58 protein-coding genes and 1 tRNA gene (1 of these 59 only partly in view) are annotated in these 55,155 nt (G+C 59.9%); 31 read left to right on the plus strand and 28 right to left on the minus strand.

Annotated elements, in window-relative coordinates; genetic code table 11:
• Positions 1-173: 173 nt before the first annotated feature.
• The 4 genes from dnaN to purF all read left to right on the plus strand — a co-directional run bounded on the left by dnaN (position 174) and on the right by purF (position 6,112).
• Entirely contained in the window at positions 174-1,340 is a 1,167-nt protein-coding gene (gene dnaN, locus SynA1825c_RS00005; RefSeq protein ID WP_186469747.1) for a DNA polymerase III subunit beta, read from the plus strand.
• A gap of 2 nt (positions 1,341-1,342) precedes the next feature.
• A complete protein-coding gene (locus tag SynA1825c_RS00010) occupies positions 1,343-2,119 on the plus strand; it encodes an RNA methyltransferase (protein WP_186469748.1) in 777 nt (258 codons plus the stop codon).
• A 56-nt stretch (positions 2,120-2,175) separates the two neighbouring features.
• Positions 2,176-4,518 (plus strand): phosphoribosylformylglycinamidine synthase subunit PurL, encoded by a 2,343-nt coding sequence (gene purL / locus SynA1825c_RS00015; protein ID WP_186469749.1) that lies wholly within the window; start codon positions 2,176-2,178, stop codon positions 4,516-4,518.
• Positions 4,519-4,654: 136 nt separating this feature from the next.
• Positions 4,655-6,112 (plus strand): amidophosphoribosyltransferase, encoded by a 1,458-nt coding sequence (purF, locus tag SynA1825c_RS00020; protein WP_186469750.1) that lies wholly within the window; start codon positions 4,655-4,657, stop codon positions 6,110-6,112.
• Between the two features lie 38 nt (positions 6,113-6,150).
• Here purF and SynA1825c_RS00025 read toward each other — a convergent pair whose 3' ends face one another.
• From SynA1825c_RS00025 to queG, 3 genes are all read right to left on the minus strand, one after another.
• Positions 6,151-8,646, minus strand: a complete 2,496-nt coding sequence (locus SynA1825c_RS00025) for a DNA topoisomerase (ATP-hydrolyzing) subunit A (RefSeq protein WP_186469751.1) — start codon at positions 8,644-8,646, stop codon at positions 6,151-6,153.
• A 55-nt stretch (positions 8,647-8,701) separates the two neighbouring features.
• On the minus strand, positions 8,702-9,532 hold the full coding sequence (locus SynA1825c_RS00030; protein WP_370593810.1) for a tetratricopeptide repeat protein: 831 nt from the start codon (positions 9,530-9,532) through the stop codon (positions 8,702-8,704).
• An 83-nt stretch (positions 9,533-9,615) separates the two neighbouring features.
• A complete protein-coding gene (gene queG, locus SynA1825c_RS00035) occupies positions 9,616-10,578 on the minus strand; it encodes a tRNA epoxyqueuosine(34) reductase QueG (RefSeq protein WP_186469753.1) in 963 nt (320 codons plus the stop codon).
• Between the two features lie 39 nt (positions 10,579-10,617).
• Between queG and SynA1825c_RS00040 the strand changes: the two genes are divergently transcribed.
• The 7 genes from SynA1825c_RS00040 to SynA1825c_RS00070 all read left to right on the plus strand — a co-directional run bounded on the left by SynA1825c_RS00040 (position 10,618) and on the right by SynA1825c_RS00070 (position 18,035).
• Positions 10,618-11,277: an HpsJ family protein gene (locus SynA1825c_RS00040; RefSeq protein WP_186469754.1), complete on the plus strand. Its 660-nt coding sequence runs from the start codon at positions 10,618-10,620 to the stop codon at positions 11,275-11,277.
• 49 nt (positions 11,278-11,326) lie between these two features.
• Complete coding sequence (locus SynA1825c_RS00045) at positions 11,327-12,064, plus strand: DUF502 domain-containing protein (protein ID WP_186469755.1); 738 nt, start codon at positions 11,327-11,329, stop codon at positions 12,062-12,064.
• Between the two features lie 26 nt (positions 12,065-12,090).
• Positions 12,091-12,717: a transcription antitermination factor NusB gene (gene nusB, locus SynA1825c_RS00050; protein WP_186469756.1), complete on the plus strand. Its 627-nt coding sequence runs from the start codon at positions 12,091-12,093 to the stop codon at positions 12,715-12,717.
• 18 nt (positions 12,718-12,735) lie between these two features.
• Positions 12,736-14,406 carry a signal recognition particle-docking protein FtsY gene (gene ftsY / locus SynA1825c_RS00055; RefSeq protein ID WP_186469757.1) on the plus strand — a complete coding sequence of 557 codons (1,671 nt, stop codon included), beginning with the start codon at positions 12,736-12,738 and terminating at the stop codon, positions 14,404-14,406.
• Positions 14,407-14,463: 57 nt separating this feature from the next.
• Positions 14,464-15,873, plus strand: a complete 1,410-nt coding sequence (locus SynA1825c_RS00060) for a PP2C family protein-serine/threonine phosphatase (protein WP_186470901.1) — start codon at positions 14,464-14,466, stop codon at positions 15,871-15,873.
• 32 nt (positions 15,874-15,905) lie between these two features.
• Positions 15,906-17,318, plus strand: a complete 1,413-nt coding sequence (gene argH / locus SynA1825c_RS00065) for an argininosuccinate lyase (RefSeq protein WP_186469758.1) — start codon at positions 15,906-15,908, stop codon at positions 17,316-17,318.
• 120 nt (positions 17,319-17,438) lie between these two features.
• The gene (locus SynA1825c_RS00070) at positions 17,439-18,035 is read left to right on the plus strand and encodes an RNA-binding protein (RefSeq protein WP_186470902.1); all 597 of its coding nucleotides are present in this window, start codon (positions 17,439-17,441) and stop codon (positions 18,033-18,035) included.
• 18 nt (positions 18,036-18,053) lie between these two features.
• Here the strand turns inward: SynA1825c_RS00070 and dusA are convergent, their stop codons facing one another.
• Positions 18,054-19,058, minus strand: a complete 1,005-nt coding sequence (dusA, locus tag SynA1825c_RS00075) for a tRNA dihydrouridine(20/20a) synthase DusA (RefSeq protein WP_186469759.1) — start codon at positions 19,056-19,058, stop codon at positions 18,054-18,056.
• 69 nt (positions 19,059-19,127) lie between these two features.
• Between dusA and msrB the strand changes: the two genes are divergently transcribed.
• Both msrB and SynA1825c_RS00085 read left to right on the plus strand, forming a co-directional pair.
• The gene (gene msrB, locus SynA1825c_RS00080; RefSeq protein WP_186469760.1) at positions 19,128-19,637 is read left to right on the plus strand and encodes a peptide-methionine (R)-S-oxide reductase MsrB; all 510 of its coding nucleotides are present in this window, start codon (positions 19,128-19,130) and stop codon (positions 19,635-19,637) included.
• Between the two features lie 34 nt (positions 19,638-19,671).
• A complete protein-coding gene (locus SynA1825c_RS00085; RefSeq protein WP_370593760.1) occupies positions 19,672-20,862 on the plus strand; it encodes an NAD(P)/FAD-dependent oxidoreductase in 1,191 nt (396 codons plus the stop codon).
• 10 nt (positions 20,863-20,872) lie between these two features.
• Here SynA1825c_RS00085 and SynA1825c_RS00090 read toward each other — a convergent pair whose 3' ends face one another.
• From SynA1825c_RS00090 to SynA1825c_RS00100, 3 genes are read right to left on the minus strand one after another with little or no spacing between them, the layout of a single operon-like run.
• Positions 20,873-22,303 (minus strand): type II secretion system F family protein, encoded by a 1,431-nt coding sequence (locus tag SynA1825c_RS00090; protein WP_255478407.1) that lies wholly within the window; start codon positions 22,301-22,303, stop codon positions 20,873-20,875.
• A 2-nt stretch (positions 22,304-22,305) separates the two neighbouring features.
• The gene (locus SynA1825c_RS00095) at positions 22,306-23,382 is read right to left on the minus strand and encodes a type IV pilus twitching motility protein PilT (RefSeq protein WP_186469762.1); all 1,077 of its coding nucleotides are present in this window, start codon (positions 23,380-23,382) and stop codon (positions 22,306-22,308) included.
• Positions 23,383-23,392: 10 nt separating this feature from the next.
• Positions 23,393-25,066 carry a GspE/PulE family protein gene (locus tag SynA1825c_RS00100; RefSeq protein WP_370593811.1) on the minus strand — a complete coding sequence of 558 codons (1,674 nt, stop codon included), beginning with the start codon at positions 25,064-25,066 and terminating at the stop codon, positions 23,393-23,395.
• Positions 25,067-25,268: 202 nt separating this feature from the next.
• On the opposite strand from SynA1825c_RS00100, the gene grpE reads away from it, so the two are divergent.
• The 4 genes from grpE to rsgA are packed head-to-tail and all read left to right on the plus strand — an operon-like array spanning position 25,269 to position 28,313.
• Positions 25,269-25,994 (plus strand): nucleotide exchange factor GrpE, encoded by a 726-nt coding sequence (gene grpE / locus SynA1825c_RS00105; protein WP_186470904.1) that lies wholly within the window; start codon positions 25,269-25,271, stop codon positions 25,992-25,994.
• A 42-nt stretch (positions 25,995-26,036) separates the two neighbouring features.
• Positions 26,037-27,167 (plus strand): molecular chaperone DnaJ, encoded by a 1,131-nt coding sequence (gene dnaJ / locus SynA1825c_RS00110; RefSeq protein ID WP_186469764.1) that lies wholly within the window; start codon positions 26,037-26,039, stop codon positions 27,165-27,167.
• Between the two features lie 2 nt (positions 27,168-27,169).
• Positions 27,170-27,412 (plus strand): sulfurtransferase TusA family protein, encoded by a 243-nt coding sequence (locus SynA1825c_RS00115; RefSeq protein ID WP_186469765.1) that lies wholly within the window; start codon positions 27,170-27,172, stop codon positions 27,410-27,412.
• Between the two features lie 19 nt (positions 27,413-27,431).
• A complete protein-coding gene (gene rsgA, locus SynA1825c_RS00120; RefSeq protein ID WP_186470905.1) occupies positions 27,432-28,313 on the plus strand; it encodes a ribosome small subunit-dependent GTPase A in 882 nt (293 codons plus the stop codon).
• On the opposite strand, the gene SynA1825c_RS00125 is transcribed toward rsgA, so the two are convergent.
• Genes SynA1825c_RS00125 through murC form a run of 3 tightly spaced genes read right to left on the minus strand, consistent with a single transcriptional unit; the run spans position 28,288 to position 31,013 of the window.
• Positions 28,288-28,629 (minus strand): YbaB/EbfC family nucleoid-associated protein, encoded by a 342-nt coding sequence (locus SynA1825c_RS00125; RefSeq protein ID WP_186469766.1) that lies wholly within the window; start codon positions 28,627-28,629, stop codon positions 28,288-28,290. The genes rsgA and SynA1825c_RS00125 overlap by 26 nt on opposite strands.
• Positions 28,630-28,653: 24 nt before the next feature.
• On the minus strand, positions 28,654-29,586 hold the full coding sequence (gene murB, locus SynA1825c_RS00130) for a UDP-N-acetylmuramate dehydrogenase (protein WP_186469767.1): 933 nt from the start codon (positions 29,584-29,586) through the stop codon (positions 28,654-28,656).
• Positions 29,562-31,013, minus strand: coding sequence for a UDP-N-acetylmuramate--L-alanine ligase (gene murC, locus SynA1825c_RS00135; RefSeq protein ID WP_186469768.1), 1,452 nt, complete (start codon positions 31,011-31,013; stop codon positions 29,562-29,564). The genes murB and murC overlap by 25 nt, the downstream gene beginning before the upstream one ends.
• 173 nt (positions 31,014-31,186) lie before the next feature.
• On the opposite strand from murC, the gene gap reads away from it, so the two are divergent.
• Positions 31,187-32,212, plus strand: coding sequence for a type I glyceraldehyde-3-phosphate dehydrogenase (gene gap / locus SynA1825c_RS00140; protein ID WP_186469769.1), 1,026 nt, complete (start codon positions 31,187-31,189; stop codon positions 32,210-32,212).
• Between the two features lie 59 nt (positions 32,213-32,271).
• Here the strand turns inward: gap and thiL are convergent, their stop codons facing one another.
• A complete protein-coding gene (thiL, locus tag SynA1825c_RS00145) occupies positions 32,272-33,258 on the minus strand; it encodes a thiamine-phosphate kinase (RefSeq protein WP_186469770.1) in 987 nt (328 codons plus the stop codon).
• Positions 33,259-33,263: 5 nt separating this feature from the next.
• Entirely contained in the window at positions 33,264-34,337 is a 1,074-nt protein-coding gene (locus tag SynA1825c_RS00150) for a peptidylprolyl isomerase (RefSeq protein WP_186470906.1), read from the minus strand.
• A gap of 77 nt (positions 34,338-34,414) precedes the next feature.
• On the opposite strand from SynA1825c_RS00150, the gene efp reads away from it, so the two are divergent.
• The gene (gene efp / locus SynA1825c_RS00155; protein ID WP_186469771.1) at positions 34,415-34,978 is read left to right on the plus strand and encodes an elongation factor P; all 564 of its coding nucleotides are present in this window, start codon (positions 34,415-34,417) and stop codon (positions 34,976-34,978) included.
• A 2-nt stretch (positions 34,979-34,980) separates the two neighbouring features.
• Entirely contained in the window at positions 34,981-35,469 is a 489-nt protein-coding gene (accB, locus tag SynA1825c_RS00160; RefSeq protein ID WP_186469772.1) for an acetyl-CoA carboxylase biotin carboxyl carrier protein, read from the plus strand.
• Here the strand turns inward: accB and pdxA are convergent.
• The 3 genes from pdxA to SynA1825c_RS00170 are packed head-to-tail and all read right to left on the minus strand — an operon-like array spanning position 35,456 to position 37,569.
• A complete protein-coding gene (gene pdxA / locus SynA1825c_RS00165) occupies positions 35,456-36,487 on the minus strand; it encodes a 4-hydroxythreonine-4-phosphate dehydrogenase PdxA (protein WP_186469773.1) in 1,032 nt (343 codons plus the stop codon). The genes accB and pdxA overlap by 14 nt on opposite strands.
• On the minus strand, positions 36,456-36,581 hold the full coding sequence (locus SynA1825c_RS13565; RefSeq protein WP_255476997.1) for a hypothetical protein: 126 nt from the start codon (positions 36,579-36,581) through the stop codon (positions 36,456-36,458). Before SynA1825c_RS13565 ends, pdxA begins: the two co-directional genes overlap by 32 nt.
• 16 nt (positions 36,582-36,597) lie before the next feature.
• Entirely contained in the window at positions 36,598-37,569 is a 972-nt protein-coding gene (locus tag SynA1825c_RS00170) for an SDR family oxidoreductase (RefSeq protein ID WP_186469774.1), read from the minus strand.
• 72 nt (positions 37,570-37,641) lie between these two features.
• Here SynA1825c_RS00170 and SynA1825c_RS00175 point away from each other — a divergent pair, with 72 nt between their 5' ends.
• On the plus strand, positions 37,642-37,836 hold the full coding sequence (locus tag SynA1825c_RS00175) for a serine protease inhibitor (RefSeq protein ID WP_255478408.1): 195 nt from the start codon (positions 37,642-37,644) through the stop codon (positions 37,834-37,836).
• A 12-nt stretch (positions 37,837-37,848) separates the two neighbouring features.
• Here the strand turns inward: SynA1825c_RS00175 and SynA1825c_RS00180 are convergent, their stop codons facing one another.
• Entirely contained in the window at positions 37,849-38,280 is a 432-nt protein-coding gene (locus SynA1825c_RS00180) for an HNH endonuclease (protein WP_186469775.1), read from the minus strand.
• Positions 38,281-38,539: 259 nt separating this feature from the next.
• Here SynA1825c_RS00180 and SynA1825c_RS00185 point away from each other — a divergent pair, with 259 nt between their 5' ends.
• Entirely contained in the window at positions 38,540-40,048 is a 1,509-nt protein-coding gene (locus SynA1825c_RS00185) for a DEAD/DEAH box helicase (RefSeq protein WP_186470908.1), read from the plus strand.
• Here SynA1825c_RS00185 and SynA1825c_RS00190 read toward each other — a convergent pair.
• From SynA1825c_RS00190 to SynA1825c_RS00200, 3 genes are all read right to left on the minus strand, one after another.
• On the minus strand, positions 40,003-40,380 hold the full coding sequence (locus SynA1825c_RS00190) for a hypothetical protein (protein ID WP_186469776.1): 378 nt from the start codon (positions 40,378-40,380) through the stop codon (positions 40,003-40,005). The genes SynA1825c_RS00185 and SynA1825c_RS00190 overlap by 46 nt on opposite strands.
• A 47-nt stretch (positions 40,381-40,427) precedes the next feature.
• Positions 40,428-40,835: a DUF6554 family protein gene (locus SynA1825c_RS00195; protein ID WP_186469777.1), complete on the minus strand. Its 408-nt coding sequence runs from the start codon at positions 40,833-40,835 to the stop codon at positions 40,428-40,430.
• 68 nt (positions 40,836-40,903) lie between these two features.
• Positions 40,904-41,419, minus strand: coding sequence for an AbrB family transcriptional regulator (locus tag SynA1825c_RS00200; protein ID WP_186470909.1), 516 nt, complete (start codon positions 41,417-41,419; stop codon positions 40,904-40,906).
• 119 nt (positions 41,420-41,538) lie between these two features.
• On the opposite strand from SynA1825c_RS00200, the gene SynA1825c_RS00205 reads away from it, so the two are divergent.
• Entirely contained in the window at positions 41,539-41,850 is a 312-nt protein-coding gene (locus tag SynA1825c_RS00205; protein WP_186469778.1) for a chemotaxis protein, read from the plus strand.
• A 38-nt stretch (positions 41,851-41,888) separates the two neighbouring features.
• On the plus strand, positions 41,889-42,131 hold the full coding sequence (locus SynA1825c_RS00210) for a hypothetical protein (RefSeq protein WP_186471250.1): 243 nt from the start codon (positions 41,889-41,891) through the stop codon (positions 42,129-42,131).
• A 407-nt stretch (positions 42,132-42,538) separates the two neighbouring features.
• On the opposite strand, the gene SynA1825c_RS00215 is transcribed toward SynA1825c_RS00210, so the two are convergent.
• Positions 42,539-42,610: transfer RNA gene (locus tag SynA1825c_RS00215), tRNA-Gly, on the minus strand.
• A 53-nt stretch (positions 42,611-42,663) separates the two neighbouring features.
• Entirely contained in the window at positions 42,664-43,815 is a 1,152-nt protein-coding gene (locus SynA1825c_RS00220; protein ID WP_186469779.1) for an alanine--glyoxylate aminotransferase family protein, read from the minus strand.
• A 53-nt stretch (positions 43,816-43,868) separates the two neighbouring features.
• Between SynA1825c_RS00220 and cbiD the strand changes: the two genes are divergently transcribed.
• The 5 genes from cbiD (at position 43,869) to mrdA (ending at position 49,601) form a co-directional block, all read left to right on the plus strand.
• Complete coding sequence (gene cbiD, locus SynA1825c_RS00225) at positions 43,869-45,044, plus strand: cobalt-precorrin-5B (C(1))-methyltransferase CbiD (protein WP_186470910.1); 1,176 nt, start codon at positions 43,869-43,871, stop codon at positions 45,042-45,044.
• A gap of 51 nt (positions 45,045-45,095) precedes the next feature.
• Positions 45,096-46,682 (plus strand): glutamine-hydrolyzing GMP synthase, encoded by a 1,587-nt coding sequence (gene guaA / locus SynA1825c_RS00230; RefSeq protein ID WP_186469780.1) that lies wholly within the window; start codon positions 45,096-45,098, stop codon positions 46,680-46,682.
• A 63-nt stretch (positions 46,683-46,745) separates the two neighbouring features.
• On the plus strand, positions 46,746-47,357 hold the full coding sequence (locus SynA1825c_RS00235; protein WP_186469781.1) for a hypothetical protein: 612 nt from the start codon (positions 46,746-46,748) through the stop codon (positions 47,355-47,357).
• A gap of 19 nt (positions 47,358-47,376) precedes the next feature.
• On the plus strand, positions 47,377-47,790 hold the full coding sequence (locus tag SynA1825c_RS00240; protein ID WP_186469782.1) for a hypothetical protein: 414 nt from the start codon (positions 47,377-47,379) through the stop codon (positions 47,788-47,790).
• A 5-nt stretch (positions 47,791-47,795) separates the two neighbouring features.
• Positions 47,796-49,601 (plus strand): penicillin-binding protein 2, encoded by a 1,806-nt coding sequence (mrdA, locus tag SynA1825c_RS00245; protein ID WP_186469783.1) that lies wholly within the window; start codon positions 47,796-47,798, stop codon positions 49,599-49,601.
• Positions 49,602-49,616: 15 nt separating this feature from the next.
• Here the strand turns inward: mrdA and SynA1825c_RS00250 are convergent, their stop codons facing one another.
• The 4 genes from SynA1825c_RS00250 to SynA1825c_RS00265 all read right to left on the minus strand — a co-directional run bounded on the left by SynA1825c_RS00250 (position 49,617) and on the right by SynA1825c_RS00265 (position 53,105).
• Complete coding sequence (locus SynA1825c_RS00250; protein ID WP_186469784.1) at positions 49,617-50,765, minus strand: glycosyltransferase family 1 protein; 1,149 nt, start codon at positions 50,763-50,765, stop codon at positions 49,617-49,619.
• A 20-nt stretch (positions 50,766-50,785) separates the two neighbouring features.
• Entirely contained in the window at positions 50,786-51,982 is a 1,197-nt protein-coding gene (locus tag SynA1825c_RS00255; RefSeq protein WP_186469785.1) for an NAD-dependent epimerase/dehydratase family protein, read from the minus strand.
• 58 nt (positions 51,983-52,040) lie between these two features.
• Positions 52,041-52,208 (minus strand): photosystem II assembly protein Psb34, encoded by a 168-nt coding sequence (gene psb34 / locus SynA1825c_RS00260; RefSeq protein WP_186469786.1) that lies wholly within the window; start codon positions 52,206-52,208, stop codon positions 52,041-52,043.
• 87 nt (positions 52,209-52,295) lie between these two features.
• Positions 52,296-53,105 carry a thiazole synthase gene (locus tag SynA1825c_RS00265; RefSeq protein ID WP_186469787.1) on the minus strand — a complete coding sequence of 270 codons (810 nt, stop codon included), beginning with the start codon at positions 53,103-53,105 and terminating at the stop codon, positions 52,296-52,298.
• 92 nt (positions 53,106-53,197) lie between these two features.
• On the opposite strand from SynA1825c_RS00265, the gene SynA1825c_RS00270 reads away from it, so the two are divergent.
• On the plus strand, positions 53,198-53,719 hold the full coding sequence (locus SynA1825c_RS00270) for a hypothetical protein (RefSeq protein ID WP_186469788.1): 522 nt from the start codon (positions 53,198-53,200) through the stop codon (positions 53,717-53,719).
• On the opposite strand, the gene SynA1825c_RS00275 is transcribed toward SynA1825c_RS00270, so the two are convergent.
• From SynA1825c_RS00275 to rpmI, 3 genes are all read right to left on the minus strand, one after another.
• Positions 53,687-54,277 (minus strand): hypothetical protein, encoded by a 591-nt coding sequence (locus SynA1825c_RS00275; RefSeq protein ID WP_186469789.1) that lies wholly within the window; start codon positions 54,275-54,277, stop codon positions 53,687-53,689. The two genes, SynA1825c_RS00270 and SynA1825c_RS00275, sit on opposite strands and share 33 nt — an antisense overlap.
• A gap of 34 nt (positions 54,278-54,311) precedes the next feature.
• Positions 54,312-54,659, minus strand: coding sequence for a 50S ribosomal protein L20 (rplT, locus tag SynA1825c_RS00280; RefSeq protein ID WP_186469790.1), 348 nt, complete (start codon positions 54,657-54,659; stop codon positions 54,312-54,314).
• Between the two features lie 67 nt (positions 54,660-54,726).
• A complete protein-coding gene (rpmI, locus tag SynA1825c_RS00285; RefSeq protein ID WP_186470911.1) occupies positions 54,727-54,924 on the minus strand; it encodes a 50S ribosomal protein L35 in 198 nt (65 codons plus the stop codon).
• Positions 54,925-55,041: 117 nt separating this feature from the next.
• Here rpmI and SynA1825c_RS00290 point away from each other — a divergent pair, with 117 nt between their 5' ends.
• On the plus strand, positions 55,042-55,155 hold the 5' portion of the coding sequence (locus SynA1825c_RS00290; protein WP_186469791.1) for a SpoIID/LytB domain-containing protein. 1,476 nt of this gene lie beyond the right edge of the window; only the first 114 of its 1,590 coding nucleotides appear in the window; it begins with the start codon at positions 55,042-55,044; its stop codon lies off the right edge, out of view.

Genomic DNA, 55,155 nt, shown 5'->3' on the forward strand with positions numbered 1-55,155 from the left:
GAAGGTTTTCCACGTTTTCCCCAACGCCTATTACGGCTGTATGGATAGTTTTTCTAGAAATCAAAAACAGCCCGTAGACAGGCAAACGAAAAACCAGGCACCAGGCCCATTGCGCTTCGTCCAACCCTGTGAAACCGTGGAAGCCTTGAAGCGCTCCAGCGAACAGCCTCGCCATGAAACTGGTTTGTTCCCAGTCGGAACTCAACGCGGCGCTCCAATTGGTCAGTCGTGCCGTTGCATCGCGCCCGACCCATCCAGTCCTGGCGAATGTGCTCCTAACCGCTGATGCCGGCACTGACAGGCTCAGCCTGACGGGATTTGATCTCAACCTCGGCATCCAGACGTCGTTGACCGCGTCTGTGGAAACCAGCGGTGCTGTCACGCTTCCAGCTCGACTGTTCGTTGAGATTGTCTCCCGCCTATCGAGTGATTCCCCGATCACACTCTCCACGGATGAGTCGGGTGAGCAGGTGGAACTCACCAGCCTCAGCGGCAGCTACCAGATGCGTGGCATGCCGGCCGACGATTTCCCCGATCTGCCTTTGGTCGAAAACGGCACGGCTCTCAAACTGGACCCTGCTGCATTGGTGAAAGCGCTTCGCAGCACCCTGTTTGCCAGTAGTTCTGATGAGGCCAAGCAGCTCTTGACCGGTGTGCATCTGCGTTTCGATCGCACCAGCCTCGAGGCGGCCTCCACTGATGGTCACCGGCTGGCCGTGCTCAGCGTGAATGAGGCTCTTCAGGCTCCGCTGGAAGTGGCCGATCCAGGCGCGTCTGATGATGCTGCTTTGGCCGTCACCCTGCCAGCCCGCTCCTTGCGTGAAGTGGAGCGGCTCATGGCCGGTTGGAAAGGCACCGATGCGGTGAGTCTTTTCTGTGAACGCGGACAGGTTGTGGTGCTGGCGGCCGATCAGATGGTGACCAGCCGAACCTTGGAAGGTACGTATCCCAATTACCGCCAGCTCATCCCCGAGTCGTTCACCCGGACCCTTCAGCTCGATCGCCGCGCGTTTGTGGCGTCGCTGGAACGCATTGCTGTCTTGGCAGATCAGCACAACAACGTGGTGCGCATCAGTAGTGATCCATCCAAAGGTCTTGTGCAGATCACTGCTGATGCTCAAGACGTTGGCAGTGGTTCTGAATCGCTGCCTGCTGACATCGAAGGTGAACCGATGCAGATCGCTTTCAACGTGCGCTACGTGCTGGATGGACTGAAGGCCATGGATGCCGACCGAATCCGCCTGCAGTGCAATGCACCCACGACACCGGCCATCCTCTCGCCTGCGGATGATGGTTCTGGATTGACCTACCTCGTGATGCCTGTTCAGATTCGGACCTGACCTTGGCGCTGCCTGATCCCCTGCTGCTCAGTGATTTGCTGCGCCACCGTGTGCGTTGTGATCAGGGGCTCGACCATGGCGTCGGGGTCATGGCCTGGATGCACCCACCTGTGCATCGATTGCTCGGCTGGGTCAGTCGTCCGTCGGCCCTCCGCAATGCGCGGGCTGTCTGGCGTCTCGATCAGTGTCGCGGCTTGGGTGATCAGCAGGTGTTCGTGAAGGGATCACCTGCTGAAACCGATCAGCTCACCTTGGAGCGGTTGCCGACGCTGCTGGATGCCGATCTTCTCGATGTGGAGGGTCAACGACTGGGCCAGGTGGCGGATTTGGCTTTTGTGCCCTCCACGGGAAAAATTCTCCATTATTTGGTCTCGCGTAGTGATCCTCGATTGCCCGGCAGCAGTCGTTGGCGGTTGACTCCTAATCGCATCATCGATCAGCAACCCGGATTGGTGTCCACAGGCATTCGCAATCTCGATGATCTTCCCCAGGCCCGGGCGAGTGTTCGTCAAGATCTGGTGCGGCGCTCTCGCCATTGGCGAGATCAGCTTCAGCACCTTGGTGATCGTGCTGGTGAACGATTGGAGGGTTGGCTGGAAGAACCACCCTGGGATGACGAGCCAGCACCCGCACAGGTGTCCCGCGACGAAGAGTCTGATCCCATGGGTGATCCAGATCTCCCAGATCCCTTGGAGGATTGGGACGATTCCGATTGGCCCCAACAGCAGGAACGAGTGGGGGATCGCCGAGGGGATCGCGACGAAGATCCCTGGGTCTGAGCTGAGCGGTGTGAAGCCGGCCGTCGGCAACACTGGGAAGAGATGACCTGTTGACTGTGACCCAGTCTTCTTCCGTGGCTGAGGCCTTCGATGTCGCCGCCGCCCTCCGTCAGGAAGGGCTCACGCAGCAGGATTACGCCGAAATTCAGCGACGCTTGGGACGCGATCCCAACCGTGCTGAATTGGGCATGTTCGGTGTGATGTGGTCTGAGCATTGCTGCTACCGCAATTCCAGGCCTCTCCTTAGTGGCTTTCCCACGGAAGGACCTCGCATCCTTGTCGGTCCTGGTGAGAATGCCGGTGTCGTTGATCTCGGTGGCGGCCATCGCCTGGCGTTCAAGATCGAGAGTCACAATCACCCTTCAGCGGTTGAACCCTTCCAGGGGGCTGCAACCGGAGTTGGCGGCATCTTGCGAGACATCTTCACGATGGGCGCTCGGCCGATTGCGCTGTTGAATGCGTTGCGCTTCGGTCCTCTGGAGGATCCCGCCAATGTGGGCTTGATGCAGGGGGTTGTGGCCGGGATCGCCCACTACGGCAATTGCGTCGGTGTTCCCACCGTGGGGGGGGAGGTGGCCTTTGATCCTTCTTACAACGGCAATCCACTGGTCAATGCCATGGCCCTGGGTCTGATGGAGACCGAGGACATCGTCAAATCTGGGGCCTCTGGCGTCGGCAATCCCGTTGTGTACGTCGGCAGCACGACAGGGCGCGATGGCATGGGGGGAGCCAGTTTTGCTAGCGCTGAGCTCAGTTCCGCTTCGCTTGACGATCGACCCGCTGTGCAGGTGGGTGATCCGTTTCTGGAAAAGGGATTGATCGAAGCTTGTTTGGAGGCGTTTCAGAGCGGTGACGTGGTGGCTGCTCAGGACATGGGTGCAGCTGGCCTCACCTGCAGCTGTTCCGAGATGGCGGCCAAAGGTGATGTGGGTGTGGAGCTTGATCTCGACAAGGTGCCGGCGCGCGAGGAGGGGATGACGGCTTACGAGTATTTGCTCTCTGAATCCCAGGAGCGGATGCTGTTCGTGGTCCGTGCTGGCCGCGAGGAGCCTTTGATGGAGCGCTTCCGTCGCTGGGGTCTTCAGGCTGCAGTTGTGGGCCGTGTTCTGGCGGAGCCTGTGGTTCGCGTGCTGCAACACGGTGAGGTGGCGGCAGAGGTGCCATCGCGTGCTCTGGCAGAAGACACGCCGATCAATCATCACGACCTCTTGCAGGAGCCGCCCGCTGACATTCAAGAGCTCTGGCGCTGGTCTGAAGTGGATCTTCCCTGCCCTTCTCAGGGCCATGACTGGGGGCAAGAGTTGCTGCGTCTTTTGGATGATCCCACCATTGCGAGTAAGCGTTGGGTGCATCGTCAGTACGACCAGCAGGTGCTGGCGAACACCGTGGTGTCTTCAGGGGCTGCCGATGCTGCCGTGGTGCGGCTCCGCCCTCAGCAGGGCGAAGGCTCCCTTGAGGCGTCTCAACGCGGTGTGGCGGCGACGGTCGACTGTCCTAACCGCTGGGTCGCTCTCGATCCCGAACGAGGCGCGCAGGCAGCTGTGGCGGAAGCCGCGCGCAATCTCAGTTGCGTTGGTGCCGAACCGCTGGCGGTCACCGACAACCTCAACTTCCCTTCCCCTGAAACACCCAAGGGGTATTGGCAGCTGGCCAAAGCCTGTCGAGGCATTTCCGATGCCTGTCGAGCGTTGAACACCCCCGTTACCGGTGGCAATGTTTCTCTCTACAACGAGACCAAACAGGATGATGGCAGCTTGAAGCCCATTCATCCCACACCTGTGATCGGCATGGTTGGTGGCGTCGATGACATCAGCACCGTGACCGGGCTGGGTTGGCGCAAAGCCGGGGATCCTGTGTATCTCTTGGGTGTACCCACGGCCGATGGTGAGTCCAGCACCCTGGGTTTGGCCGGCAGCGCTTATCAACAGCTGGCTATCGGCCGCCTGGCTGGTCGTCCGCCCGAGACGGATTTCAATTTAGAAGCACGCGTAGGAGGGTTGGTGCGCGACGCCATCGCCCGAGGATTGCTTGCCTCGGCCCATGACTGCAGCGATGGCGGCTTGAGCGTCGCTTTGGCTGAATCCTCGATGGCTTCTGAGTACGGGATCAGCGCTGATCTTGCTGCCGGCGGTGTTCGGATGGACCGGTTGTTGTTCGGCGAAGGCGGTTGCCGCGTCGTGGTGTCTGTGAAGTCGGAATGTGTCCAGGCCTGGGAGTCCTTGGTCGATGCAGTGGAGGAATTACCGATCACGCCGATTGGTGTGGTGATCGATCAACCCAGCTTGATCATCAAGGTCGATCAGACACCCTGCCTGGATCTGACCCTTCAGCAATGCCGTGATGCCCATGCCATGGCGCTCCCTCGTCGCATCGAAGCCGACGCCGAGGTTGCAAAATGATCATCACTCGTTTTGCTAATCTTTTTTGTCCAGTTTCCACCGTTTCAATCACACCCGAGGAGTCAATCATTTCTTTTGGATTGAATTCTTCAGGGGTGTTGAGTCTGCTTCGTTATTTTAGTTAGAGGTTGTCATTATGTGTGGAATTATTGGAATGTTTTGCACTGATTCTGTGAATCAGCAGATCTACGATAACCTTCTATTGCTTCAACACCGTGGTCAGGATTCTGCGGGGATTGTCACGATGGACAATCACACGTTTCATGTTCATAAGCAACGCGGAAGAGTTCGAGAAGCATTCCGAACAAGAGATATGCGCAAGCTTCTCGGCAATGTCGGAATCGGCCATGTTCGTTACGCCACACGAGGGGCAGCAGCAGCAGAAGACGAGGTGCAGCCGTTCTATGTCAATGCTCCCTATGGAATCGCCTTTGTTCACAACGGCAATCTGACCAACACCTCCCAGCTTGAACAGGATTTGTTCAAGGTGGATCGTCGCCACACCAATTCCTCCAGCGACACCGAGATGCTGGTCAATGTGTTAGCGACAGAGATTCAGTCTTGCCTTACAGGTCCTGATGTTTCACCGGATCAGTTGTTTGATGCTGTGGCGTCCCTGCATCAGAGAGTCAAGGGTTCTTATGCATCCATCGCTCTGATTGCAGGCCGCGGCATGCTCGCTTTTCGCGACCCTTATGGAATTCGTCCACTGATCCTGGGGCGACGCATTTCGGATCAGGGTCGTAATGAATGGATCGTTGCCAGTGAATCACTGGTGATTGAAAACAGTGGGTACGATATTGTTCGCGATGTGGAACCCGGTGAAGCGGTCTTCATAGACTTTGATGCCAACTTGCATCATCGCCAGTGCGCACCGTCGTCGCGTTTGGTTCCCTGTGCATTCGAATACGTCTATCTCGCCAGACCAGATTCGGTCATGAATGGAATCTCTGTTTATGAGACTCGATTGCGGATGGGAGATCTTCTGGCCAAGACTATTGCTCAAGAGTTGCCTGCCGGAGAGATCGATGTGGTGATGCCGATTCCTGACTCGGCGCGTCCCTCGGCTATGCAGGTGGCAAAGCAGCTTGGAATTGAATATCGCGAAGGCTTTTATAAAAATCGTTATGTCGGCAGAACCTTTATCATGCCTGGTCAGGCAGAACGTAAAAAATCAGTTCGCCAGAAACTCAATGCTCTGGGAACTGAATTTGCTGGAAAAAATGTTCTGATTGTGGACGATTCAATCGTGCGGGGTACCACGTCAAAGGAAATTGTTCAGATGGCTCGTGATGCAGGAGCAAATCAGGTCACTTTCACCTCCGCAGCGCCGCCAGTTCGTTTCCCGAACGTCTATGGCATCAACATGCCCTCTCGAGCAGAATTGCTGGCACATGGTCGATCAACAGACGAAATAGCGGATGTTCTTTTGGCTGACCATGTTGTTTATCAAAGTGTTGATAATCTCAAGCAGAGTATTGTTCAAGGGACAAGTCTTGAGCAACTTGAAATGTCTTGTTTTGATGGAGAGTATGTGACTGGTGATATTGATGAAAAATATTTGACGTGGTTGGAAGGGAATACCCGTTCCTGATTAATTTACAGCTTAGAATTAAAGAAATAAACGGTTACTCAACTGATGAGTGGCACCAAACGAATCAATTGTTCGTTTGTTTTCAGAGACAGATCGGTCGGTTGATCGGTGTCAGCACTGATGCAGTCGTTCAGGATCCGACCATGACGACTCTGGCTGGTGATCACGCCGACGAGATCACTTGTCGCACACACCGTCACAACAGGATCTATTTTTTTCCCCGTTTTGTTCAGTTGCAGTGCAATGTCCCCAAGGTCTCCCCGCTGGCAGCGTCGCAGCGACGCCAACGGCAGACGTGTGAGCCAACCGTTGCCTGTCCCCACCAGGATTTCACTGCTTGTCGCGTTGCCGATGGGATCTGCAGGTTGGCTCACCGCTCCCACCAGTGTTTCTCCAGGTAATGTGCGCATCGCCATCGGACCCTGCGCCAGTTTCCCCATCACTGGCAGGCATTGCTCTTCCACCGGTAAGCACAGGACCCGACCGATATCGCTGATCAGTGTGACGGTTCCGCCGTCATCGCACATTACGGCAGACAGCAGTGAGACGCCGTCCTTGAGTTTGACGATGGTCGCCGCACGACCCGATAACTCCTGCATATCGTCCAGTGGCAGTCGCTTGAAACGGCCATCGGTGCTCAGCAGGCCGAGGGACAGTCGCTGATTGGCTTCAATATCGTCGGCTGGTGGAAGTTGGAGAAGACTGATCACCTTGTCGCCTTCCAAGGCAGTGGGTAGGAATCGCTCTAGGACACCGGGCTGTTGGCCGGCGAATTCCCAGCGCACCAATGCCACTCGACCTGTTGCAGTGAGTGCCAACAAACGAGGTGCTGGATGGATTGGCAGAATCAGCTGTGCTGGCGAGGGTTCATCACCCAGATCCGCTGCTTCGTTGAGATGCAGACGGCCGAGCAGTTGTGGGCTCACCACCTTCACTTGACCATCGTTCTGAATTAACAGTTTTGATTCCGATGGAAGGGCATCGAGGGCTTGCTGACGCTGCAGTTCTGCATTGGGACGCTGGTTGGCGGCCCGTTCAGCCAGCAGATGATCGCCGCCTTCTACCAGTCGTGTGCGTCGCGGAGTGGCAAAACGTTTTTTGAGTTGGCGCAGTTCCTGGACGAGGGCATCCAGCAGTTGATCGCGGTTGTCCAGCAGCACTTTCAAGCGCTGCTGCTCGGTCCGCAGATCCTCGGCCTCCTGGCGCAGACTTTCCTGTTCCAGGCCTGTGAGACGGCGCAGAGGCATGGACAGAACGGCATCAGCTTGCCGTTCACTGAGATCCAGCTGCACCATCAGGCTCGCCCGAGCGCTGGATGCGTCGCGAGCTTCCTGGATCATCGCGATCACTTTCTGTAGCGATGCCAGTGCTGTCGTTAACCCTTCCACCACTTCCAGTCGGTCTTCTGTCTTGCGCAGGGCGTGACTGGTCCGCCGGATCAACGTCAATTCTCGGTAGTCCAGGAAGGTCTGCAGCATGCGCCGCAAGGACAGTTGCTTCGGCTGTCCGTCCACGAGGGCCAGGAGGATGGCGCCGAAATTGCTCTGCAGTGAGGTGCGTCGCTGTAGATCTTTCAGCACCGTGTCTGGATCGGCGTCACGCCGCAGTTCCACTACGACACGCATGCCCTCACGGTCGCTTTCATCGCGGATGTCTGCGATCCCGCCGATCTTGCCATCGTTGACCTGTTCCGCCAGCTTTTCGATCCAGCCGGCCTTGCTGAGTTGGTAGGGCAGTTCCGTGACGATGACCGCTTTGCGTTTGTGTCGTCCCTTGCCCGGCTGCACCTCTTCGATGTGTGCTACACCCCGCATTGGGATGCTGCCACGTCCCTTCAGATAAGTGTCACGCACGCCACTGCCCAGTAGCACTTCCCCACCCGTGGGGAAGTCGGGTCCGGGGATCAGGCTGAGCAGCTTGTCATCGGTGAGGTCTGGCTTGCGGACTAGGGCGATCAGGCCATCCACAACCTCGCCTAGATTATGGGGAGGAATGCTGGTGGCCATGCCAACGGCGATCCCCGCGCATCCGTTCAGGAGCAAAAACGGAAGCTGAGCCGGCAGGACGGTGGGTTCCTGTTGCGAACCGTCGAAGTTGGGTGCGAAATCAACGGTGTCGTTACCGATTTCATCCAGCAGACCTTCGTTGGCGATCGGCGCCAGTCGCGTTTCTGTGTAGCGCATCGCCGCTGGTGGATCGTCGTCCACGGAGCCAAAGTTGCCGTGACCATCCAGCAGTGGATGCCGACTAGAGAAGGTTTGCACTAGCCGCACCAGGGCGTCGTACACGGCTTGATCACCATGGGGGTGGTATTTGCCAAGCACATCGCCGACGACACGGGCGCATTTGCGGTAAGGCCGATCTGGGGTCAATCCCAGCTCATGCATCGCGTAAAGGATGCGCCGCTGAACCGGTTTGAGCCCATCACGGACATCCGGTAAGGCTCGACCCACGATCACGCTCATCGCGTACTCGAGGTAGGAGCGCTGCATCTCCTGATGCAGGGCGATCGGTTGAACGCGCTCCTCGGCCATCCGCTCTGGAATCAAGAAGGCAGAAGGCGCTCAGCCTACAGATCTTCTTCCTGAATCACTCAGCTGATTTGGGATCGGCATTGGCTTCAGCCCGTTCAACGGCTCCTTTCAACCTGGGTTCTGACAGCAGAACACCTGTGGCTTGGCGCAGTTTTTGACCCCAGAGCTGGTTTTCCTGATGCCCTGGCAGCACGTAATTGGGGTCGTCGGCCAGCGCTTGGCGGGCCAAGTCGATGGATTCCTCATCGCCGCTGGATTGGTTGTTCAATGCCGCAGCCAGGGCAAGCATCGGCTCGGCATTGCGCTTTATTTCCAGCACAGATCTCCAGCGTCGGATCGCTTCCGCTGTGTTCCCCATCTCGAACAACACCAGCGCTTGATTGTTTAGCGCTTCCCAGAAGCTGGGTTTGATTGTCGTGGCTTGTTCAAAGGCTCGGAGGGCTTGAAGCAGCTCTGACTGCATGATTCGGGCGTTGCCGAGATCGAAGTAGGCGCCTGCATTCTTCGGGTCAAGACGCAAGCCCTGATCCAACAACGGCACGGCATCATCCGGGCGTTGATCGCGTAAGGCTAAGGAAGCCTCGGCAAACCAGAGTCCTGCGTTCTGTGGATCCAGCGACTTGGCCTTAGCCAGCGATGCTGCTGCTGCCTTGAGCTGATCGCTGCGAAGTTGCGCTTCCGCCAAAACGGACCAAAGCCGTTCGTCGTTGGGCTGGAGCCGAACGGCCAGTGCTGCCAGACGTGCTGCTTCCTGCGGTTGACCGAGACGCAGCAATTGAGCTGCGGTGCGGCCGATGCCGATGCCTGCATTCTCCAATTCCTCGGAGCTGGGTGTGTACACGTAGGGGACCAAGGCCCGGGCAGGGAATGAACTCAGGGAGCCCATGAAACCGATCAGCAGCGTGATGGCCAGGGTTTGACGCCAAGGCCGCCCCGAACGAGCCAAAACTCCCATGGCTGTTACACAGATCAACCAACACTAGGCGGGGTGTCTGGTTTCGCTGCTGCCGCATTGCGTCGCCACATCCAGGGTTTGATGCGACGCAGTGCAGAACCCCGCAGACGTTCATCCCAATCCTCATCTGTCCATGCCTGGATCGCTTCAGCACGAAGATCCAGCAGCCAGGGTCGTGGTTGCACATCTGGATCATTGCTGGAGGGGATTCCGGTTTGATTAAACGGGCAGACGTCCTGGCAGATGTCGCACCCGGCCACCCATGGCCCCAGGGCTGTCGCCATGGCTTCGGGCAGTTCCGGTTCACGGTTTTCGATGGTGTGAAAAGCAATGCAGCGCCGTGCATCCACCACAAAAGGTTCGGTGATGGCCTCGGTTGGGCATGCATCGATGCAGGCCCGGCAGCGACCACAGCGTGCTGTCGCAGGTTGATCGGCCTCCAGCCGTTCTGTGGTGATCAGATGACCGATCACCATCCATGACCCACGCTCGGCATGGATCAGGTTGCTGTGCTTCCCGATCCATCCCAGACCTGCTTCCTCTGCCCAGGCCTTGTCGAGGAGCGGTTCAGCATCCACGCAGACACGCCAGTGGCAATGCGGACGTTGCGTTTGCAACCAGCGCCCCACTCGGCGCAGCCGTTGGTTCACCACCCGGTGGTAATCACGTCCCCAGGCGTAGCGGGCCACCGCCAGGCGATCTGAGCGTCGTTCGACGGCCACGTGATAGTTCAGCCCGACGGCCAGAAGGCTGTTGGCTCCATTGAGCAAAGTCTGGGCTGATCGACGACGGGGAGCGGCCATCCATCCCATTTCGCCTTGATGACCGGCGTCCAGCCAGCGCTGCAAAGCTTCTGTGCGCATCTGCAATCGTGCACTCCCCGGCAGGCGAGCAATGCCGACCGGGTCAAATCCCTCCTCCCGGGCCCGTTGTTTCAGGGCCCGGCTGAGTGCTTCACGCTCGGATGGAACATCCAAATTCAGACCCTAAAGTTGAGCGTCTTCAGGCATCGTGCCGTGTCCGCTTCCCCAACAGATTCCTCGCTGCGTCTGTCACCTCTGATGCGCTGGTTGGGAATCACGTTGGTGATTTTGCTGGTCTTGCAGATCGGCGTGGTGCTCAGTGCTGCGGATTGGAGCGACAGCATCTATCAGCAGCTGCTGATTGAGCGCTTGGTCAGTCAAACGCCGATGGGGTTTGTCGGACTGTTACTCATGCTGATCAGCTCACGGCTCGACCACCCCCGAACCGCTCGAACGCCGATTCGTTGGGTGGTCTGCGTGGTGTCGGCGGTCTTGGCCCTGGTGATGATCTCCGTGATCCTTTTGGGCCTCGGTGGCAACCAGGAACTGGTGCGTGAAGCGGACCAGACCCTTGACCAACGCCGCGGTCAGCTGGAGATGGCCCGGCAGCAGTCCGCTAATCCCGACAATGTGAAGGTGTTGGGTGAGCAACTCGCGCAGGCCGGTCAGCTCCCTGCTGATGCCACTGAAGAAGAAAAAACCGAGGCTGCGCAGGAGTTCATCGACAAGCAGCTCTCTCAAATGAGTGACCAGATCAAGCAGGCGGAGCGCCAGCGCAATCTGGCCGTGAATCAGCGATTGTTTGGTGGAACCATCAGCGCCGTGGTGTTGGCGGTGGCTTTGGTGTTGCTGGCGTTGGTCGCGGTTCTCTGACCGCTCGTTAGGTTGGTGGAACACGTTGGCTTCCGGCCCCAGGCGTTCCTTGGTTCAGTCCAATCCGAGACCTGACCTGCCGCTCAGCGCCAGGCTTCAGCAGGATCTCAAGAATGATCTGATTGCGGGTCTCCTGGTGGTGATCCCGCTGGCTACCACGATCTGGCTCGCCACGATCGTCAGCAAGTTCGTGCTGGCGTTTCTCACTTCGATTCCCAAGCAGTTCAATCCGTTCATCAACCTGAACCCCTGGCTTCAGGATCTGATCAATTTGGCGCTCGGACTGACGGTCCCATTGATGGGAATTCTTCTCATCGGTCTCATGGCCCGCAACATCGTGGGCCGCTGGTTGCTGGAATTCGGTGAGGGAACACTCCAGCGCATTCCTCTTGCCGGTTCTGTTTACAAGACCCTCAAACAGCTGCTGGAAACCTTTCTGCGCGACAATTCGCGCCGCTTCCGCAGGGTGGTCCTGGTCGAATATCCAAGAGAGGGCCTTTACAGCGTCGGTTTCGTTACAGGTGAAGCGGGTCCTTCGTTGCGGTCTGATCTGGGCGACACCCTGTTAAGTGTGTTCATCCCCACGGCACCCAATCCGACCACAGGCTGGTACACCCTTGTTCCTGAGGGTTCGGTTCGGGAGCTCGATATCTCTGTAGAGGATGCCTTCAGAACGATCATTTCGGCGGGCATCGTCAATCCCGATGAACGCGAGGCACCAGTGAATCGCAGTTTTTCCAGCCTGATCGCCCAGCTGCGCGCCTCTGTGGCACCCTCATCGTCCTGAGTCGTTCGTCCGATACGCCTTAACCCATGCAGACTCGCACTCTCTCCCGTGAGCTCGCCTTGCTGGTGCTAGGCCAATGCGCTGAGCGCGATCACTCCGCTGCTGCCAACCACACCTTGGACGTGCTGTTGCAAAAGGCCCTCGACAGCCTGATGCAGCATTGGCGAGAGGTGCTTGATCACTGTGCTGGGGACCTGGAGAAAGCTCAACAGTCTTTGCTTGACAGCGAACTTCAGGACTCTCCGGATGCCGGTGATGCTGCACCTGTGCGCGCGCACCTGCGCGACTCACTCACCAGTGCGGAGCAAGTTCTGAATGGTCTTTCCGCCAGCCTTGAGCTTCCGCGTCTGCTGGCACTGGCCGATCAGGATCGGGTGCGCGAGGAAGCCATGCGCCGCATTCATTTGGTGCTTGACTCTCGGGACACCATTGATCAGCAGTTGGATGGTGTGATGGAAGGCTGGCGTCTGAGTCGATTGCCGCGCATCGATCGCGACATTCTTCGTCTCGCAGTTGTCGATCTCGGTGCCATGAAGACGCCGGCATCTGTGGCTTGCAGCGAGGCCGTGGAATTGGCCAACCGCTACAGCGATGAGCAAGGTCGTCGCATGATCAATGGAGTTCTGCGTCGGCTGCAGAACGCCACTGTCTAGGCGTTTCCCTGATTTCGCATGGTTTACGACTGGTTCAACCGACGCGCCGAGCCGGCACAGTCCGCTCAGCCGACCCCCAGCCCTGAGGACACGGTTAGCCCGGCTCCAGATGCTGAGTCGGTCGAACCGTCGGTCGAGTCCGCGCCGAGTCGATCAGAAGAAGGCCCTCCAACCGAATCGCTGGCGCCGCTTTCTGAACCTGTTGAATCTGGGCCTGTTTCAGATTCGGAGCTGCCTCAGCCTTCTGTTCAGCCATCAACGGAGCAAGCCAACCCTGACGATGACCCCCTGGAGTGGGCCCGCCAGGCCTATGCGCGACTGAAAGCGCAGAAGGAGCAAGAAAAGGCCCAACAAGAACAAGATGGCTCGGCTCCGGCGGCACCCTCACCGGCTCCGGCTGATGTTGCGGAACCTCAGTCGTCATTACCGCCACAACCACCTTCAGCCGAACAGGCTTCTGCTCAACAGGCTTCTGCTCAACAGCCCAGCGATGACGCCGTTGCACGCGAATCCCCTGTTGTTGAACCGCTTGCAGTGGAACAACCTTCGACGGGACTGTCTCTGCTCGAGCAGGCCGCGGCCCAACGTCAGGAACGTCAGCAGCAGTTGGAGCAAGCTTCTGCAACGGAAGATGCTGAGCCCTCTGCTGCAGATCCGTCCGATGAACCCAGCCTTGGGGAATTCGATGACACCTTCACCTGGTCGGCTGAAGTTTTGGCCGCACAGGGACGGTCTGCGGATCAGGTCACTCTTGAGGAGATCGACTGGCTCGGTCGTCTGCGCCAGGGGCTGGAAAAAACCCGCCAGGGCTTTGTCACCGGTCTTCTCGAAAATCTTGGGGATGATCCACTCACTCCTGAGGTGCTTGATGACCTGGAGTCGCTGCTTCTGCGAGCTGACGCTGGTGTGAAGGCCACGGATCAGGTGTTGGAAGCCCTGCGCCGCCGTATGAATGAACAGGTGGTTGATCCCACCGAGGGCATTCGTTTTCTGAAGGAGCAGTTACGCGATCTGCTCGAAAAGCCCATCAAAGAAAGCGGTGTTGAACTACTAGCTCCGCGACGGGAGCAACTGAACGTCTGGCTGATGGTTGGTGTGAATGGTGTCGGCAAGACCACCACACTCGGCAAGCTCGCCAATCTTGCGGTCCGCAGTGGTTACTCCGCCATGATTGCGGCGGCTGACACGTTCCGTGCTGCAGCGGTTCAGCAGGTCCAGGTCTGGGGTGATCGCAGCGAGGTGCCCGTGGTGGCGAATCCCTCCTCCAATGCTGATCCTGCGGCTGTGGTGTTCGATGCGATCGGTGCGGCCCGTTCCAAGGGAACGGATTTGGTGCTTGTTGACACCGCCGGTCGCTTGCAGACCAAGCACAACCTCATGGAGGAGCTCGAGAAGATTCGACGTGTGGTCGACCGTTTGGCTCCCGATGCCCGTGTGGAGTCCTTGCTGGTGCTGGATGCGAGCCAGGGCCAGAACGGACTTAAACAGGCGATGGCATTTGCCAAGGCGGCGGGACTGACTGGCGTGGTGATCACGAAACTGGACGGAACGGCCCGAGGTGGTGTTGCGCTGGCGGTGGCTTCGGAGGCTGGGCTGCCAATTCGTTTCATCGGAGCCGGTGAGGGCATCCGCGACTTGCGTCCTTTCAACAGCTTTGAGTTTGTCGAAGCGCTGTTAGCCGGCCGCTGAGCACTTCGGTTTTCTCAGCGCGGACTTGCTACCTTGCGGGTTCTGCCCGGGGTTGCCGTGAGCAGCAATCCATCAAGGCGCCATCCAGCTTCCCCGATCCGGCAGTTTTTGCCGTCCACCTCGGCAACCGCTTCGTTGCGTCAGTTGCTCGACAGCCTCTCGAAAGAGCAACGTTCCAATCAGGAACTGCTTGTGTCGCTGGGCTTCGCTCTGCGCAGTTTCACCAACCTCAACCGCTTTCTGGAGCTCGTTCCAGTGGTGGCAGCCCGTCTGGTGGGTGTGGAGGGGGCACTGCTCGTGCCTTTTCATGCCGATGGACGCCTGTGGAACGAACAACTGCAGATTCTGACGACCGCTCGTTCGGAACCCGTGCTTCAGGCTCTGAACAAGCACGAACCCGGACGATCATCTGGCTTTGGTTCTGATGATGCCCTGGTGCTGGGCATGGATCGCCTGGTGCAGCGTCAGCTCGGATCGGCCGGTGTGTTTGCCACGTCACTGGTGGCCCGCGGTCGTCAGCGCGGACGTCTTTATGTGTTCAATCCCTCCGGATCACTGATCTGGACGGATGTGCATCGTCGCCATGTGCAGCTCGTGGCGGATCTCGCCGGTGTGGCGATTGAGAACGACCTGATGCTTCAGGAAGCACGCCTGCATGAGCGTGTCGATCGGCAGCTGAGCATTGGTGCAGAAATCCAGGCTCAGCTGCTGCCGGATCACTGTCCGGTGATCGAGGGCGTGGAATTGGCGGCCCGCTGCCGACCTGCTTTTCAGGTGGGTGGTGACTACTACGACTTCATTCCCACACGGCCAGAGTTGATCGGTCGCCGTCGAGAGCGCGGTCGTTGGGCTTTGGTGATGGGCGATGTGATGGGGAAAGGAGTCCCCGCTGGTCTGTTAATGACCATGCTGCGCGGAATGTTGCGCGCTGAGGTGCTCAGTGGCTTGCCACCGGATCGGATTTTGCATGACCTTAATCAGCTGGCCCTCGAGGATCTGTCTCAGTCCCACCGGTTCGTGACGCTGTTTTATTCAGATTTCGATCCGCGCTCGCGTCGACTGCGTTTTGCCAATGCTGCCCACAACCCACCCCTGATTTGGAGGTCTCAACAACGCTCCGTAAGCCGACTCGATGCACCGGGTCTGCTGATTGGTCTTCAGCCGGATGCGGAGTATGGCGTTGGTTCCACGGTGCTGGAACCCGGCGACGTCCTGCTTTATTACACCGATGGGGTCACTGAGGCTCCCGGCATCACTGGTGATCGTTTCGATGAGGACCGTCTGATCCGCTGCTTGGAGTCGGCCTGCCGCTCTGGAACGGGGTCGCAGGGCATTCTTGATCAGTTGTTTAGTCGCTTGGACCGTTTTGTTGGCCCAGATCGTCAGTTAGAAGATGACGCTTCGATGGTTGTTCTCAAGGTGCGTGAGGAGGTGATGCTGCCGTCTGTTCCTAGGACTTCGGCCTGACAAGCTGAGTAGATCTGTGATGAGGACCGGAGATGGCGGGTGGAGTGACGGGCGGAGGCTCCGCCACCTGGAGTGATCGTTTCGAACAAGGTCTGCATCCGGCGATCGAGCGATTCAATGCCTCGATCGGTTTCGATATCACCCTGCTTCAAGAGGACCTCGACGGATCGATCGCCCATGCCCGCATGCTGGCCAATTGCGGTGTGATTGCCTCTGATGAGGCAGAGCTGCTTTGCACTGGTCTGGAGCAGATCCGTGCTGAGGCAGAAGCCGGACGTTTCCAGCCAGGGCTTGAAGACGAAGACGTTCACTTTGCAGTGGAGCGCAAGCTGATCGCTCTACTGGGTCCAGTGGGCAAGAAATTGCACACGGGTCGCAGCCGCAACGATCAGGTCGGCACCGATCTGCGCCTGTGGCTGCGCCGTCGGCTTGATGAACTGGATCCGCAGATTCAAGGCTTTCAGACCGCCTTGCTGAAGCAGGCCAGCGACCACCGCTCCACTTTGATTCCTGGTTATACCCATTTGCAACGGGCTCAGCCGGTCTGTCTGGCGCATCACCTCCTTGCCTATGTGGAGATGCTCGAGCGTGATCGCCAGCGGCTTCAGGACGTCCGCAAACGCGTGAATTGGTCTCCCCTTGGAGCGGCGGCTTTGGCCGGAACGCCGGTGCCAATCGATCGGCGAAGCACCGCTCAGGCACTTGGATTTGATGGGATTTACGCCAACAGTCTCGATGCGGTGAGTGATCGCGACTTCACGGTTGAGTTTTCTGCAGCTGCATCACTGCTGATGGTGCATCTCAGTCGTCTGGCCGAAGAGGTGATCTTCTGGGCTTCAGAGGAGTGCGGGTTTGTGTGGTTGACGGACCGGTGTGCCACGGGCAGCAGCTTGATGCCTCAGAAGAAAAATCCGGATGTGCCTGAGCTGGTGCGCGGCAAATGCGGCCGCGTGTTCGGGCATCTGCAGGGGTTGCTCACGATGATCAAGGGTCTGCCTCTGGCCTACAACAAGGATTTTCAGGAAGACAAGGAAGCCCTGTTTGATGTGGTCTCCACGACCAAGCAGTGTTTGGAGGCGATGACGATCCTCATTGAGGAAGGTTTGAGCTTTCGTCCGGATCGGCTTGAGGCTGCGGTGGGCTCTGATTTCTCCAATGCCACGGATGTGGCCGACTACCTGGTCGCGCGTCAGGTGCCGTTCCGGGAGGCCTATCAGATCGTCGGTGCTGTGGTGAAGCAATGTTTGAGTGAAGGCTTGCTCCTGCGTGACTTGAGCCTCGAGCGATGGCAGCAGTTCCACCCTGCGATCGAGGTCGATCTCTATGAGGCGCTTGCCCCACGTCAGGTGGTGGCTGCACGCACCAGTGAAGGCGGAACAGGCTTCAAGCGGGTGGAGGAACAGTTGGCTCTGTGGAGCGAACGTCTCGGCTTTACCGCGCAGTGATCATTTTGTGATAACGGGACTACGCTGAAACTGCCAGAGGACCAATGCTCCCTCACCGGACCTTGAACCAATGGCTTGTCTGATCCCTTGGGTCCCTTTCTCGTCAGGTCCAGCAGTCAAGTGAGCATTTTTGTCGGCAATCTGCCCTTCCGCGCTGAGCAGGAGGACGTCATCGAACTGTTCGCCGCTCACGGAGAGGTCACAAACTGTGCCCTTCCTTTGGAGCGCGACACCGGCCGTAAGCGCGGCTTCGCTTTTGTGGAAATGGTCGATGAAGCGGCGGAGGCCGCGGCAATCGACGCCCTTCAAGGTGTTGAGCTGATGGGCCGACCCTTGCGCATCAACAAGGCTGAGCCGCGTGGCAGCGCACCGCGTCGAGGTGGCGGTGGCTATGGAGGCGGCGGTGGTGGTGGTTATCGCGGCGGCGGCGGCGGTGGCGGCGGCTACGGCGGTGGCGGTGGCTATGGAGGCGGCGGTGGTGACCGTCGCTCAGGAGCCCGTGGTTGGGAGGACCGCAGCTACGGCGGCGGTTCCAGCGGTGGTGGCTACGGCGGTGGCGGAGATCAGTCCAGCTCCCCCTATGGCGGCGGCGAGGGTTATAGCGCTGCAGATGATGGCCGCAGCCGTCGTCGTCGTGGTGGTGCCTCCCAGCCTGATAGCGGTGGTTCCTCTTACAGTGGCGGTGACTACGGCGGTTACGGCGGCGCTGAAGGCTGAGTTCGCCAGAGCTCAGCTTTAGAGCCCGGCATCGATCAGCTGCTGGGTGGCTTGTTCCAGCACATAGAGATTGGCACCCGGGCGCTGAGCTTTCTGGCCCAGGTCCCTGCGCCAGTAACGCGCACCCGGTACCCCTTCCACCAGTTGCACCAGATGGCGGCAGAGGTCCCAGAGACGACCGCCGCGTTCCAGGTGACGTTCGGCGTGGGGCATCAGCCCCATCAGCACCTGCGACGCCTTCATGGGTCGGGGCGCATCGCCGAAAATCAGGGCATCCATGCTCGCCCAACGCAGGGGATGGGCATAGGCCGCCCGGCCCACCATCGCGCCATCACAGTGGTCAAGAGCGTTCAGACACTCTTCGGGGGTGTCGAGACCGCCATTCAGTTCGATCAACAGCTGGGGTCGGCGTTGTTTGAGCGCGATGACCCGATCGTGCTGAAGCGGAGGGATGGTGCGGTTCTGTTTGGGATCCAGTCCTTCCAGCCAGGCTTTTCTGGCGTGCACACTGAACCGTGTTGCTCCAGCTGCTGCCACTTGATCCACAAAGGCGGTTAATAGGCTGTCGCTGTCGAGATCATCGATCCCCACCCGATGTTTCACCGTGACCGGAAGGTTGCTGGCGCTCACCATCGCTTCCACGCAGCGGGCCACGCGATCCGGTTCGGCCATTAGGCAAGCGCCGAAGTTGCCGGCCTGCACCCGCGGGCTCGGGCAACCCACATTGAGGTTGATTTCGTCGTAGCCCCAGTCCGCAGCCATGCGGGTGGCTTCTGCCAGCAGGGCCGGATCGTCACCGCCCACTTGCAGTGCGATCGGGTGTTCCTCCGCATCGAAACCCAGCAGTCGCTCGCGGCGGTTGCTGTGATGCAGGGCCTGGGCCACCACCATCTCGCTGTAAAGCAAGGCTCTGCGGCTGATTTGCCGCATGATCTGGCGGAAATGGCGGTCTGTGCAATCCAGCATCGGCGCGATGCTGAAACGCCAGGGAGGTTCCCGATTAACTCTGGTGAGGGGATCCATCCCTCCATGCTGCCTGGCCCTTGGATCTGATTTGTTTAGAACGGTTCCACGAACGAAATGCTTCAGCTCATGACACCCACCTTTGATCACTGGCTGCTGAGCAGACGATCGCTGTTGATGGCATCAGCGGCAGGGGTGTTTGGAGTGTTCCGCGCACCCGAGCAGGTGCTGGCAGCGTCGAAGGCCTCCGATTCAGCCTGGGATCTCTCGGATGCGCAATGGAAACAACGTCTGTCTCCGGAGTCGTATTCCGTGCTTCGCCGGGAAGGTACAGAGCCACCTTTCACGAGCCCCCTCAACAACGAGAAGCGCAATGGCACCTATCACTGTGCCGGTTGTGATCAGCCCTTGTTTTCATCCAAGGCGAAATTCGACAGTGGCACCGGTTGGCCCAGCTTCTTTGAACCGTTGCCCGGGGCGATCGCTACGAAAGTAGATTTCAAACTGATTATTCCGCGCACGGAATACCACTGCAGCCGCTGCGGCGGTCACCAGGGTCATGTGTTCAATGACGGCCCAAGGCCCACAGGCAAGCGCTACTGCAACAACGGCGTCGCTCTGCGTTTCCAGCCCGTTTGATCTGATCGTCGTTGGGGGTGGTCCTGCCGGTTACATGGCAGCGATCACCGCCGCAGAGCAGGGGCTGTCTCGGGTGTTGATTCTGGAAGGAACGCCTGAGCCGCTTCAGAAGGTGCGCATCAGTGGTGGTGGCCGCTGCAACGTCACGCATGCCTGCTGGGATCCACGTGAGCTGGCCACCCATTACCCGCGTGGCAGCCGGCCGCTCCGCGGTCCCTTCAGTCGCTTCGCCTGCGGTGATGCGATCACCTGGTTTGATGAGCGGGGTCTCACCCTTGTGGAAGAGCCCGACGGCCGGATGTTTCCGCAGCACAATCGTTCTGAGGCGGTGATTCAGTGCCTTCAGAATGCTGCCAGGGCGGCTGGCGTGCAGCTGCGTACGCGGGCCATGGTCCAGCAGGTGCAGTCCCAACTGGATGGGGGATTCGAGTTGGTGGGCCGCGGCCTGGAGAGCCCCTTGCGGGCGCGCCAGTTGATGCTGGCCACCGGCGGCCATCCCAGCGGTCGCAGGATCGCTGAGGCCCTGGGTCATCGGGTGGTTCCTCCAGTGCCGTCACTGTTCAGCCTGTCGCTGCAGGCGAAGCCACTGGTGGCATGCAGCGGCATCGCTATGGATGACGTGAGTCTCGATCTCAAACTCGGCCATCAGCGTTTCCGCCAGACCGGGAGGGTGCTGATTACCCATCGAGGATTGAGTGGCCCGGCCACGTTGCGGCTGTCTGCTTTTGCAGCGCGGGCGCTGCATGCAAGCCATTACCAAGGTGAGCTCAAAGTGGATTGGAGCGCAGGTCTGGGCCGTCAAGGAGTTGAGCAGCGGTTGCAGCAGTGGCGTCAGGAACAGGCCAGGCGCACCCTCGCGGCCGCCAAGCCCATGGAGCATCTGCCGCGTCGGTTGTGGCAGGCGTTTCTGCTGATGGCCGGCGTGGAGGGAGATCGGCGCTGGGCGGATCTGCCTCTGAAGGCGGAGCGTCAATTGCTAGAGATCCTTTGCGCCCAGTGTCTGTCCATTCGAGGCAGGGGGCCGTTTGGAGAGGAGTTCGTCACCGCGGGTGGCGTGGACCTGGGTGAGGTGAACCTGGCCACCATGGAAAGCCGGCGTTGCCCTGGTCTTTTTCTGGCCGGTGAACTCCTGGATGTCGATGGTGTGACTGGCGGATTCAATTTCCAGGCCTGCTGGAGCGGCGGCTGGCTGGCAGGTCAGGCCATAGCGGCGACTTTGCAGTGACGATCAACTTTCACTGGATCTGATCAAACACGGTGAACATCGGCAGATACATCGCCAGAAGGATGGAGCCCACGATGCCGCCCACCACGACGATCATCGCTGGCTCGAGCATGGAGGTAAGCGCTTTCACCGTTGCGGAGACTTCGTCCTCGTAGAAGTCGGCCACCTTGCTGAGCATCTGGTCCATCTCGCCGGTTTCCTCGCCGATCGAGAGCATGCTCAAGGCCATATCGGGCAGCACTTTCTGTCGCGTCAGTGCCGTGCTCAGCAGCACCCCCTCCTGCACCAGGCTGCGGGAGTCGAGAATGGCGTCGGAAATGATTGAGTTTCCGGCGGTTTCACTGGAGATCTCCAGTGACATCAAGATCGGCACACCTGCGCGGGTTAGTGAGCTGAAGATCCGACAGAACTGGGCTGTCGCCGTTTTCATGATCAGGTCCCCGAACAGGGGGAGCTTCAGCATGAATCGGTCCACAACCCTGCGACCCTTATGGGTGGCGTAATAGCGGCTGAACATCCACACCATCACCAGCAGGGCTCCGGCAAACACCAGCGCTACCGAGGAGCGCAGCAGCTCGCTCAGGTCCACCATCAGCTGGGTGAACAGGGGTAGTTCGGCGCCCAGATCTTCGAAGATGCCTGCGAAGGTGGGAATCAAAAAGATCGTCATCCCCAGGAACACCAGGATGGCGATCACCAGCACCGCCACGGGATAGCCCAGAGCGCCTTTGATCTGGTTCTGCAGACGGGCGTTGTCTTCTAGCAACTTGGCCAGTCGCTTGAGCGATTCGTCGAGCACACCACCGGCTTCCCCTGCTTCCACCATGGCCACCGTGAGCTGGTCGAACACCTTGGGCCACTGCCGCATGGCTGCGCCCATGGCAGTGCCTTGGTTCACCTCAAGCCCCACGGCCGTTAGCGCCTTCTTGAACATCGGCAGCTTCTGCTGCGTGGCCATCAGATCCAGGCTGCGCACGATCGGCACGCCCGCATCCACCAGCGCGGCCAGCTTGCTGGCCCACACGGCTTTGTCCTTTACTCCTGGCGGCTTCTGGAGCGCTTCCTCCAGTGATTGCAGCAGATTGCTCTTGGTCTGACGCTCCTTCCTTTTGTCGTCGGGGTCAACGCCGTTGTTGTCGGTGACGAGTTGGATCTCCTGAAGTCGCAGACCGCTCTTGCGCAATTGCTTGCGCGCGTCGTCCGCAGAGGAGGCGTTCAAGGTGACGGTGCGCGACCTGCCACGGCTCGTCAGACAGCGGGCTTCAAATCGTCGGGTGCGTTGCCCTGGTGCGTCGGCTTGTTGGTGGCAGGATTCGACCTGAATCGGTTTGAACCCTCGCTTCCGCAGCTGCTGACGGACGCTGGCGCTGTCATTAGCTTTCAGCGTGATGCTGAGGCGTTCGCCCTTTCGGTTCAGGTAAGTCGCCCGAAACTGACCCATCGTTAGGGCTCTTGGATCAGACGTTCCAATTCCCCGGGTTTCGAGGCCTTGGCCATGGCTTCCGCCTTGGCGATCTGCTTGCGTTTCACTAGATCAGCCAGAGCTTTCTCCAGGGTCTGCATACCCAGTTCTCCTCCGGTCTGGATCTGGGAATACAGCTGTGCGGTTTTGCCTTCGCGGATCAGGTTGGCTGTGGCGGCGGTGTTGATCAGGATTTCCTGGGCCATCACCCGCCCGAACTGGCCTGGAGCTGGGTTGCTGCGGCGACAGAGGGTCTGCGAGAACACAGCCACCAGGCTTCCGGAGAGTTGCACGCGGATCTGGGTCTGCTGTTCGGGGGGGAACACATCCACCATGCGGTCCACGGTCTGCGCGGCCGAACTGGTGTGCAGGGTGCCGAACACCAGGTGGCCGGTTTCCGCTGCGCTTATCGCCAATTGAATCGTTTCCAGATCCCGCATTTCCCCCACCAGGATCACGTCCGGGTCCTCGCGCAACGCCGCACGGAGGGCATTGGCGAAGCTGCGCGTGTCTTCATTGAGCTGCCGCTGATGCACCAGGCTGCGGTCGCTCTTGTACACGAACTCGATCGGATCCTCGATGGTGAGGATGTGTTCGGCGCGGCTGTGATTGATGTGATCGAGCAGCGCCGCCAGGGTGGTGGTCTTTCCCGAGCCCGTGGGTCCTGTCACCAGCACCAGGCCCCGTGGTCGTTCGCAGGTCTGCACCACCACCGGCGGCAGATTCAGCCGATCGATGCTGGGAATGCTGCTGCCCAGGGCCCTCAGACAGGCGGCATAGCTTCCCTTCTGACGGTACACATTCACCCGGAAGCGGGCCACGCCCTTCAGTCCGTAGGCGCAGTCAAGTTCCCACGTCTGTTCGAGTGTCTTGCGCTGACTGTTGTTGAGCATGGAGAAGATCAGCCGGTTGCAGCTCTCCTCCAGCAGAGGTTCGTCCCGCATCGGACGCAGTTCGCCGCTGAAGCGGCCGTAGGGGGGCTGCCCACTGGCGATGTGCAGGTCGCTGCCGCCTGCCTCGACAAGCTCCTGCATCAGGTCCTCGATCATCAGCTCCATCGCTCCGTTCTCAGTGACGTGGTGTGAGGCAGTAAGGGCATTCCAGCCAACCTTCCTGGAGTCCGCCACCACATCCACTGCAGGTGAGTGAGCTCAGCGCCCGGGCGCGCCGTTCCGATTCCAGGCCCGCGTCGGTGAGCACCATGCGCCCCACCTCCTCCAGGGTGGTGTGGCCCTCCCGCACCAGATCGAGGCTGTACCCCAGCAGGGTTTTCATGCCGCTTTCCAGAGCCAGTTGCCGCACCATGTCGGTGGTGGCGCCTTTGGCTACGGCTGCCGCAAGCTCTTCGTTCATGCGCAACACCTCGTAGACCCCAACCCGGCCCTTGTAACCGCTGCCCTGACAGTGAGGGCAGTTGTTGGCCTCTATGTCTTGGTGATTGGCCTTGAAAAAGCTCACGTCAGCTTCATGGCTGGCCATCAATCCGAACCGCGCTAATTCTTCAGGATCCGGTCGATAGGCGATGCGGCAATGAGGGCAGACCCTCCTCAGCAGTCGCTGGGAAACGATCCCGATCAGGGAGGCGCTAACCATGAATGGTTCGACTCCCATCTCATCCAGACGAGCAATCGCGCTGGGGGCGTCATTGCAATGCAGGGTGGTCAAGACCAAATGACCGGTGAGGGCCGCTTCAATGGCTGTTTTCGCTGTTTCCAGATCGCGGGTTTCGCCCACCAGCAGCACGTCCGGGTCCTGACGCATGAAGGCCCGAAGGGCCTGACTGAAATCGAACCCTTTATCTCGGTTCACCTGGCATTGGGTGATCCCGGGCAAGGTGTATTCGATCGGATCTTCAACCGTGGAGATATTGATTCCTGGCTCGTTGCGTTCCGCCAGCAACGAATAGAGAGTGGTGGATTTACCGGATCCCGTCGGACCGGTCACCAGGATCATTCCGAACGGTTTGGACCCGAGGGCTCGCACTAATTCCAGTGCCTCCGGGTTGCTGATCAGCTTGTCGAGACCCAGCTGGGTGGCGGAGCTGTCCAGTAGTCGCAGCACGATCTTTTCGCCGTACCGGCTGGGCAGGCTGTTCACTCGGAAGTCCACTGTGCGGTTCTGGAAACGACGGCGGATCCGACCGTCCTGGGCGATGCGGCGCTCGGCGATGTCCAGGTCCGCCATGATTTTGAAGCGGGAGGTCACGGCTGGGATCAGCCGGCTGGGCAGGGGTTCAATGTGGTTTTGCAGCACACCGTCCTGACGGAAGCGCAGTTGCAGACCTGCCTGCTGGGGCTCTACGTGAATGTCACTGGCTCCCAGTTGAAGGGCCTGCATCAGGATCCGGTCCACCAGGTTGATCACCGGCGAACGGTCCGCATCGTTGAGGCTTGACTCCAGATCCTCCGGACCGGCTGATTCCGCTGCTGCCTCCTCCGGGTCCTGCTCCAGCACGCCGTCCACGGAGAACTCCTGTAGATAGGAGGTGGCGGTCTCCGCCACGGTGTTGTTTGCACCGGTGTTCGTCGCGCCGGTGTTGGCCTCCATGTTGTTCACCGTAGGGGTGGTCTCTTCCGCGTCTGGATCAGGTGAAGGCTCGATCGGTTCACTTGCATTGATTGCCAGCGTTGGTGCAGGGGTGGCCTGGCCAAACGAGTGGTCTGGATGAGGGGAGGATTGCAGATCTAACAGTGCCGTCAGCTGTTCGCTCAGCGCGGCATGCCGCGCTGGATTGAAGCCCATGGTTTTCAGCCTCTGCAGCAGGGATGGCGCATCGGCATGGCCGAGATTTCCCGGGATCGACTGCTGCAACAGCAATTCAAGTTCGAGACGCCGGCGATCGTCGATCACGGATCAAGTTCATGGGAGGTGCGGGCTTCCCCCGCTTGTGTGAGGCCTACCTCACCTATCAACATGTCTAGACGTGAATTCGCAACCGGTCAGCATGAGTGGCGATGCTCCCACCCCCGCGCAGGATCCGTCCACGGAAGTTTCTGACGACCAGCAACCTGGCGTGACGGCCTCTGAGTCCACAGAGGCGGCAACCGTTGATGCGGCTCCGTCTCCTGAGGCTGCCGCGTCGGAGCCAGCCATTCCAGCTGGCGATAACGAGGCTCGTCTCGTACAGCTGGAACGCGAACACTCCACCCTGCGTGAAGAGCACGAGGTGCTTCGAGGCCAGTACGTGCGCATCGCTGCGGACTTCGACAACTTCCGCAAGCGTCAGAGTCGTGATCAGGACGATCTCAAGGTGCAGCTCACTTGCAGCACCCTGAGTGAAATTCTGCCGGTGGTGGACAACTTCGAGCGTGCCCGTCAGCAGCTGAATCCCGAGGGTGAGGAAGCCCAGGCGCTGCATCGCAGTTATCAGGGTCTCTACAAACAATTGGTGGATGTGCTCAAGCAGCTCGGGGTCGCCCCCATGCGAGTGGTGGGTCAGGAGTTTGACCCCACCCTCCATGAGGCGGTGCTCCGCGAACCGAGCGAAGAGCACGGAGAGGACGTGGTGATGGAAGAGTTGCAGCGCGGCTACCACCTCAACGGCCGTGTGCTCCGTCACGCCATGGTCAAAGTGTCGATGGGTCCCGGTCCCCAGCAGGGTTCTGCCACTGAAGACCCAGCCAAGGATGCCGCTGCCGGCGAGGAGGTCGTCGGTGATGCCAACGGTTGATCCCGCACCTGCTTTTACTGTGACCTTCGGGATGACCAGTTGATGGCTGATTATTACGAGCTGCTCGGCGTCAGCAGGGACGCCGATGCTGATACCCTCAAACGCGCCTATCGGCGACTGGCACGCCAGTACCACCCCGACATCAACAAGGAGCCTGGCGCAGAGGACCGCTTTAAGGAGATCGGTCGTGCCTACGAGGTGCTCAGTGATCCTCAGACCCGCGGTCGTTATGACCAATTCGGTGAGGCCGGTCTTGGCGGTGCGGCCGGCATGCCCGACATGGGCGACATGGGTGGTTTCGCCGACATCTTTGAAACCTTCTTCAGTGGGTTTGGCGGTGCAGCTGGGGGTGGACGTCAGCAGCGGCGCCGCGGTCCCCAGCAGGGCGACGACCTGCGCTACGACCTCACGATCGATTTCGACCAGGCGGTGTTTGGTCAGGAGAGGGAGATCCGTGTACCTCACTTAGAAACATGCACCACCTGCGGTGGCAGTGGTGCCAAGAGCGGCAGCGGTCCCACCACCTGCACCACCTGTGGCGGTGTCGGTCAGGTCCGTCGCGCGACGCGTACGCCTTTCGGCAGTTTCACGCAGGTCGCCGAATGTCCCACCTGCAACGGCAGTGGTCAGGTGATTGCTGATCCGTGCAACGCCTGCGGCGGTCAGGGCGTGACCCAGGTGCGTAAGAAACTGCGCATTAACATCCCTGCCGGTGTCGACACCGGCACCCGGCTCCGGGTGGCAGGTGAGGGCAATGCCGGTCTCCGGGGAGGTCCTTCCGGCGATCTCTACGTGTTTATCACGGTCAAACCGCATCCTTCGCTGAAGCGGGATGGCCTCACGGTCAACTCGGAGGTGAAGGTCAGTTATCTCCAAGCGATCTTGGGCGACACCATTGAGGTGGACACGGTGGATGGGCCCACCAGCCTTGAGATCCCTGCCGGTACGCAGCCCAATGCTGTGCTCACCCTGGAGAACAAGGGCATTCCCAAGCTGGGTAACCCAGTGGCACGGGGCAATCAGCGCATCACTGTCAACGTGAAGCTGCCCACACGGCTGAACGATGAAGAGCGCGGTCTGCTCGAGGAGCTGGCCGGTCATCACTCTGCGCGTGGTGAGCAACATCACCATCACAAGAGTGGCCTGTTCGCACGCCTGTTCGGACAGCGTTGACCATGACGGAGCGTCTCCCGGACCGACAGCTCGATCTGTGTGGGACGCCCTGTCCGCTCAATTTCATTCGCTGTCGACTCACGCTCGAGTCCATGACTGCTGGCCAGATCCTGCAGGTGGATCTGGATCCGGGTGAGCCCGAAGAGATGGTGGTTCCCGGTCTGCGCCGCGATGGTCATCAGGTGGAGGTGCAGCCCATCGCGGAGGCGAGGGTGCGGCTGATGGTGATCTGTTCTTGTGAGTGATCGCCAGCTTCAGTCAGGCATGGTTGTGGCGCTTCAGGCCAACTATCTGGAGGTGGAGCTGGAGGCACCACCACAGGGCGTTCCCTCCCGTCTGTTGTGCACGCGTCGAACGCGGCTGAACCATCGAGGCGCAGCTGTGCACGTGGGAGATCGCGTGAGGGTGGAGGCCATCGATCAGGATCACGCTCGAGCTGTGGTGGCCGCCGTGGAGCCTCGCAGCAGCTTTCTCACCCGTCCGCCTGTTGCTAACGCAACCTGTGTGTTGGTGGCGGTGGCGGTGGAACAACCCGCTTTCGATCCTGATCAGGTCAGCCGGTTTCTACTGACGGCCGAACAGACAGGCTTGCAGGTGCTGCTGGTGCTCACCAAGTGCGATCTGCTGGAGCCGGAGGAGCTGGATCAGTTGAAACGGAGGCTGCAGGGCTGGGGATATGAGCCTCTGTTGGTGTCCACCCAATCGGGGATGGGGCTGGAGGCTTTGCGGGTGCAGCTCGCCTCGGCACCGATTTCCGTGCTTTGTGGACCGTCCGGGGTGGGCAAGAGTTCATTGCTCAATGGCCTGTTGCCGGGTCTCACCCTGAGGGTGGGCGCTGTTTCCGGCCGGCTTCAGCGCGGTCGCCACACCACTCGACATGTGGAGTTGCATGCCATTGCCCCCGGGGCTCGAGTGGCGGACACACCCGGGTTCAATCGTCCGGAACTGCCGGATGATGTGCGCAACCTCGAAGTGCTGTTTCCCGAGCTGAGGGCTCAGCTCGAGCAACATCCCTGTCGCTTCCGCGACTGCCTGCACCGGGATGAACCTGGATGCGGCGTCACACGCGACTGGGAGCGCTATCCGATGTACCGACGCGCGGTGGAGGAGTTGCTGGGACTCAGCCGCCCATCCCGGGGAGGTTGAGGTCGAGACCACCGGTGAGCTCCTGCATCCGTTCCTTCATCGTGCCGGTGGAGCTCTCGTACGCTGCCTGCAGAGCTTCAAGAGTCGCGGCTTCCGTGGCCTCTTGCCCCTCACTCAGCAGGCTGGGATCCAGTTTCACGCGCAGGGGCTGTTGGTTGCCCGAAAGCCAGATGCTGGCCCGACCGTCAGCGCTGCTGCCCTCGATTTCCATGGCATCAAGCTCCTCCTGCAGTTTCTGGGCGTCTTGCTGGATCTGCTGCGCCTTGCGGAAGGCTTCGGTGAGCTGTCCGAAATTGGGAAGTCCGAAACCGGCCATGGAATCGCTGAAGGAATCGGAAGATTAGGCCGCCGACTCGAATCCCAGTCGTTTCACTTCCGGATGCAGTTCGATGCCATGGGCATTGGCGACTTCCTGCTGCACCAAATGGATTAAGCGACGGATGTCATCAGCCCGTGCTGCACCGGTGTTCACAATGAAGTTGGCATGCATTTCCGACACCTGGGCGCCACCGATACGTCGTCCTTTCAGCCCCAGCCCTTCGATCAGTCGACCTGCTTTTTCCGGTTCGGGGTTGCGAAACACACTGCCGCAGCTGGGCTGTTTGTAAGGCTGCGTGCTGGTGCGGTGGCTGAGATTGCCGCTGGTGCGCCGTTGCAGTTCAGCAGGGTCGTGCCCAGGCTCCAGCTGGAAGTCAGCGGCGACCACCACAGTGGTCTTCTGCTGCAGAGCGCTGTGGCGATACGCGTAATCCAGGGCATCCCGCTCGATCCGTCTGATTGCCATGTCCTCAGCGTTGAGGTCGATGACATCCACGCTGAGGAGATGCTCAGCGATGCAACCACCTTGGGCTCCGGCATTCATCACGGCCGCACCACCCACGGTGCCGGGAATGCCCACAGCCCACTCGAGGCCCTGGAGACCCTGCTTGGCGGCGTGTCGCGCCAGCGTTGGGATCGCTTCTCCGCTCAAGGCCCGAATCCGGCCAGTGATGGCATTCACATCGGAGCCCTGTAGTCGACGCAGACAAAGCGTCAGGCCGGGAAGTCCTGCATCGGCAATCAGCAGATTGGAACCGGCCCCAATCACACGAACGGGGAGGTCAGCATCCGCTGCCCAGTGCAGCAGCGCAGCAATCTGATCCGGGTCGTTGGGTTCGGCTAGCCATTCGGCCGGCCCGCCCACACGCCAGGTTGTGTAGCCCGCCAGCGAGACCTGCTTTTGCAGGACGCCGTTGCTCTTGAGTGTCTTCAGCTCGCGACTGCTGACTGACATGACGCTTGGCCTTGCGCTGAGTTGGCAGACAACCGCGACCAGAGGCTGTTCACATCGCCGGCCCCCATGACCAGCACCAGATCATCGGTTTTGCTGTGGTCACGCACCAGCTCTGTAACTTGATCCATCGTGCTGGCCACATGAATGATCTGGTCGGATCGGAGCTGCTGCATGCAGCGGGCCAGCGCGTCGCTGGTCACACCAGCAATAGCCGACTCGCCAGCTGAAAATACGGGAGCCAACACCACAAGGTCGGCGCTGCTGAGGGCCTGAGCAAAGTCCTGCTGAAATTCGCGTGTCCGACTGAATCGATGGGGTTGAAATACGGCCATCAGCCGTCGTGGAGCCCGTGGCAAGGGGCTGCGCCCGCTTGACACCATCAGATCAGCCATGGCGAGAGTTGCAGCTACTTCACTGGGGTGATGCGCGTAGTCGTCAACGATCAACCGCCCTTCCCAGTCGCCTCTGAAATCGAAGCGACGTCCTGGTGATTTGAGCTGGTCAAGGTTCTGAATCAGTTGGTCCAGTGGAATGCCTTCCATGCGGCAGGCTGCGATGGCACCGACGGCATTACTCAGGTTGTGGAGACCTGGCAGGGGGAGGGTGATTCGCCCGACCTGAACACCTTGTTCATAAAGGTCGGCAATAGTGCAATCGCCTTCAAGGCTGACGGGCAGGGCGGCGAAGTCCACGTTGTCGCTGCGTTGCACGGACCACCAGGCATCCGCCTGGAAGTGTTCACTCAGGATTGGATCGTCCTGGTTGGCAAGTAGGCGGCCGCATCCGGATCCGAAGCGACGCATGGTGGTGATCAGGTCATCCAGATCCCGGTAGTGATCGGTGTGATCCAGCTCAAGATTGGTAATCACGCCTAGAGCGGCGTTGAATTTGATCAGGGATCCGTCCGATTCATCAGCTTCCGCCACGAGGAGTCGCCCTGATCCTGCATGACCATTGGTGCCGTAGCAGGGAACGACTCCGCCGATTACAGCCGTGGGATCTTCGCCAGCGCTATGGAGAAGGGAGGTGATCACGGTGCTCGTGGTGGTTTTGCCGTGGCTGCCGGCCACAGCAATGGAGGGTTGCTGATCGATGAGGGCAGCCAGCAGATCTGAACGGTGCCAGATCGTTAATTTGCGTGCGCGGGCTTCGATTAGCTCAAGATTGCTGTCCGGGATGGCGCTGCTGATCACCACCAGGGGGTTTGCGATGCCGCGTTGATCCAGTTCATCGAAATTTTCGGGGATCTGGGAACTGAAGGTCACCATGCCTTGGGCCTGCAGGCTTTCCAGGGCGGGGGACAGTCGTCGATCGGATCCGCTGACCTGATGACCACGCACCATCAGGATTTGGGCTAGAGCAGACATGCCGATTCCGCCGGCACCCACGAAATGTACCGACGACGGTCTGTCGAGAGGTCTGCTCAAAGAAGAAATTCGTGAGAACGCAGGATAAATCAGCTTTTCCGAGTGACCACTAACTGGCGCAGATTGTCTTTAGTGCGTTGTCGGAAGGCCTCGAAGACCTGTTGAGAAGGAGAAAATCCCCGATTTCTGTATGATCGGCGGCCAAACCCTGTTGCGGATCTGCCGCTTTAACGATGACCCTGCGCGTTGCGATCAATGGATTCGGCCGAATCGGTCGCAATGTGATGCGGGGTTGGATTAGCCGAGGTGCCGATACCGGAATCGAGATCGTTGGTGTGAACGCTACCTCCGATCCCAAGACCAGTGCGCACCTGCTCACCTACGACTCCATTCTGGGCAAGCTCGATCCCAGCGTGAAGATCGAGACCACCGACGATTCGATGATCGTCAACGGCAAGGAAGTCAAATTCTTTTCTGACCGCAACCCCCTCAACTGCCCTTGGAAGGAGTGGGGCGTGGATCTGGTGCTCGAATCCACCGGCGTGTTCAACACCGATGAAAAAGCCAGCATGCACATCCAGGCTGGTGCCAAAAAGGTGATCCTCACCGCGCCCGGAAAGGGACCCAAAGTCGGCACCTTCGTGGTGGGCGTGAATGAAGACCAGTACAGCCACGACGACTGGGACATCCTCAGTAACGCCAGCTGCACCACGAACTGCTTGGCTCCTCTGGTGAAGGTGATCGACCAGTCGATCGGAATCAACCGCGGTCTGATGACCACGATCCACAGCTACACCGGAGACCAGAGGATTCTCGACAACAACCACCGCGACCTGCGTCGTGCTCGCGCGGCAGCCGTGAACATGGTGCCCACCTCGACCGGTGCCGCACAGGCTGTCGCTCTGGTGTACCCCGCCGTGAAGGGCAAGTTCACCGGTATCGCCATGCGCGTTCCCACCCCCAACGTGTCCGCCGTTGACCTGGTGTTCGAATCGTCCCGCGCCTCCTCCGTTGACGAGATCAAGTCGATCATCAAAGGTGCCGCTGATGGTGCCATGAGCAAGGTCATCAAGTACGGCGATCTGCCTTTGGTTTCCAGCGACTACGCCGGCACCAATCAGTCGACCATCTTCGATGCTGACCTGACCTTGGCCATGGGTGACAACTTCTTCAAGATCGTCGCTTGGTACGACAACGAGTGGGGCTACAGCCAGCGCGTGGTTGACTTGGCCGAAGTGGTCGCCAAAAACTGGAAGTGATCGCTTTCTGAATGATCTTTAACCCTCCCCAATGGGAGGGTTTTTTGATGGCTTGATCTTCAGTTGTTGCGGAAATGATGGAAACTTTTGGTTTGCACGGGCTGTGCGTTTTCGCTCCAGCGGATAGTGCTGCTCTCGCCCGTGATGCGGCCGATGCGTCGGCTCCCTGCCTGTTTCTCTAACCAGCGCTGGGCCCAGGCAGGGGGCAGGCTCAACACCAGTTCGAAGTCCTCACCTCCTGCCAGACACCATTGGTCCCAGGGGTCACCGAAGGGCCAGTGTTGGGTTCGCGGCAGCCAGGCCTGTGTGAGTTCAGCACCGCAACCACTGCTTCTGCAGAGAGCTTCTACAGCCGCCAGCAGTCCGTCGCTGCTGTCGGTGCCGCCGGCTCTCCAGGCCAGCCCATCGGGTTTGCAGGCCAGAAGGGTGTCGAGGGCATCCAGTCGGGGAATGGGCCGTTGATGCGTTGCGATTGCCAGTGCGCGAAGTTGGGGATTGAGATCTGCAGTGTTCAGAACCTCATCGTTCTGCAGCAGTGCCAGGCCAAGCCTGCTCAACCCATGGGCACCGCTGGTCACGATCCAGTCTCCAGGACGGGCCTCGCCGCGATGCAGGCGCAGCGGTCCCAGACGCCCCAAGGCTGTGATCGAAACCAGTTTCTGGAGGCCTGCGGAACAGTCACCCCCCAGTAACGTCCCTCCGAATTCACTCAAACCATCGGCAATGCCTGTGTAGAGCTCCTCCACCCAGCTCCACGGGGTGGTGCTTGGAGCCACCAGGGTCACGGTGATCCCGTCGATGGCAACGGCTCCGCTGGCGGCAAGATCGGAGAGGTTGGCTGCCACCGCACGCCAGCCCACATCCGCTGCGCTGGTGGTTGCATCACTGAAATGAACGCCATCCACCAGCACGTCGCTGTTCACCAACAAGGGCCTGGAGTCGGAGCGGAGAGAGGCTGTGTCGTCGCTTAGTTGACCGTCCGGTGCAAAGCGCGCCAGTCGCTTCAGCAACTCCGCTTCACCCAGATCCCCCAGGGTCTCCGTCACGGTGCTTAGGCGTGCTCCATCAGACGATCCGCTCCCTCGACCACCTTCACGCTGAGGATTTCATCATCCACACCCAGTTCTTCGAGCACATCGAAGCCGTCCACCACGTAACCGAAGGCAGCGTTGCGGCCATCCACCAGGTTCAGACCAGCGGGCGTCAGCTCCGCTTCGTAAAGGAACAAGAAGAACTGGGAGGAGCCGTCATCGAGGGCTTGATCGGAATGCGCCCAACCCAGCGTTCCGAGGGTGGCGAAGGGCAGCACAGGGGTGGCCTTGTAAAGCCCGACATCCTCGAAGGTCTGGTTGTAGAAGGTGTCGGGTTCGCCTGGAACCCTGATTTCCAGTGGAACGTGGCGTTCCTGCTTGGTTTTGGGATCGACATAGCCGATCTCCGGACCATCCGGATCACCGCTCTGCAGGATGTAAAAGTCTTCAGCTCGATTGAACGGCAGCCCGTCGTAGAAGCCCTTCAGGCTCAGGTCAATGAAGGCTCCTGCGGTCAGCGGAGCGTTGTAACCGTCGACAACTGCGGTGAGGTCTCCCTGAGTGGTTGTCATGACGACGGTGGCCCGACCGGCCAGCCGCGGCAGGTTGTCGAACTCTGCGGGGATGTCCGGCAGACGGTCGTCGATCAACATCGCTTCGAGGTCTCCGATCCGGCTCAGCGCCAGGCGGCGGGTTTCGATGAAGCCGGCCTTGTCGGAGGCATCGACACGTGCTTGCAGCCGATCGAGATCGCTGCTCACCGAATCGAGAATCTGTTCAGCCTGTGCCTGGTCTTCGCCAGGGACCGCCGCAATGATCGTTCTTCGTCGGGTGTTTAGAACCGATTGGGTGCGTTTGATCCCTCGGCCCAGAGCGCTCCAGCGCTTGGCACGCAGGTCGTCGCTGGTGCCTTCCAGCCGATGTTGCAGTTCGCGAAGGTCCTCCTGATCCATCGGCAGCGAATCGCGCAGGATCGCCGCTGGATCCTGCACGGCATTGCCTTGAGGTAGCCCTGCCCAGGCCGGTGAGGCCCAGGTCATGCCAACTACCATCACGAGAGCGAGAAGCCACGTAGTCAGGCGTTGAAACGCCATCCGAATCGCCAAGGAGAACCCCAGGTGCTGAAAGGACTTTGGCACAGCCGTATGATCCCCTGAACCGTTCGGCGGGAATGATCTCCAGCAACGACTTTCGCACTGGCACCACGATCGAGCTTGATGGTTCCGTGTGGCGCGTGGTCGAGTTCCTGCATGTGAAGCCAGGCAAGGGCTCTGCATTTGTGCGTACCAAGCTCAAGGCTGTGCAAAGCGGCAACGTGGTGGAAAAGACCTTCCGTGCCGGTGAGATGGTCCCGCAGGCCATGCTCGAGAAAGCCACCCTTCAGCACACCTATATGGAGGGAGAGGAATACGTGTTCATGGACATGGCGTCATTTGAGGAGACGCGTCTCACGGCCAAGCAGATCGGTGACAGCCGCAAATACCTCAAGGAAGGGATGGAGGTGAGTGTCGTTTCCTGGAATGAGAAGCCCCTCGAGGTTGAACTGCCCAATTCCGTGGTGCTGGAAATCACCCAGACCGATCCTGGGGTGAAGGGGGACACAGCTACCGGTGGCACGAAGCCGGCAATCCTCGAAACCGGTGCACAGGTGATGGTGCCACTCTTCCTCTCGATCGGCGAGAAGATCAAAGTCGACACCCGCAACGATTCCTATCTGGGCCGGGAGAACAGCTGAGCATGCAACTCGATCACGACCAGCTTCACAAGCTGCTGGATGCTCTTGGTGAAAGCGACATCCAGGAGTTCCGCCTGGAAGGCGATGACTTCCGCCTCGAGGTGCGTCGCAACCTGCCCGTGACCACCGTTGCGGCACCAGTGATGCCGGTGGCCCAGGCTGCCCCTGCTCCAGTTCCTCCAATGGATGTGCAGCTCCAGGGCGAGACCGCATCATCGGCACCTCCAGCTGCTGCCGGCACCCGCTCGGATTTGGTGGATGTCACTGCACCGATGGTGGGTACCTTTTATCGCGCACCCGCTCCAGGTGAACCTCCGTTCGTGGAGATTGGTAATCGCATTACGGCCGGTCAGACCATCTGCATCCTCGAAGCGATGAAGCTGATGAACGAGCTCGAAGCTGAGGTGTCTGGTGAAGTCGTGGAACTTCTCGTTGATAACGGCACGCCTGTGGAATTCGGTCAGGTCTTGATGCGTGTCAAGCCCGGCTGAGTTGCCAGGCCGACTCGATCGCGGCCAGCATGCTGGCCGACCGCGCGATTCCTAGACCGGCGATGTCGAAACCCGTGCCATGGTCCGGTGACGTTCGCAAGAAGGAGAGGCCGAGGGTGGTGTTCACGGCCTGATCGAACGCCAGGAGTTTGACGGGGATCAACCCCTGGTCGTGGTATAGCGCCAAGAGCCCATCCGGGCTGTTGGGTGCAGGTGTCTGGTTCCAGGCCTGGGCGGCACTCAGCCAGCAGCTGTCCGGTGGCATGGGCCCCAGCAATGTCACGTTGGGATGCGCAAGCCGCCAACGTTCCAGCAAAGGAATGAGCCAGTCCAGTTCTTCTGTTCCCAGTTGACCCTGTTCACCTGCGTGGGGATTGAGACCCGCCACCACCAGCCTGGGGTTGGAATTGAAGCGAAGGCAGAAGCTTGTCAGCGCATCCAATTTCTCTTCCACCAGGTCAGCGGACAGTCGCAGAGCTACCTGATGCAGGGGGATGTGGGTGGTGGCCAGCAGCGTGTTGAGACGCCATCCCGTCTGCGGAGACAGGGCCGTGAACAACATGGAGGCCCGTTTTCCACCGTCGAGTTCTGCGAGGCGTTCGGTCTGTCCGGGATAGCGATGCCCTGCGGCATGCCAGGCGTGCTTGGCAATCGGAGCCGTTACCAGTGCACATCCCTGGCCCTGTTGCACCAGCTGCACGGCCCGGGTCAACCACTGGAAGCTGGCTGCACCGCTGATGCTCCCGGCACTGCCAGGCTCCAGCGGGCCGCCGGGGATGGGTTGATCGTCCACCTCCAAGCCATCCGGGTCAGCTATGGGTGCCTGGGTTCGTTCCTTGAGTTGCTGAGCGGCGCGTTCCAGGCTGGCTCTGCAGCCCACCAATAGTGGGCTGACGTTGGCCGGCCGTTGTGGATCTGCCAGGGCCTTAAGCGTCACTTCCATGCCGATGCCCGCTGGATCACCGAGGGCAATCACCAGCCGCTGATTAGCGTCGGGGCAATTGGAGGTTGTGGTCATGCTGCGCTGGCTGTTGATCGGTTTGCTGCTCTACGGCCTGGGGACGGCGCTGCGGCAAGGTTGGCTGGAGGTGCAGTGGAGTCAGCTGCTGCATGATGCTGGACTGACGTTCATCGATCCGGACCGGCCGATGCAGTGGCATGAGTTGCCGCTCTTGAACCCGCAGCGGACGGAACCTGTTGCTCCATGAGCCGTTCCTGTTCCAGGCACTGGGCCAGCCCGCTGCGGAAATTTGGATGCACCATCGTGTAGCCAAGCTCCTTGCAGAGCAGGTCATTGCTGACCCGTCGGTTCTCCGCCCAAAAGGAGCGCGCCATGGGGCTCATCTCGGCTTCCGCCTCGCCGTAGGGCTTGGCATCCGGCAGCGGGCATCCCTGCAGCTCTGCGGCATGGCGTTGGAGGAGTGCACTGGGTGCCGGTTCGTGATCACAAACGTTCACCACGCTTGGATGGTGACCCTCTGCAGAGCAGTGCATCAGGTGCAGGCAGGCCGCGGCGATGTCATCGATGTGCACCCGACAGAACACCTGTCCGGGCTTGTCGATCGGCTGAAGCGTGCCGGCCTTGACGGCGGCAAGTGGTGATCGTCCTGGGCCGTAGATCCCCGGCAGTCGCAGAATCTGAACCGGCAGACCACTCTTGAGCCATTCTTGCTCGCAAGCCAGGCGTCGCCGGCTGCGCTCCTGCGTCGCATTGGGCGGATCCGCTTCGCGAACCCACTCTCCATTGGTGTTGCCGTAGACGCCGGTGGTGGAGAGATAGCCGACCCAGCGCAGCGGTTGTTGTTGCAGCAGCGGGCCAAGGGTGCGCAACACCGGGTCGCTGGTCTCGCGGCCAGGCGGGATGGTGCTCAGCAGATGCGTCACCCCTTCAAAGGCTGAGGCTGGCGGCATCAGGTTGTTGGCGCTGTCGAATGGAAGCGCCTTGCTGCCTGGATCAGGGTTGCGTCTGGTCGTGATTACCCGCATCCCCATTGCTTCGGCGAGGGACGCGAGACGGCGACCACTGAAGCCGGCTCCAAGGATGCAGAGTGTTGAGCCTTCAGGCAGTGGCCGGCAGCGGTTGACAAGCGGATCAGGCATGAGTACAAACGTATTAGCAATGGTTTGGTCGTGACTGGTTCCTGTCTTTCTCTGGTGACTCCACAGCGTTCCATGCTGCCTTCTTGTGATGGCAGTCGTGTGATCAGGGCCTTTGAGCGGCAGTGGATCCCTTTGGACAGGCTGGTCAAAGCCCTTGTGGCGTCAGCGCTCCTGGGCGCTGCGTTTCTGCTGGCGCCTGAGCAGCCTGAGCAGCAGGCGTCGATTTGTCAGCAGCATCATTCCGTCGAAGCTTGCAGGGTCTGGTAAACAGCACTCCGTTCAGGCCACCTGCAACATCCAGTCGGAGTCGTCTTGATTGTTGAGTGACGGTTCGCCTGGGGTTGAAGGGGGAACCGATTGAGATGATTCCGGTTGTGCCCACTGGAGTAGGCGCAGGGCCAAGCGCAAGTCGCCATCCATCCAGGCTCGGATGGCCATTGCCCGTCGAGGATCGTAGAAGCGTTGACGGCGATACCAATCGAACACTTCAGCGTCAGATTTGTGACCATTGCATGACAGACATGCTGGAACACAATTTTCGGTCACGCTCAAACCTCCTCGAGCACGGGGAAGGATGTGATCAATAGATTCAGAAGGTTTGCCGCAGTAAATACAACTTTTACCGGTATAAGAGTGGAGGGATTGACGCCATCGTCGGACACGCAATTTGGGGCAAAGTTCTTCGAGGAAGACCGCATCCCTGTTGTGCATCCGAATGTCTCGGTTGGTCGAATTCTGACGGGTTCATAGCGATCGTCAATGTGTCCATCGCTGCATTTTTGAATCTTTTCCCGACTGTTTTGAATGTGATTTTTAACGTCCAACGGCTTGTTTTTATTGGCCAAAGCCTTAAAGTGTTTCTTGCTGGTTTTTTGCTACGACATCAATCGCCTCCTGCTGCTGCCTTGGGTTGACCCCAGCAGGACTTGTGCGGGTCACTTACCCCTTTGACGCTGTGACCCATGCTCAAATGGCGAGGATCCGCCCTCGGGGTGTTTGGAGAGGTTCGGGTCGTGGCTGGGAATTTCCTCTGGCAGCCGCCGATTTGCTACTTGAGCGTTTCGGAGGGCGCTTCCGTGTTGAAGAGGAGCTGCTGAGCTGGCTTCACTGGCATCGTCATCCGCTTCCACCGCTTCCGCACCATCGCGTCTTGGTGGCCAGTGCCGATTTGGATCAACCGCTGTTGGATGGACGCATGCCGTTGCCCCATCAGCGCTCGGGCGCGCGCTGGCTGCTGGCCAGGCGTGGGGCGTTGCTTGCCGATGAGATGGGACTTGGAAAAACGCTCACTGCCTTGCTGGCGGCCCGGGCGCTAATGCGTGCTGTCTCGCTGCGCCTGATGGTGATTGCGCCCGTAGGTCTGCACCCGCATTGGCGCCGCGAAGCTGCAGCGTTAGATCTGGAGTTCAGCTTGCACAGCTGGGCCAAGTTGCCCGTTGCGTTGCCAGAGGCCGGCACCTTGCTACTGGTAGACGAAGCGCATTACGCCCAATCTCTGCAGGCGCAGCGCACGCAGGCGTTCTTGAGGCTGGCGCGGCATCCTCGCCTGCGCGCGGTGTGGATGCTGACCGGCACGCCTATCCGCAACGGTCGTCCGATTCAGTTCTTTCCACTGCTGGCAGCGATGGATCATCCGATTGCGCGTGATCAGAAGGCCTTTGAAGAGATCTTCTGTCAGGGACATTGGAGTGAGAGTGGTGGTCAGCGCCGCTGGCGCGCTGATGGTGCCAGCCGCCTGGAGGAATTGCGTCATCTCACCCGCCCCCTCGTGTTGCACCGCCGGAAGCAGTCAGTTCTCGGTCTTCCGGCGAAGACGCGACAAATGCACTCGGTTTCCCTGGCGGCAGATCAGAACCGAGGGCTGGATCACCGCTTGCGTCTGGTGGTGGAGGACTATCGCCATCGCGTGTTGGCTGGTGAGGTCCGCTCCGATGCTGAATCCCTGGCTGTTCTCACCTCCATGCGCATGATCGCAGCGGAGTTCAAGCTGCCGGCGGCCCGCAGCCTGGTGCAGAAGTTACGCAGTACAGGAGAGGCCATTGTCTTGTTCAGTTCCTTTGTGAGCCCACTTCAGCTGCTTCAGGAGGATCTTGGTGGCGAACTGCTAACCGGCCGGCAGAAACCCGAGCAACGCCAGGAGGCGGTAGACCGCTTTCAAGTCGGCGATTCGGACCTGTTGCTGGCCACCTATGGAGCGGGTGGCTTGGGATTCACCCTCCACCGGGCCCGTCACGTGGTGTTGCTCGAACGACCCTGGACCCCTGGTGACGTGGAACAGGCGGAAGATCGCTGTCACCGCATCGGCATGGATGGTGGTCTCACCAGCCACTGGTTGCAGTTGGGTCTGGCGGATCAGCTCGTGGATGCCTTGGTGGCCAGCAAGGCCAACCGGATTGAACTGCTCTTGGGACCCCGCCAGGTCAAGCTTGATCGTCAACCGTTGCCGGCCATGGTGGCGCGCTGTTTGCAGGATTGCTGACGGACGGTCAGCTCATGTTTCAGCATCGGATCGTGGCGTTGGTCACCTTTGGCCAGCAGGGCTGAGGCCTGCTTCACGTCGGCACAGGCTTCGTCATCACGTCCGATCAGAGTATGAATTAACGAGCGGTCGGTCAGCGGGATGGGATTGCCGGGGTGGCCTTTCACCACGGCATTGCAATGATTGAGCGCTTCATCAAGACGCTGAAGGTCGAGCCCCTCCAGGCAGCTGGAAGCGGCCAATTCAGGATCGTTGGTCGGCTTCGCCGTTTCGCCACCTCGGACGCAGGCCTGGATCAAAAGCAGCAGCCCTGCCAACACCAGGGCTGGCATTATTCGGGCGGGATGCCGAAGCCCAAGCCTTTTTTGCAACACGGTGATCAGTAGCTGTACCGCTCAGTAGCATCCCAGCTCTCCGATGTTCCTGAGTCACTGGCACCGACCGAAGAGTTGTTGAAGCTTGAGCTGCTGTTCTGGGAGCCACCAAAGAGATCTCCGAGGTATTTGCCGCAGTCGGGGTAGTTGCCCGGGTCGGCCACCACCGCTTCGGCGATCATGACGGCGGCATGTTCCGGAGATGTTTTGAACAGTCCACTGCTCTGCCGCTTGATTAAGGCGTAGGACGCTTCCCAGCTCACCTCGTGGTTGTTGCCGTTGCTGCGCATGAAGCAATACATCTGAGCCCCTTTCTGGGCCGGACCGGCCGCAGCGGCTTCAGCAGGACCAGCGGCCAGCAGCATCCCGGCCATGGGAAGAAGGAGAGCAAGGCGGGTGCGGAGGCTGGCCATCGATGGACAGAACAATCGGTCTGCGCCAACGTATCGGCTCGGGTTTTTCTGTCCAGAGCTGGGTGGACTCAGGAATTGCCGACTCCCAGCGGTGTCAGCAGTTTCACCATCAGTGGGAGCACCAAGAGAACGGTGATCAGACGTACAGCGTGCAGCGCAGCCACGGCAGCGCCAACGCCGTAATTCGCACCCACCAGACTCATGCCGCTAATGCCGCCTGGTGCAGCTCCCAAGAGGGTGATTAGGGGGTCGACCCCCAGGAGCCGACTCGCCCACAGCCCGACGACCAGTCCCGTCATCACCAGCGTGAGGGTGATCAGAACGGCCGGTTTCCAGAGGCTTTGCAACTGCTCCAGCGATGCTCGTGTCAGTCCGGTGCCGATCACGGTGCCGATGCCGATTTCTAGAGCCGTGCGGGTGCCTGCTGGCCATTGGGCGGTCTCAATGCGACCGCTCATGCTCACCAGGGCGGCTCCCAGCAGCGCCCCGGCCAGAGGAGCCGCGGGAAGGCCGGTGCAAAGTGCCAGCAGTCCTATGCCGATCCCGGCCAGCACGTAGATCAGCAGGGTCATCAAAGGAGGCATTGCACCCGCGTGCATCAATGCTGTCAGTCTGAATGCAGAGCTGTCGTTGTTTGTCAACGTCTCTCTTGAGCCTGAGAGATGCATGTGTTGTTATCGGGCCAGCACCCTTCCCTTTCCGGATGAGTCAGTCCGTCTCCTTCCGCATCACGCGAACCGCTGAGGATGTTGCGCAGATGCTTAATGCGTTGTCTCAACGCCTCGTGAAGTTGGAACAACGACTGGAAACTCTCGAGCTGGAGATGCGCCACCAGCGCAGTCAGTCGGAGTCCATGCCGGCTGATGAGCTGCAACGTCTTGATGATGTGGATCAGTTGCTGCTCGACTGCCAAGAATTGCTGAGCAGTTCGGAGCCTGAGAGCCATGATGAGACGGCCGGTGCTGAAAGTCCTGCATTTGAGTCCGGAGATGCGGACCTGCAGATGGCTGCATAAGAGGGGTCAAAAGTGTCAAAATGAAAAGAAAGCCATCCATGGCACCAACAACTCTCTCCACATCCGGTAATAGCGGCTCTGGTCGTGGCCACCGGAGTCCTCATGCTTCGGCTTCGCTGGCATCCCCTGGGCCCAAGGGTTTCTACGAGGGAGGTCACCAGCTCGAAAAGCTGGAGTTTGCTCTTGCAGTGGCCATGACACGCGGTGACAGCAGCCGTTCTGAACTTCTGCGTCAACAGATTGCTGCATTGGGTGGGAATGCTGAGGAGCCTGGGACCTGACAGTGGCAGTCACGTCAGCGGGCTTTTCATATCGGGATCGATCGCATCAAGGAAATACTTGCATTTGTTGTTGGTGCATTGTTGAAATTCAAGATCACTTGTTAATATCCATCTGATGAATGTTGTGTTGAAGTGACAGCGTCGGTGAAGTCGGTTTTAACGCTTCCGTCATCCGATCTCGATCGGGAGCAATTATTGGTTCGTGCACGTCAGTGTCTTGAGCAGGCACGAGTGCAAGCGGAGGAAGGGAATATTGCTGGTTCGGCCCAAACCATCCTCAAAGCTCTTGATCAGGAGCGTCGTGCCGGCAGTGTCGGCCCCCAGGTGATGCAGCTAATCAAGCCACGACCTACAGCCTCAAATTGGGGAAATCGAAGTTAAACGCGAACAACCGCTCAATGTTTGCAAGCGGGTGACCGGATTCGAACCGGCGACGTTCAGCTTGGGAAGCTGACATTCTACCACTGAATTACACCCGCACAGACATGATTTTAACTCATGTCTATAGCTTCGAAGTGCCGAATTGTGTCACTCAGCGACTCAAAGCTAGTGAAGCTGCGCTCACACCTGCACCCATCGTTCCTTTATGCAGTCCAAGGGATTGGAGGACCGATTCAATGGCTGCTACAGCGGTGAGCACATCGCGATCGCACACAAATCCCAGATGACCGATGCGGAACACTTTGCCTTTGAGGTGGTCCTGGCCACCAGCGAGAAGAATGTCGTAGCGGTCTTTGACGGCCTTGCGCAGCTGTTCAGCATCGATGCCGTCAGGAGCGACAGCGGTGATGGCAGGACTTCCGTGACCTTCCGCTGCGAACAGCGGCAGTCCGATCGCTTTCATTGCAGCCAGTGAGGCGTCGCGATGGCGGGCATGGCGGGCAAAGATTGCGTCCAGGCCTTCGGCTTGCATCATCTCCAGAGCCGCGTCAAGAGCGAAATAGAGATTGACTGCTGGTGTGAAAGGGTTGCTGTTTTTGGCAGCTGTTTTTCGGTAAGGACCGAGATCCAGATAAAACTTGGGCAGATTGGATCGCTCATAGGCCTGCCAGGCGCGTTCGCTCATGGCCACAAAGCTCAGACCCGGGGGCATCATGTAGCCCTTCTGTGACCCTGATGCCACCACATCCAGTCCCCAGGCATCCATCGGGACATTGGTGGCCCCAAGACTGGTGACGCAATCCGCGATGGTGAGGGCGGTGCCGTGAGCGTTCACGTGAGCACTGATCGCCTCCAGGTCGTTGATCACGCCTGTGGAGGTTTCCGAGTGGGTGAGGATCACTGCCTTGATGGCTTTGGCGGTGTCTGCTTCCAGGGCAGCCCGGAAGGCCTCAGGGTTGAGGGGTTGGCCCCATTCGGCCTTCACCACCTCCACCTCGAGCCCGTAGGCGCGGGCCACTTTCACCCAGCGTTCGCCGAACTTGCCGTTGTCGCCGCAGAGCACCTTGTCGCCGCGGCTGACGGTGTTGATAATTCCGGCTTCCATGGCGGCCGTGCCGCTGCCGGTGATCACCAACACGTCGCTGCTGGTTTGGTGCAGCCAGCACAGTTGGGCGGTGGTGCGCTCCACCACGGCCTGGAATTCACCGCTGCGGTGACCGATCGGGTGCCGGCCCATGGCCTTGAGAACCGTTTCGGGCACCGGGGTGGGCCCGGGGATCATCAGGGTGAGCTTGTCCTGCACGGGCTCAAGGAGTGCCAATCGTCCATCCTAAAAAACGATCCGCTCTTCTCCTCATCGCTGAGACGTCTGCTGTGTCTGCAACCGGGTTGACCTTGCCCGTTTGGGTGGCGGCTGCAGCGCGCGCGGCTGTGCTGGTGCTGCAGGGTGGTGCTGCGCCTGCAAGCGTTGAACTAAGAATCCCAGGCGAACAGGCGTCTCGTTCTGTGCCTGTTTGGGCTGCTGCTCGCCTGGAGGATGGGACTCAGGCGCTGGCCATCACGGTCTGTGACCCAGGCCGAGGGCTTGATCTCACGCGCGGTCTGGAGATCTGGGTGCGTGCAGCCCGCACATCTGCTCCTGGACGCGGGTTTCAAGTGACAGCCGGTGCTGGCGTTGGACGGCACGTCCAGGACGGCGGGCTCTGCATTTCCGGGTTCGCTCGGGAGTTGCTGGACCTCAACCTCACGGATCTGCTCACAGTGGAGTCCGCTCTGGAGTTGGAGGTGGTGCTGCCCCGTGGCCAGGAGTTGGCCTTGCGCACCAGCAATGCAGCGTTTGGGGTGGTGGACGGTCTGGCGCTGATCGGAACGCAGGCTGAGGTGCAGACCAGTGCATCGCCTGATCAACTGGAGTTGCTGTTGGCCCAGTTAACAGAGCTGGCATCTCAGTCTGGCTTTGCTGGACAGCTCACCCTGGTAATCGGTGAAAACGGAATGGATCTGGCCCATCAACTTGGTTTGTCCCAGCAGCAACCGGTGCTGAAGGCGGGGAACTGGATCGGTCCGGTGTTGGTGGCCGCGGCCGAAGCTGGTGTCCGCGAATTGCTTCTGCTTGGTTACCACGGAAAACTGATCAAACTGGCCGGAGGGATTTTTCACACCCATCACCACCTGGCGGATGCCCGCTTTGAGGTGTTGGCCGCTCTGGCGGTGCAGCAGGGCCTGAGCACGGAGCGCATCCGTCCCTTGCTGCAGGTCGCATCGCTGGAGCAGGCCTGGGAATGGCTCGCCTCGCAGGATGCAGGCCAAGCCAGAGCGCTTTGGATGTCCATGGCTGGGGCAGTTGAGCAGCGCAGTCAGGGCTACTTGCAGCGCTATGGCTGTCCGGCCATGGCGATTGGCGCTGCCTTGTTCAGTCGTGATCGTCAGCTGCGCTGGGCAGGCCCTGAAGGCCTGCGGATGCTGGGCCATGCGGGCCTGAGTCTGGAGCCCTTGCTGGGCGGTGAAAGTGGAGGCCCTTCTCTACGCTGATGGATTGGCGATCGTGTTCAGCGATCTCCCGTTCCACGGATCACGTGCGAGATGTCTCAGGTTTCGAGTGAAGGTCAGCGTCAGCCGGCCATCGTCATCCTTGATTTCGGCTCCCAGTACTCCGAACTGATTGCACGTCGGGTGCGCGAGACCGAGGTGTTTTCCGTGGTGCTGGGCTACAGCACATCGGCGGAAGAGTTGCGCAAGCTGTCTCCGAAGGGAATCATCCTCAGCGGTGGTCCCAGCTCGGTTTATGCCGAAGGTGCGCCCCTCTGCGATCCCGAGATTTGGTCGCTGGGCATTCCCGTGCTCGGGGTCTGTTACGGCATGCAGTTGATGGTGCAGCAGCTGGGCGGTCGCGTGGTGGCGGCCACCGGTAAGGCCGAGTACGGAAAGGCACCGCTCGAGGTGGACGATCCCACCGATCTGCTCACCAACGTGGACAACGGATCCACGATGTGGATGAGTCACGGCGATTCCGTGCAGGCGCTCCCTGAGGGATTTGTGCGCCTTGCGCACACGGCCAATACCCCGGAAGCGGCGGTCGCCCACCACGATCGGCGTCTGTACGGGGTGCAGTTTCACCCCGAGGTGGTGCACTCCACCTGCGGCATGGCCATGATCCGCAATTTCGTCTACCACATTTGTGGATGTGATCCTGACTGGACCACCGACGCCTTTATTGAGGAAGCCGTCCAGCAGGTGCGTCATCAGGTGGGCGACAAGCGCGTGCTGTTGGCGCTGTCGGGTGGTGTGGATTCATCCACCCTTGCCTTTCTGCTGAAGAAGGCCATCGGGGATCAGCTCACCTGCATGTTCATTGACCAGGGCTTCATGCGAAAAGGCGAACCGGAGTTCCTCATGGAGTTCTTCGATCGCAAGTTCAACATCCATGTGGAGTACATCCACGCTCGTGAGCGCTTCCTTGAGAAGCTCAAGGACATTACGGATCCCGAGCAGAAGCGCAAGATCATCGGTACGGAATTCATCCGGGTGTTTGAAGAGGAGAGCAAGCGTCTCGGACCTTTCGATTACCTGGCCCAGGGCACGCTCTATCCCGATGTGATCGAGAGTGCCGGCACCAACGTGGATCCCAAGACGGGTGAACGGGTGGCGGTGAAGATCAAGAGCCATCACAACGTGGGCGGCTTGCCTAAGGATCTCCAGTTCAAGCTGGTGGAGCCCCTGCGCAAGCTCTTCAAGGATGAAGTGCGCAAGGTGGGTCGCTCTCTTGGTCTGCCGGAAGAGATCGTGCGCCGTCATCCCTTCCCTGGCCCTGGTCTGGCTATCCGCATCCTTGGAGAGGTCACGGCTGAGAAGCTCGATTGCCTGCGGGATGCCGATCTGATCGTGCGTGAGGAGGTAAAGCAGGCGGGCCTCTATCACGACATCTGGCAGGCGTTTGCTGTGCTGCTGCCCGTGCGTTCCGTGGGTGTGATGGGTGACAAGCGCACCTATGCCTGGCCGATCGTGTTGCGCTGCGTCTCCAGTGAGGACGGCATGACCGCTGACTGGTCGCGCTTGCCCTACGACCTGATGGAGACGATCTCCAATCGCATCGTCAATGAAGTGAACGGGGTCAACCGCGTTGTTCTCGACATCACCAGCAAGCCTCCCGGCACGATCGAGTGGGAATAGGTCTTCAAGGGGGCTGGTGGGTCGCGCTCAGCGCCGATACCCTGAGTCCCCGGCCTGAAGCGTGTGACCGCTGCCCAACAGCAGGATCAGCAACTCCAGCGACGTCTGCAGCAGGACAGCATCCAGCTGGCAGGCAAGACCGTCTACATCAATCCTTTTCTCTACTGGCGTCGTTTTGACAGCAACACCGATCGTTGGCTGCGCGAGCCCGGTCAGCTGAATGAGGATCAGATTCAGCAGAATCGCAGCCGCTTCTACCCTGAATTGGACTGGGCGTTGCTTGATGTCTCCGATCAGGACATTAAGGACGGCGCTGTCGAGATGTTCCTCAAGAGCCTGGAGCTAATCGGCACCTTTCATCCTGAACTCACCTCCGGGCAGCTGCTGGAGGTGGAGCGCAAGATGGCGATCACCAAGAAGCGTTCCTTTGAGCGCTGGGTTGAGAAGTCATACAAGCGGCGTGCACGGTTGGAGAGTCGTGAGAAGCGTCGTTTTGCCCGTGATCGTTTCCTGCGGGGCTGGTCGGAATGGATTGCCCTCGACACCACCCATCAGGCACTGGCACCGATGGTGGCCTTGGTGGTGATCTCTGGCGTGATCGGCTGGTCGTTGGGATCCTCCCGTGCCAGTTGTCCGGCACTTGTGCCTCCAGCGCAGCAGACTGGAGTTCGTTGATCGTTGAGGGCCTTGTTTAATGGCCGACAGCCAACCTCTCGACTCCTTTCGCCTGACCCTGATGCAGGACGTGCTGCCGATGGGTCTGGCTTTTGTGGATCGCGTTCGCACGGATGGTGCAGCCAAAGCGGTGGAATCCGTGGCCAAAGGGGAGGACCCTTTGGGTGATCTGCGCAAGCAGGGTGAACCAGCGGCCCGGGAGGTGCGTGAGCGGCTGGATCAGATCAGCCCAGGCCTCGGCAATCCCGTGATGACCGTGCAGGTGGAGGTGAATGAGCCTGATGCGGCGGCTGAGGTGATCGATGCCGCGGGCGAACCGTCATCGGATCGTGCCGATGCTCTGGAGATGTCCCCTGAGCAGCTTCAGACAGTGCTGGGCCGGATCGAAGATCGCTTGAAGCGTCTCGATGCCTTGATGGCGCCGGAGAGCTGAGCGGAATGGCACGCTCGGGCCTGTCGCAACGGGACGGTCAGCGTCAGAGCGGTCTGCGGCAGCAGCCGTTAGTGCTGCTCACTCTGGTGCTGCTGGTGACAGCAGCGATGGTGTCCCGCTTGGTGTGGCTGCAGGTGCTGGAGGGCAAGCGCTATCGCCAGTTGGCGGATGAGAACCGCATCCGCCTGGTGCCCCGTTCCCCGACGCGTGGTCGTCTGCTTGATCGCAAAGGGCGGGTGCTGGCCTCCAGCAAGTTGACTTATTCCCTCTACGTGGAGCCGCGCTTAGTGGACGATGCGTCCTGGCCGGACCTGCGGGATCGTCTGGCGCAACTCCTTGATCTTGATGCGGCCGAGCTCGATCAGCGACGCGGTAGCGGTGTAGCCCGTGATGGTTATCGCATCAATCTGGCGACTGATCTGAAGCCGGAGCAGGTGCTCCGGTTCCAAGAGCAGTCTCTGGGTCTCAAGGGAGCGCAGGTGGATGTGGACATCCTGCGGTATTACCCCCATGGAACGCTGGCGGCCCACACCCTTGGCTACACCCAGCCGATCACCGAGAGCGAGTACGAAACACTCGCTGAGAAGGGCTACAAGATCCGCGATCGCATTGGCCGGATTGGTGTGGAAGCGGCCTATGAAAGTCATCTCCGCGGTGCCTGGGGCGGCCAGATGCTGGAGGTGAATGCCATGGGCGAGGTCCAGCGCCATCTCGGTGATCGCCCGTCAGTGGCCGGCAAAGACCTCACCCTCACCCTCGATCTCGATCTTCAGAAGGCTGCTGAGCAGGCGCTGGCTGATAAACCTGGTGGCGCCATCGTCGCGATGGACCCCAACACTGGCGCGATCCTTGCTTTGGCCAGCAAACCCACCTTCGACCCCAACTTCTTCTCCAAGCTCGTCACCACCCAGACGGAGTACGACGCGCTGTTTTCCAATCCCAAGAAGCCATTGCTTAGTCGGGCCATGAATGCCTACGACCCTGGCAGCACCTGGAAAGCGGTCACGGCCATGGCCGGAATGGAATCGGGCAAATTCCCCCCGGATACGAAGCTCAACACCACGGCCTGCATTACCTATGGCGGTCATTGCTTCCCCGACCACAACGGTGCTGGTTTCGGCCTGATCGGCTATGCCGATGCCCTGCGCTTTTCCAGCAACACCTTCTTCTATCAGGTGGGAGTGGGGGCGGGCTCTTTGGCTTTGAAGAAGGCTGCGGATGCCCTTGGTTTTCAGCGGAAAACCGGCATCGAGATCGGTTGGGAGGAAAACATCGGTCTGGTGGGTGATGAGGCCTGGGCCGCGTCCGGCCGCGGCTGGGCTGAACCCGGTTCAACGCCCTGGATTCCAGAAGACATGGCCAGTGCATCCATCGGTCAGTCGGTGGTGCAGATCACGCCGCTGCAGTTAGCCCGGGCTTACTCCGTGTTTGCCAACGGAGGGTGGCTCGTCACCCCTCACCTGGCGGATCAGGGACTGAATTGGACTGAGCCACCCCGTCGCACCAAGGTGCTGATTCAGCCAACCACGTTGAACACCATCCGTGAGGGTCTGCGCAAGGTGGTGTCGGAGGGCACCGGTTTCGGCCTCAATGGCCCCGGCATCCCTTCGGCTGGAGGCAAGACCGGCACGGCTGAAGACAGCACGGGTGGCCCAGACCATGCCTGGTTCGCCACCTATGCCCCTTATCCGGAAGGGCAGATTGTGATCGTGGCCTTCGCGCAGAACACACCTGGCGGGGGTTCCGTGCACGCGCTGCCGATGGCCAAAAAGGTGATGGAGGTGTGGAACCGCACCCGCACCCAGTCCTGATCAGGCAGACCTGAATCAGGCGGCCACATTGAGATCCTGTTGCTGCAAAACACCGCGGTAGTAGCCGCGCAGTTGTTCGGTGGCTCCGGCCCAACCCCAGCGCTCGGCTTCATCGCGGGCTGCCTTGCGAAGGGCCTGTCGTTCCAGATCGTTGCCCAGCAGGCGGCGTGTGGCTTGGATTAGGCTCGCGGCACCGCCATCGGCACCGCCGGGTTCGTACAGACAGCCATTGGAGCCATCCGTGATGATGTCGGGGATGCCGCCGCGGTTGGCTCCGACCACCGGACAGCCTGCCGCCATGGCTTCCAGCAGCACCAGGCCAAGGGTTTCGGTGCTGGATGGGAAGAGGAACGCATCACCGCTGGCATAGGCGCTCGCCAGCTCTTCACCAGCCAGATAGCCGACAAACGTGGTGGCCGTGTCGGCGAAATGTTTTTCCAATTGCTGGCGGTGGGGGCCATCGCCCACCAGTGCCAAGCGGGCGTCCGGGAGGGCTTCCAGCACCGGCCGGATCCGTTCAATCTGTTTTTCGGCCGAGAGACGACCGACGTACAGCAGCAGGGCGCCCCGGTCGTCGTGCTTGCCCAGCAGCCGCTGACGCATGGCGTCGCTGCGCAACTGGGGCCGAAATAAATCGGTGTCGACCCCTCGCTGCCAAAGATCGGTGTGCTGAATTCCTTTGTCGCTCAGTTCCTGCACCATGGCGGTGGAGGTGCAGAGGTTGAGCAAGGCTTGATTGTGTGCTGCTTTGAGCAGTTCCCAGAGCAGGGGCTCGAGCATGCCCATGCCGTAGTGCTCTAAGTACTTGGGCAGATGGGTGTGATAGCTGGCGACTAATGGGATCGATTTGGTCTTCGCCAGCCAGATCCCCCCCAGCCCGAGCACAGCTGGGTTGACTACATGGATGAGGTCGGGCTGGAAGTCATCAATGGCTTCAGAGACGGCTGGGCGGGGTAGTGCCAGCTTCAGCTCGGGGTAGAGCGGCAACGGCATGGCGGGCACCCCAATCAGTCGCGCTCCCATGTAGTGATCGGGGCAGCCCTCAGGGCAGAACACGATCACCTCATCGCCGGCATCCACCAGATGCTTCACCGTCTTGGTGAGTCGGGTGACAATGCCGTCGACCTTCGGCAGGAAGGTTTCAGTGAAGAAGGCGATTTTCAAGGAGGAACCCCGATCAGGAATCAGGAGGCGGTGCTGATCGCCTGAGCCTGTGTTTTGGTCCAGGCGGAGGTGCACAGGATGCGAGCGCGATCGCAGCGGTCGGCGTAGCGGGTGGCGATTTCCACCACTTCCTTCAGGAGGCCGTCATCCAGGGTGGTGGGATTGAGGCCAAGCTCAAGGAAGCAGCGGTTGTCGACGATCAGGTCGTTTTCGACGGCTTCATTGCGCGGGTTGGGCAGGTTGTTCACCCGAGCACCTGTGAGAGCCGCCACTTTCTTGGCCAGTTCACCCACCTGATGACTCTCGGTCATCTGGTTGAAAATCTTCACCCGTTCACCCTGTTCGGGTGGGTTCTCAAGAGCGAGCTGAACGCAGCGCACGGAATCGCGGATGTGAATGAAGGCGCGGGTCTGACCACCGGTGCCGTGCACGGTGAGGGGATATCCGATCGCGGCCTGCATCAGGAAGCGGTTAAGCACGGTGCCGTAGTCACCGTCGTAATCAAAGCGGTTGGTGAGTCGTGGGTCCCGACTGGTGGCATCGGTGTTAGTCCCCCAGACGATGCCCTGGTGCAGGTCGGTGATGCGGACCTTGTCGTTCTTGTTGTAGTAGAGGAAAAGCAGTTGATCGAGCGTCTTGGTCATGTGGTAGACGCTGCCAGGGCTGGCCGGATGGAGGATTTCTTCCTCGAAACGGCTGCCGTCTGGCTGAGGCACTTCTACCTTCAGATAGCCCTCAGGGATGGTGGCGCCGCGGTGGGAGCCATAGCCATACACACCCATGGTGCCCAGGTGCACCACATGGATGTCCTGGCCTGATTCCACGATGGCGGCCAGAAGGTTGTGGGTGCCGTTGACGTTGTTATCGACGGTGTAGCGCTTGGTGGCGCTGCTCTTCATCGAGTAGGGAGCAGCCCGCTGTTCCGCGAAGTGCACAACGGAGTCGGGCCTTTCCTCGATGAGCAGGTCGAGTAAGCGTTGGTACTCGTGGGCGATGTCCATGTGCACGAAGCGCATGGGCTTGCCGCCAAGTTGCTCCCAGGCTTGCAGCCGCTCTCCGATGCTTGAAATCGGCGTGAGCGACTCGACTTCGAGGTCGATGTCGATCTTGCGACGGCTGAGGTTGTCGATGATCAGAACTTCGTGACCCTGATCCGCCAAATTCACGGCGCAGGGCCATCCACAGAAGCCGTCACCACCGAGAACGAGAACTTTCACCCCAAACTCCTGCTGAAGCGTTCAAGCCGCCAATGAGGTGCAAGCTACTACAGGGTTTTCAGCTGATCGCCACGGTGACGGCCATCAGAGCCACCACCAGCACCGAGCCACTGATGATCAGCAGTCTGGAGGCGTTGCTGCGGCTGGTGTCCTCCGAGATCACTTCCATGCGGGGTTCCTTCGCGAAGGCGTTCAGGCGTCCGCCGTCTTCGGTTGTGACCTGCATAAGTCCTCGTCGATTGCCGAGACCTTATGAGTCCAATTGCCTAATGACAGGCTTTGTTTCGCCCGCTTCATGTCACTTCACCTCTCTTCACTTCACGAGGCCGCTGGTGGGGGAGCTGGGGTTGGCCTGATCTCGACGCGGTAATCGGCCCGATTGGAACGCCAGACGGCCCGCCTGAACGGCTTGACCCATGGCTTCGGCCATTGCCGGAGGATCGCCTGCCAGTGCGATGGCGCTGTTCACCAATACGGCATCGGCTCCCATTTCCAGGGCAGCAGCAGCTTCGCTGGGGACGCCGATGCCGGCATCCACAACCACGGGGACGTTGGCGTTTTCGATGATCAGGCCGATGTTCGAGGCATTGCAGAGGCCCTGGCCAGAGCCGATCGGTGAGCCCAGCGGCATCACCGTCGCGCAGCCCACATCCTCCAGCCGTTTGGCTAGCAGCGGGTCCGCATTGATGTAAGGGAGAACGGTGAACCCTTCCTTCACCAGAGTTTCGGCGGCGTCCAGGGTGCCGATCGGATCCGGCAACAGGTAACGGCCGTCGGGGATCACCTCCAACTTCACGAAGGTGTTGTCTTCTTGACCCGCCAGCTTGGCCAACTCACGACCCAAACGGGCGACCCGGATGGCCTCCTCTGCTGTGGCGCAGCCAGCGGTGTTGGGAAGCATCCAGATGCGTGACCAGTCAATCGCTTCCATCAGGCCTGCGTGGCCTGCCGCCACCGCTTGCACCCGCCGCACAGCCACCGTGACCATCTCGCAACCTGAGCGCTCCAGGCTTTGCTGCATGGCTTGCAGGTTGGGGTATTTGCCCGTGCCGGTGAACAGCCGACTGTTGAACTGGCGTCCACCGATCAGAAACGGGTCGGTGCTGGACGGTGTCGAAGCCATCATGCGGAGCTGCGGACTGGTGTTGAACCGGATCGGAAGTCGGACGGGCCACGCTTGAGGGCCCTACCGTGCGCCCATCATCCGTTCTCGTCATGCCCATTTCCGTGGACATGAACGCGCCGATCGAGATTCCGGCGACGTTCGAACCGTCTCTCCCTCTGGATGCGTCTGTTCTACAGAAACCGGTTGAGCTTGAGGGATCGGTTCTTCGCTTTGATCCGGTGGCGCGGGCTGCAAGCTTGGCAGTGTCGATGCCCCGTCAATGGTGTGGCAGCTACACCTCGTTCACCAGCGGCAACACGGAGGATGTGGTGCTGACCTTGGCCAGTGTGGTGCCGATTGGCCAGATGCTGGATTTGCGTGGAGAGATGCAGATCGGTAGCGTCTCGACTCCGGTTCAGGGCAATTTCAACGCCACCTCGGATCAACTGGATCTGCTGCCCCTGGCCAGCGCACTTGCTGACGACATGGAGGTTGGCGGAGATTTTCTCGGCCTTCAGGGCCTTTCTCTGTCGAGCTGGCAGGCTCCGCGACTCACCAATCGCGGTGGCAGCCTCAATCTCGAGCCCAGTTGTTCCGCCTCAGAAGCCCCGGCCGTCCGAGCTCTCTGGTGATCCGCCACTGGATGACGACGATGCCTTGCCGGTTTGACGATGAAGGGTCCGCTCCAGGCGTTTCAGCCGGGTGCGGGCTGTTTTGTTAGCGGGTTCCAAAGCCAGCACCTTGCGATACAGATCACAGGCGTCATCGCTGTTGAGTAGACGCTCCTGGGCGAAGGCCAGATTGTTGAGCGCGACGGGGTAATCCGCTTTGGCTTGCAGCGCTGATTTGTAATGGCGGACCGCACCCGAGAAGTCCTTTTGGGCGGCTAAAGAAAATCCCAGTGCGTTCTGCACAAGGGCCTTCGCTTCATCAGGCTCGTTATTGAGCCGTTTCGCAGCTTGCTGCAGTGTTGCTGTGGCCTGCGGATAGAGCCGTTTGCGCAGCTGAACTGAAGCCAGCTCATAGAGCTGACCAGCGTCTTTGGAGGAGCTTGCATCCGCCTGCTCGAGCCGGATCAAGTTCATTTCATCGCGACGTACCCGCAGAAGCTGTCGACCGGCGACGACAGCCACGATTGCCAGCAGGCCGATTAGACCGAGCAGGTAAGTCTGCGGCAGAAAGGAGTCCATGAAGGAGGAGGGAAGTCCCGGGGCGGGACCCTACTCAACCCTGGGTTGCATTCACCACATTCGTGAAGCTTGCCGGATCCGCCACTGCCAGCTGAGCCAGCATCTTGCGGTTCAAACGCACGTCGGCTTGCTTGAGGCCGCCGATCAAACGGCTGTAACTCACACCATTGAGGCGGGCTGCTGCGTTAATCCGCGCGATCCACAGACGGCGGAAATCACGCTTGCGGCGGCGACGATCGCGGTAGGCATTGCAGAGAGCCTTCATCACCCGCTGGTTGGCGGTGCGGAAGAGGGTGCCGTTGCTGCCGCGGAAGCCACGGGCTAAACGGAGGATTTTGTTGCGGCGCTTACGGGCGACATTGCCTCTTTTGACGCGTGCCATGGGGAGTTGAAAGGGGAAGTAAGAAGGATCTGAGCGATTCAGTCACCGCTCAAGAGCAGGCCGTCATTCAGGCGTAGGGCATCATCAGAGCCACGCGATCTTCGTCCGTGCGGTCGACGACAGCTTTGGTGCCCAGATGGCGCTTGAGCTTGGGGCTCTTGTGATCCAGCAGGTGATTGCGGAATGCCCGCCGACGCATGAACTTGCCAGTGCCAGTTGCTTTGAACCGCTTGGCGGCTGCTTTGCGGGTCTTGAGCTTGGGCATGTCTCTGGCAGCGCGTGGCACAAACGACAACCATAGAACCTCACCCTCCCCCCAGCCAAACCTCCGGTTCCGGTTCATGCTCAGGTCATCTCCTCCATCGATAGCGATGCCATGGCGATGAACCGGTCCGTTCGAGCCGTGCGCAGTGTCGTTCCATGGGTGGTGTTTCCGCTTCTGGCGGCTGCGGGTTGTCGCGCTCAGGACGTTCGTGGCCCCGTGGTTCAGCCGCCT

The organism is Synechococcus sp. A18-25c, assembly GCF_014280035.1.
Lineage (GTDB): Bacteria > Cyanobacteriota > Cyanobacteriia > PCC-6307 > Cyanobiaceae > Synechococcus_C.

Bases quoted from the DNA above. Each gene is read 5' to 3' on its own strand.
- SynA1825c_RS00090 (WP_255478407.1), bottom strand. From the start codon at position 22,303: ATGGGTCAGTTTCGGGCGACTTACCTGAACCGAAAGGGCGAACGCCTC.
- SynA1825c_RS00170 (WP_186469774.1), bottom strand. From the start codon at position 37,569: ATGCCTGATCCGCTTGTCAACCGCTGCCGGCCACTGCCTGAAGGCTCA.
- SynA1825c_RS00270 (WP_186469788.1), top strand. From the start codon at position 53,198: ATGCCCATTTCCGTGGACATGAACGCGCCGATCGAGATTCCGGCGACG.
- purF (WP_186469750.1), top strand. From the start codon at position 4,655: ATGTGTGGAATTATTGGAATGTTTTGCACTGATTCTGTGAATCAGCAG.
- SynA1825c_RS00265 (WP_186469787.1), bottom strand. From the start codon at position 53,105: ATGGCTTCGACACCGTCCAGCACCGACCCGTTTCTGATCGGTGGACGC.
- psb34 (WP_186469786.1), bottom strand. From the start codon at position 52,208: ATGCAGGTCACAACCGAAGACGGCGGACGCCTGAACGCCTTCGCGAAG.
- guaA (WP_186469780.1), top strand. From the start codon at position 45,096: ATGTCTCAGGTTTCGAGTGAAGGTCAGCGTCAGCCGGCCATCGTCATC.
- SynA1825c_RS00185 (WP_186470908.1), top strand. From the start codon at position 38,540: ATGGCGAGGATCCGCCCTCGGGGTGTTTGGAGAGGTTCGGGTCGTGGC.
- rpmI (WP_186470911.1), bottom strand. From the start codon at position 54,924: ATGCCCAAGCTCAAGACCCGCAAAGCAGCCGCCAAGCGGTTCAAAGCA.
- dusA (WP_186469759.1), bottom strand. From the start codon at position 19,058: ATGGATCCCCTCACCAGAGTTAATCGGGAACCTCCCTGGCGTTTCAGC.
- argH (WP_186469758.1), top strand. From the start codon at position 15,906: ATGGCGGGTGGAGTGACGGGCGGAGGCTCCGCCACCTGGAGTGATCGT.
- accB (WP_186469772.1), top strand. From the start codon at position 34,981: ATGCAACTCGATCACGACCAGCTTCACAAGCTGCTGGATGCTCTTGGT.
- SynA1825c_RS00085 (WP_370593760.1), top strand. From the start codon at position 19,672: ATGGCAGCGATCACCGCCGCAGAGCAGGGGCTGTCTCGGGTGTTGATT.
- SynA1825c_RS00275 (WP_186469789.1), bottom strand. From the start codon at position 54,277: ATGGACTCCTTTCTGCCGCAGACTTACCTGCTCGGTCTAATCGGCCTG.
- efp (WP_186469771.1), top strand. From the start codon at position 34,415: ATGATCTCCAGCAACGACTTTCGCACTGGCACCACGATCGAGCTTGAT.
- ftsY (WP_186469757.1), top strand. From the start codon at position 12,736: ATGGTTTACGACTGGTTCAACCGACGCGCCGAGCCGGCACAGTCCGCT.
- msrB (WP_186469760.1), top strand. From the start codon at position 19,128: ATGACACCCACCTTTGATCACTGGCTGCTGAGCAGACGATCGCTGTTG.
- SynA1825c_RS00205 (WP_186469778.1), top strand. From the start codon at position 41,539: ATGAGTCAGTCCGTCTCCTTCCGCATCACGCGAACCGCTGAGGATGTT.
- gap (WP_186469769.1), top strand. From the start codon at position 31,187: ATGACCCTGCGCGTTGCGATCAATGGATTCGGCCGAATCGGTCGCAAT.
- dnaJ (WP_186469764.1), top strand. From the start codon at position 26,037: ATGGCTGATTATTACGAGCTGCTCGGCGTCAGCAGGGACGCCGATGCT.
- SynA1825c_RS00210 (WP_186471250.1), top strand. From the start codon at position 41,889: ATGGCACCAACAACTCTCTCCACATCCGGTAATAGCGGCTCTGGTCGT.
- SynA1825c_RS00175 (WP_255478408.1), top strand. From the start codon at position 37,642: ATGCTGCCTTCTTGTGATGGCAGTCGTGTGATCAGGGCCTTTGAGCGG.
- SynA1825c_RS00180 (WP_186469775.1), bottom strand. From the start codon at position 38,280: ATGCACAACAGGGATGCGGTCTTCCTCGAAGAACTTTGCCCCAAATTG.
- SynA1825c_RS00150 (WP_186470906.1), bottom strand. From the start codon at position 34,337: ATGGCGTTTCAACGCCTGACTACGTGGCTTCTCGCTCTCGTGATGGTA.
- dnaN (WP_186469747.1), top strand. From the start codon at position 174: ATGAAACTGGTTTGTTCCCAGTCGGAACTCAACGCGGCGCTCCAATTG.
- SynA1825c_RS00115 (WP_186469765.1), top strand. From the start codon at position 27,170: ATGACGGAGCGTCTCCCGGACCGACAGCTCGATCTGTGTGGGACGCCC.
- rplT (WP_186469790.1), bottom strand. From the start codon at position 54,659: ATGGCACGCGTCAAAAGAGGCAATGTCGCCCGTAAGCGCCGCAACAAA.
- SynA1825c_RS00025 (WP_186469751.1), bottom strand. From the start codon at position 8,646: ATGGCCGAGGAGCGCGTTCAACCGATCGCCCTGCATCAGGAGATGCAG.
- SynA1825c_RS00195 (WP_186469777.1), bottom strand. From the start codon at position 40,835: ATGGCCAGCCTCCGCACCCGCCTTGCTCTCCTTCTTCCCATGGCCGGG.
- rsgA (WP_186470905.1), top strand. From the start codon at position 27,432: ATGGTTGTGGCGCTTCAGGCCAACTATCTGGAGGTGGAGCTGGAGGCA.
- SynA1825c_RS00125 (WP_186469766.1), bottom strand. From the start codon at position 28,629: ATGGCCGGTTTCGGACTTCCCAATTTCGGACAGCTCACCGAAGCCTTC.
- SynA1825c_RS00240 (WP_186469782.1), top strand. From the start codon at position 47,377: ATGGCCGACAGCCAACCTCTCGACTCCTTTCGCCTGACCCTGATGCAG.
- nusB (WP_186469756.1), top strand. From the start codon at position 12,091: ATGCAGACTCGCACTCTCTCCCGTGAGCTCGCCTTGCTGGTGCTAGGC.
- grpE (WP_186470904.1), top strand. From the start codon at position 25,269: ATGAGTGGCGATGCTCCCACCCCCGCGCAGGATCCGTCCACGGAAGTT.
- SynA1825c_RS00100 (WP_370593811.1), bottom strand. From the start codon at position 25,066: ATGGGCTTCAATCCAGCGCGGCATGCCGCGCTGAGCGAACAGCTGACG.
- mrdA (WP_186469783.1), top strand. From the start codon at position 47,796: ATGGCACGCTCGGGCCTGTCGCAACGGGACGGTCAGCGTCAGAGCGGT.
- pdxA (WP_186469773.1), bottom strand. From the start codon at position 36,487: ATGACCACAACCTCCAATTGCCCCGACGCTAATCAGCGGCTGGTGATT.
- SynA1825c_RS00200 (WP_186470909.1), bottom strand. From the start codon at position 41,419: ATGCCTCCTTTGATGACCCTGCTGATCTACGTGCTGGCCGGGATCGGC.
- murB (WP_186469767.1), bottom strand. From the start codon at position 29,586: ATGTCAGTCAGCAGTCGCGAGCTGAAGACACTCAAGAGCAACGGCGTC.
- SynA1825c_RS00030 (WP_370593810.1), bottom strand. From the start codon at position 9,532: ATGGGCTCCCTGAGTTCATTCCCTGCCCGGGCCTTGGTCCCCTACGTG.
- SynA1825c_RS00095 (WP_186469762.1), bottom strand. From the start codon at position 23,382: ATGGAGCTGATGATCGAGGACCTGATGCAGGAGCTTGTCGAGGCAGGC.
- SynA1825c_RS00190 (WP_186469776.1), bottom strand. From the start codon at position 40,380: ATGCCAGCCCTGGTGTTGGCAGGGCTGCTGCTTTTGATCCAGGCCTGC.
- SynA1825c_RS13565 (WP_255476997.1), bottom strand. From the start codon at position 36,581: ATGCAGCAGCTGACTCCACTGCACCTCCAGCCAACCTTGCCGCAGCGC.